At 74.3% G+C, this 57,671-nt stretch carries 39 protein-coding genes and 1 riboswitch (1 of these 40 running past the window's edge); of the genes, 17 read left to right on the plus strand and 22 right to left on the minus strand.

Annotated features, from left to right (window positions below):
* Positions 1-91: 91 nt before the first annotated feature.
* Positions 92-1,153: an NAD-dependent epimerase/dehydratase family protein gene (locus AB0I11_RS24985; protein WP_357325159.1), complete on the minus strand. Its 1,062-nt coding sequence runs from the start codon at positions 1,151-1,153 to the stop codon at positions 92-94.
* A gap of 235 nt (positions 1,154-1,388) precedes the next feature.
* Between AB0I11_RS24985 and AB0I11_RS24990 the strand changes: the two genes are divergently transcribed.
* Positions 1,389-2,708, plus strand: coding sequence for a molybdopterin-dependent oxidoreductase (locus AB0I11_RS24990; RefSeq protein ID WP_357325162.1), 1,320 nt, complete (start codon positions 1,389-1,391; stop codon positions 2,706-2,708).
* Positions 2,701-3,150 carry a hypothetical protein gene (locus tag AB0I11_RS24995; protein WP_357325165.1) on the plus strand — a complete coding sequence of 150 codons (450 nt, stop codon included), beginning with the start codon at positions 2,701-2,703 and terminating at the stop codon, positions 3,148-3,150. The genes AB0I11_RS24990 and AB0I11_RS24995 overlap by 8 nt, the downstream gene beginning before the upstream one ends.
* A gap of 15 nt (positions 3,151-3,165) precedes the next feature.
* Here AB0I11_RS24995 and AB0I11_RS25000 read toward each other — a convergent pair whose 3' ends face one another.
* Together AB0I11_RS25000 and AB0I11_RS25005 are read right to left on the minus strand one after the other, a co-directional pair.
* The gene (locus AB0I11_RS25000) at positions 3,166-4,164 is read right to left on the minus strand and encodes a hypothetical protein (protein ID WP_357325168.1); all 999 of its coding nucleotides are present in this window, start codon (positions 4,162-4,164) and stop codon (positions 3,166-3,168) included.
* Positions 4,165-4,305: 141 nt separating this feature from the next.
* Complete coding sequence (locus tag AB0I11_RS25005) at positions 4,306-5,532, minus strand: SLC13 family permease (protein WP_357325171.1); 1,227 nt, start codon at positions 5,530-5,532, stop codon at positions 4,306-4,308.
* Positions 5,533-5,628: 96 nt separating this feature from the next.
* Here AB0I11_RS25005 and AB0I11_RS25010 point away from each other — a divergent pair, with 96 nt between their 5' ends.
* Together AB0I11_RS25010 and AB0I11_RS25015 are read left to right on the plus strand one after the other, a co-directional pair.
* Complete coding sequence (locus AB0I11_RS25010; RefSeq protein ID WP_357325174.1) at positions 5,629-11,427, plus strand: TIR domain-containing protein; 5,799 nt, start codon at positions 5,629-5,631, stop codon at positions 11,425-11,427.
* Positions 11,428-11,759: 332 nt separating this feature from the next.
* Positions 11,760-21,428, plus strand: coding sequence for a calcium-binding protein (locus AB0I11_RS25015; protein WP_357325177.1), 9,669 nt, complete (start codon positions 11,760-11,762; stop codon positions 21,426-21,428).
* 50 nt (positions 21,429-21,478) lie between these two features.
* Here AB0I11_RS25015 and AB0I11_RS25020 read toward each other — a convergent pair whose 3' ends face one another.
* Together AB0I11_RS25020 and AB0I11_RS25025 are read right to left on the minus strand one after the other, a co-directional pair.
* On the minus strand, positions 21,479-22,327 hold the full coding sequence (locus AB0I11_RS25020; RefSeq protein ID WP_357325180.1) for a PhzF family phenazine biosynthesis isomerase: 849 nt from the start codon (positions 22,325-22,327) through the stop codon (positions 21,479-21,481).
* A 16-nt stretch (positions 22,328-22,343) separates the two neighbouring features.
* Positions 22,344-22,862: a GNAT family N-acetyltransferase gene (locus tag AB0I11_RS25025; protein ID WP_357325183.1), complete on the minus strand. Its 519-nt coding sequence runs from the start codon at positions 22,860-22,862 to the stop codon at positions 22,344-22,346.
* A 427-nt stretch (positions 22,863-23,289) separates the two neighbouring features.
* On the opposite strand from AB0I11_RS25025, the gene AB0I11_RS25030 reads away from it, so the two are divergent.
* A complete protein-coding gene (locus AB0I11_RS25030; protein ID WP_357325186.1) occupies positions 23,290-23,571 on the plus strand; it encodes a hypothetical protein in 282 nt (93 codons plus the stop codon).
* On the opposite strand, the gene AB0I11_RS25035 is transcribed toward AB0I11_RS25030, so the two are convergent.
* Positions 23,572-24,573, minus strand: a complete 1,002-nt coding sequence (locus AB0I11_RS25035; protein WP_357325191.1) for an NADP-dependent oxidoreductase — start codon at positions 24,571-24,573, stop codon at positions 23,572-23,574. It lies immediately after the preceding gene.
* A gap of 91 nt (positions 24,574-24,664) precedes the next feature.
* Here AB0I11_RS25035 and AB0I11_RS25040 point away from each other — a divergent pair, with 91 nt between their 5' ends.
* The gene (locus AB0I11_RS25040; RefSeq protein WP_357325194.1) at positions 24,665-25,642 is read left to right on the plus strand and encodes a YafY family protein; all 978 of its coding nucleotides are present in this window, start codon (positions 24,665-24,667) and stop codon (positions 25,640-25,642) included.
* Here the strand turns inward: AB0I11_RS25040 and AB0I11_RS25045 are convergent.
* Positions 25,621-25,815: a DUF397 domain-containing protein gene (locus AB0I11_RS25045; RefSeq protein ID WP_357325197.1), complete on the minus strand. Its 195-nt coding sequence runs from the start codon at positions 25,813-25,815 to the stop codon at positions 25,621-25,623. The two genes, AB0I11_RS25040 and AB0I11_RS25045, sit on opposite strands and share 22 nt — an antisense overlap.
* Positions 25,803-26,549, minus strand: coding sequence for a helix-turn-helix transcriptional regulator (locus AB0I11_RS25050; protein ID WP_357325200.1), 747 nt, complete (start codon positions 26,547-26,549; stop codon positions 25,803-25,805). Before AB0I11_RS25050 ends, AB0I11_RS25045 begins: the two co-directional genes overlap by 13 nt.
* 160 nt (positions 26,550-26,709) lie before the next feature.
* Here AB0I11_RS25050 and AB0I11_RS25055 point away from each other — a divergent pair, with 160 nt between their 5' ends.
* Both AB0I11_RS25055 and AB0I11_RS25060 read left to right on the plus strand, forming a co-directional pair.
* Positions 26,710-27,030, plus strand: a complete 321-nt coding sequence (locus AB0I11_RS25055) for a hypothetical protein (protein ID WP_357325203.1) — start codon at positions 26,710-26,712, stop codon at positions 27,028-27,030.
* Positions 27,027-27,278 (plus strand): flavin reductase, encoded by a 252-nt coding sequence (locus AB0I11_RS25060; RefSeq protein ID WP_357325206.1) that lies wholly within the window; start codon positions 27,027-27,029, stop codon positions 27,276-27,278. The genes AB0I11_RS25055 and AB0I11_RS25060 overlap by 4 nt, the downstream gene beginning before the upstream one ends.
* A 100-nt stretch (positions 27,279-27,378) precedes the next feature.
* Here AB0I11_RS25060 and AB0I11_RS25065 read toward each other — a convergent pair whose 3' ends face one another.
* On the minus strand, positions 27,379-28,617 hold the full coding sequence (locus AB0I11_RS25065; protein ID WP_357325209.1) for a family 16 glycosylhydrolase: 1,239 nt from the start codon (positions 28,615-28,617) through the stop codon (positions 27,379-27,381).
* 265 nt (positions 28,618-28,882) lie between these two features.
* Here AB0I11_RS25065 and AB0I11_RS25070 point away from each other — a divergent pair, with 265 nt between their 5' ends.
* Positions 28,883-31,531: a glycoside hydrolase family 3 protein gene (locus AB0I11_RS25070; RefSeq protein WP_357325211.1), complete on the plus strand. Its 2,649-nt coding sequence runs from the start codon at positions 28,883-28,885 to the stop codon at positions 31,529-31,531.
* Between the two features lie 67 nt (positions 31,532-31,598).
* Here AB0I11_RS25070 and AB0I11_RS25075 read toward each other — a convergent pair whose 3' ends face one another.
* From AB0I11_RS25075 to AB0I11_RS25105, 7 genes are all read right to left on the minus strand, one after another.
* The gene (locus AB0I11_RS25075; RefSeq protein ID WP_357325214.1) at positions 31,599-32,873 is read right to left on the minus strand and encodes an MFS transporter; all 1,275 of its coding nucleotides are present in this window, start codon (positions 32,871-32,873) and stop codon (positions 31,599-31,601) included.
* Positions 32,870-33,445, minus strand: a complete 576-nt coding sequence (locus tag AB0I11_RS25080) for a helix-turn-helix domain-containing protein (protein WP_357325217.1) — start codon at positions 33,443-33,445, stop codon at positions 32,870-32,872. The genes AB0I11_RS25075 and AB0I11_RS25080 overlap by 4 nt, the downstream gene beginning before the upstream one ends.
* A gap of 132 nt (positions 33,446-33,577) precedes the next feature.
* On the minus strand, positions 33,578-34,471 hold the full coding sequence (locus AB0I11_RS25085; protein ID WP_357325220.1) for an SGNH/GDSL hydrolase family protein: 894 nt from the start codon (positions 34,469-34,471) through the stop codon (positions 33,578-33,580).
* 126 nt (positions 34,472-34,597) lie between these two features.
* Positions 34,598-35,086 carry an SsrA-binding protein SmpB gene (smpB, locus tag AB0I11_RS25090; RefSeq protein ID WP_357325223.1) on the minus strand — a complete coding sequence of 163 codons (489 nt, stop codon included), beginning with the start codon at positions 35,084-35,086 and terminating at the stop codon, positions 34,598-34,600.
* Positions 35,087-35,208: 122 nt separating this feature from the next.
* Positions 35,209-35,907: a lysoplasmalogenase gene (locus AB0I11_RS25095; RefSeq protein WP_357325226.1), complete on the minus strand. Its 699-nt coding sequence runs from the start codon at positions 35,905-35,907 to the stop codon at positions 35,209-35,211.
* Complete coding sequence (locus AB0I11_RS25100) at positions 35,904-36,731, minus strand: sterol desaturase family protein (protein ID WP_357325229.1); 828 nt, start codon at positions 36,729-36,731, stop codon at positions 35,904-35,906. The genes AB0I11_RS25095 and AB0I11_RS25100 overlap by 4 nt, the downstream gene beginning before the upstream one ends.
* Positions 36,728-37,459, minus strand: coding sequence for a GntR family transcriptional regulator (locus AB0I11_RS25105; RefSeq protein ID WP_357325231.1), 732 nt, complete (start codon positions 37,457-37,459; stop codon positions 36,728-36,730). Before AB0I11_RS25105 ends, AB0I11_RS25100 begins: the two co-directional genes overlap by 4 nt.
* A 91-nt stretch (positions 37,460-37,550) precedes the next feature.
* Between AB0I11_RS25105 and AB0I11_RS25110 the strand changes: the two genes are divergently transcribed.
* The gene (locus AB0I11_RS25110) at positions 37,551-38,762 is read left to right on the plus strand and encodes a DUF6236 family protein (protein ID WP_357325234.1); all 1,212 of its coding nucleotides are present in this window, start codon (positions 37,551-37,553) and stop codon (positions 38,760-38,762) included.
* Between the two features lie 51 nt (positions 38,763-38,813).
* A complete protein-coding gene (gene htpG, locus AB0I11_RS25115) occupies positions 38,814-40,739 on the plus strand; it encodes a molecular chaperone HtpG (RefSeq protein WP_357325237.1) in 1,926 nt (641 codons plus the stop codon).
* 135 nt (positions 40,740-40,874) lie between these two features.
* On the opposite strand, the gene AB0I11_RS25120 is transcribed toward htpG, so the two are convergent.
* Both AB0I11_RS25120 and AB0I11_RS25125 read right to left on the minus strand, forming a co-directional pair.
* Complete coding sequence (locus AB0I11_RS25120; protein ID WP_357325240.1) at positions 40,875-42,257, minus strand: MFS transporter; 1,383 nt, start codon at positions 42,255-42,257, stop codon at positions 40,875-40,877.
* Between the two features lie 20 nt (positions 42,258-42,277).
* A complete protein-coding gene (locus AB0I11_RS25125; protein WP_357325243.1) occupies positions 42,278-42,625 on the minus strand; it encodes a nuclear transport factor 2 family protein in 348 nt (115 codons plus the stop codon).
* 110 nt (positions 42,626-42,735) lie between these two features.
* On the opposite strand from AB0I11_RS25125, the gene AB0I11_RS25130 reads away from it, so the two are divergent.
* Positions 42,736-45,429, plus strand: a complete 2,694-nt coding sequence (locus AB0I11_RS25130; protein WP_357325247.1) for a LuxR family transcriptional regulator — start codon at positions 42,736-42,738, stop codon at positions 45,427-45,429.
* A 103-nt stretch (positions 45,430-45,532) separates the two neighbouring features.
* Here AB0I11_RS25130 and AB0I11_RS25135 read toward each other — a convergent pair whose 3' ends face one another.
* From AB0I11_RS25135 to AB0I11_RS25145, 3 genes are all read right to left on the minus strand, one after another.
* Positions 45,533-46,231: an SDR family oxidoreductase gene (locus tag AB0I11_RS25135; protein ID WP_357325250.1), complete on the minus strand. Its 699-nt coding sequence runs from the start codon at positions 46,229-46,231 to the stop codon at positions 45,533-45,535.
* A 136-nt stretch (positions 46,232-46,367) separates the two neighbouring features.
* Positions 46,368-46,919 carry a helix-turn-helix domain-containing protein gene (locus AB0I11_RS25140; RefSeq protein ID WP_357325253.1) on the minus strand — a complete coding sequence of 184 codons (552 nt, stop codon included), beginning with the start codon at positions 46,917-46,919 and terminating at the stop codon, positions 46,368-46,370.
* Positions 46,920-47,010: 91 nt separating this feature from the next.
* Complete coding sequence (locus tag AB0I11_RS25145) at positions 47,011-48,579, minus strand: LLM class flavin-dependent oxidoreductase (RefSeq protein WP_357325256.1); 1,569 nt, start codon at positions 48,577-48,579, stop codon at positions 47,011-47,013.
* Between the two features lie 168 nt (positions 48,580-48,747).
* Here AB0I11_RS25145 and AB0I11_RS25150 point away from each other — a divergent pair, with 168 nt between their 5' ends.
* From AB0I11_RS25150 to AB0I11_RS25160, 3 genes are all read left to right on the plus strand, one after another.
* Entirely contained in the window at positions 48,748-50,583 is a 1,836-nt protein-coding gene (locus tag AB0I11_RS25150; protein WP_357325259.1) for a glycoside hydrolase family 3 N-terminal domain-containing protein, read from the plus strand.
* A 186-nt stretch (positions 50,584-50,769) separates the two neighbouring features.
* A riboswitch (cyclic di-AMP (ydaO/yuaA leader) is annotated at positions 50,770-50,942 on the plus strand.
* Complete coding sequence (locus AB0I11_RS25155) at positions 50,939-51,589, plus strand: transglycosylase family protein (RefSeq protein WP_357325262.1); 651 nt, start codon at positions 50,939-50,941, stop codon at positions 51,587-51,589. It overlaps the preceding riboswitch by 4 nt.
* 232 nt (positions 51,590-51,821) lie before the next feature.
* Complete coding sequence (locus AB0I11_RS25160) at positions 51,822-52,283, plus strand: YbaB/EbfC family nucleoid-associated protein (RefSeq protein ID WP_357325265.1); 462 nt, start codon at positions 51,822-51,824, stop codon at positions 52,281-52,283.
* 187 nt (positions 52,284-52,470) lie between these two features.
* Here AB0I11_RS25160 and AB0I11_RS25165 read toward each other — a convergent pair whose 3' ends face one another.
* A complete protein-coding gene (locus tag AB0I11_RS25165; RefSeq protein WP_357325267.1) occupies positions 52,471-54,522 on the minus strand; it encodes a M4 family metallopeptidase in 2,052 nt (683 codons plus the stop codon).
* A gap of 539 nt (positions 54,523-55,061) precedes the next feature.
* On the opposite strand from AB0I11_RS25165, the gene AB0I11_RS25170 reads away from it, so the two are divergent.
* Both AB0I11_RS25170 and AB0I11_RS25175 read left to right on the plus strand, forming a co-directional pair.
* Positions 55,062-55,937, plus strand: a complete 876-nt coding sequence (locus AB0I11_RS25170; protein WP_357325270.1) for a DUF4132 domain-containing protein — start codon at positions 55,062-55,064, stop codon at positions 55,935-55,937.
* Positions 55,934-57,671: the beginning of a hypothetical protein gene (locus tag AB0I11_RS25175; protein WP_357325273.1), read on the plus strand. 2,975 nt of this gene lie beyond the right edge of the window; only the first 1,738 of its 4,713 coding nucleotides appear in the window; the start codon lies at positions 55,934-55,936; the stop codon falls past the right edge of the window. The genes AB0I11_RS25170 and AB0I11_RS25175 overlap by 4 nt, the downstream gene beginning before the upstream one ends.

Here is a 57,671-nt window from a genome sequence, read left to right on the forward strand (position 1 = left end):
GTGAGAAGGGTGTTGATGTCTGTCGTCACAAACGGATCATCAACACCCTTCGCTGCGTCCGCAGCCCCGCCTTGAGTTAGGACTTACTCGTCTAGGCGGGGAGGGCCGCGGGCTCGCGCAGCGGGTCGGTGGCGAAGGCGGTCACCCCGTCCACGAAGCCCACCTCGGCGGTGAAGCCGAGCAACTCGCGGGCCCGGCGCGGGTCGGCCACCACGTGCCGCACGTCGGCCGCCCGCGCGCCGCCGACCACCTCCGGCTCGGGGCCGCCCATGGCCCGGGCCAGCGCCACCGCCAGGTCGCCGACCGTGTGCGGCTCGCCGGAGCAGACGTTCACCGCCACCAGGCCGTCCGGCGTGGGCGCGGTGAGCGCCCGCAGATTGGCCCGGGCCACGTCGGTGACGTGCACGAAGTCGCGGCGCTGCCGGCCGTCCTCGTAGACCAGCGGCGCCCGCCCGCCGGCCAGCGCCGAGCGGAACAGCGAGGCCACCCCGGCGTACGGGGTGTCGCGCGGCATCCGCGGCCCGTAGACGTTGTGGTAGCGCAGCGCCCACACCCCGCCCACGGTCTGCCGGGCCCAGGCGGCGGCGTAGTGCTCCTGGGCGAGCTTGCTGGCCGCGTACGTGCTGCGCGGCTCCAGCGGGGCGTCCTCGGGAACCAGGGCCGGGGCGAGGGTGCCGCCGCACGCCGGGCAGGTCGGGTCGTACCGGCCGGCGGCCAGGTCGGCGGGGCGGCGCGGCGCGGGCCGGACCACCCCGTGCCGCCGGCAGGTGTAGCGCCCCTCGCCGTAGACCACCATCGAGCTGGCCAGCACCAGCCGGGACACCCCGGCCCGGTGCATCGCGGCGAGCAGCACCGCGGTGCCGTGGTCGTTGTGGCCGGCGTAGTCCGGGGCGTCCGACGGGTCCAGCCCGTGCCCCACCATTGCCGCCTGGTGGCAGACCGCGTCCACCCCGGACAGCAGCCGGTCCAGCAGCCCGGCGTCGCGCACGTCGCCGATCACCGGGTCGTGCCGTCGGGACCACTCGGGCAGGGTGCCGCCGTGCGCCTGGGGCAGCAGGGCGTCCAGGCACACCGGTTCGTGCCCCTCGGCGACCAGCAGGTCGGCGATCTGCGATCCGATGAAGCCGGCGGCGCCGGTGACCAGTACCCGCATGCGACCCACGCTAGGGCACCGGGCGGCCCGGACCGGCCGGTTCGCGGTGGACGTCAGCGGTCGGTAAGAGTCCGGCGGCACCGCCTCCGCCAGCCGGGTGCCTCGGCGGGCGGGCCGGGCGGGCCGCCCGCCGCGCGGTAAGCGTTCGGTAATGCGGCAAACCGGGCCGGCCGGCCACGCCGGCGTCTAGCGTCTGGCTGGAGCACCGGACCGCGCGCCGCCGACAGGAGGAGACGTGCCCACCAGCCCACCGCCGCCGGACGACGCACCGGCCGCCGCCCCGGCGGCGCTGTGGCGCCGGCTGGCCCGGCACCGGCCGCCCGTGGTCGACACCCTCGACCGCGCCTGGCGCAGCCCGGCCCGCGGGCCCTGGCTGACCTCCGTGCTCGGCGCCGTGCTGCTGGCCACCCTGCCCCTGGTGATCGTCACCGGCCTGCTCGACTGGATCGCCTACGCGCCCCGGCTCGACCAGGCCTTCCCCGGGAACGTGGGCTGGCTGCACCCGCCGGTCTTCGCCTGGCCCACCCGGCCCGCCTGGCTGTTCCGGGTCACCCAGGGCCTGCACGTGACGCTCGGCATCGTGCTGGTGCCGGTGGTGCTGGGCAAGCTCTGGTCGGTGGTGCCGAAGCTCTTCGACTGGCCGCCCGCCCGCTCGGCCGCGCAACTGCTGGAGCGGCTGTCGCTGCTGCTGCTGGTCGGCGGCATCCTCTTCCAGACGGCCACCGGCCTGCTCAACATCCAGTACGCGTACCTGTTCGGCTTCGACTTCTACACCGCGCACTGGTACGGCGCCTGGATCTTCACGGCCGCCCTGGTGACGCACGTGGCGATCAAGCTGCCCCGGATGCTCACCGCGCTGCGCGGGCCGAACCTCGGGCGTACCCCGCTGGACCGCACCGGGCCGGAGCCGGCGGACCCGGACGGCCTGGTGGCCCGGCGGCCCGGCCCGGCCACGATGAGCCGGCGCGGGGTGCTGGCCCTGGTCGGCGGCGGCTCGCTGCTGCTCGCCGCGCTGACCGTCGGGCAGAGCGTCGACGCGTTGCGCCGCACCGCGCTGCTGCTGCCCCGGGGCCGGCTGGCCGGCGCCGGCCCCACCGGCTTCCCGGTCAACCGCAGCGTCGCCGCGGCCGGCGTCACGCCGGAGCAGACCGGGCCGGCCTGGCGGCTCACTTTGCGCGCCGGGGACCGCACCGCCACCCTGGACCGGGGCCGGCTGCTCGCCCTGGGGCAGCACACCGCCACCCTGCCGATCGCCTGCGTGGAGGGGTGGTCCACGTCGCAGACCTGGACCGGGGTCCGGTTGCGGGACCTCGCCGCCCTGGTCGGCGCGACCGACCCGGGCTCGGCGTGGGTGCGCTCGCTGGAGCGCACCGGCCAGTTCCGCCAGGCGAGGCTGCAGGGCAACCAGGTCACCGATCCCGACGCGCTGCTCGCCCTGCGGGTCAACGGCGTCGACCTCAGCCCGGACCACGGCTACCCGGCCCGGATCATCGTGCCCGCACTGCCCGGGGTGCACTGCACCAAGTGGGTCGAGGAGATCGTCTTCGATGGCTGAGTTCCGGCGGGCGTACGGCGCCGCGCCCTGGCACCTGGCGCTGCTGGCCGGCTGCTTCGCGGTCACCGGCTGGATCGCGCTGCGGCTGGCCGGTGAGGCGTCGGCCGGCCGGATGCTGCTCTGGTTCGTCGGCGCGGCCGTCGCGCACGACCTGGTTCTCTTCCCGGCGTACGCCTCGGTCGACCGGGTGCTGCGGGCCACCCTGGGCCGACGGGGGACGCCGTCGTTGCTGAACCACGTCCGGGTCCCGGCGCTCGGCGCCAGCCTGCTGTTCCTGGTCTACCTGCCGGGGATCCTCGGGCTCGGCGACGGCACGTACGCCTCGGCGACGGGCCTGGCACCCCGGGCGATGCTCGGCCGGTGGCTGGCGGTCAGCGGGGCGCTCTTCGCCGCCAGCGCGCTGCTGTACGCGGTCCGCCGGCTGTCCGGCCGGCCGGGCTGAGCGGGGCCGGTCCGGTCAGCGCGGCCGGCACTGCTCGGTGTCGTCCGGCCCCATCCAGCATTCGGTGTGCGCACCGCCGGTGCCGGTGACCCGGAAGGGGCGGCCCGCGTCGTCGACCGTGACGGTGCCGGTGCGGCCCTGCGACGCCCAGTCCACCTCGATCGTCCAGTCGCAATCGCAGGCGGCCGTGTGGCCGACGACGACGAACGTCTCGGCATCGCTCACCGACACCCGGTAGGGAAAGCGGATCTCCTTCCGTTCGTGTTCGGGGACGTGCTGTTCGCCCTCCTCGAATCGGCCGCTGGTGAGCAGCGGCGGTTGCTTGTCCAGGTCCGCGTCCACCCATCGGTAGGCGCCCGAGCCACCACCGCCCAGCCCGATGAGCACACCCGGCACGGGCGGGCGTCGCGCCAGCACGCGCACCCGCAGGTCGGTGAGGGTCACCTGCGCCTCGCTGATCCCCTGGACGGTGAAGTAGACCTCTGATCCGAAGGCCGGCACGCCGGCTGCCTCCCGGGCCCAGGACGACCAGTCCTCCGCCCAACCCGGCCGGGCCGGGATCTTCGCCACCGGCGCGTCGATCAACCAGCCGAGGCTCGAGTCGTGGCTGGTGCGGACCGCGATGGTGAACGGCAGCCCGTGCGACTCCGGCGGCGGCGGCGCGAGGCCCGAGGCGAGGAGCCACGCGGTCACGACCGCCGTCACGACAGCTGCGGCGACGCCGGCGAACCAGCGGCCGGCGGGCGGGCCGACCGGTGCCAGTCGGCGCAGCAGCGTCCGCAAGCGACCCGGCCGGCACGGTCCGGGCCCGGGCCCCGCGTCCGGCGCCGGCCCAGCCGGCTCGGCCGCCCCGGCGGGCTCGGCGGGCTCGGCCGCCCCGGCGGCTCCGGCGGGCTCGGCGGGCTCGACCGCCCCGACGGGCTCGGCGGCGCCAGGGGGCTCGGCCGCCCCGATGGGCTCGGCGGGCTCGGCGGGCTCGGCCGCACCGGCGGAAGGGTCGCGCGTCTCCGGCACCGGGCCACCTCCCCTTCGCCGGCCACCGACCGCATCAGTGCACACGACCCTCGGTGACAGTGCAAGAGCCCGGTACGGGCGGGCGCGGGAATCCGGGCCCGGTCGTCGCGACCCGGATCGCCCGTGCGCCAACCAGGACGGTCAGGAAACCACCAGCAGGGCGGCGACCGTGGCCGCGGTGGCCAGGGCGGCGAGCGCGGCGCTGGTGGCGACGAACCGGCCCAGCGGCACCGCCACCCCGGCGGCCCGGCAGCGCTCGTACCAGATCAGGGTGGCCAGCGACGCCCACGGGGTGGCCAGCGGGCCGACGTTGGTGCCGACCAGCAGGGCCAGTAGTTGGGTGTGGTGGTCGACGGCGATCACCGCCTCCCCGGCCAGGTACGCGGGCAGGTTGTTGACCACGTTGGCGGAGAGCGCGCCGACGGCGCCCGCGCGCAGCGCGCCCTCGGCGCCCGGGTCCCCGCCGATCAGCGTGCCCATCACGGTGTCCAGCCCGAACCGGCCGATGGTCTGCACCACCAGGAAGAGCCCGGTCACGAAGACCAGCAGCCGCCACGGCACCAGCGCGAACCGCAGGCTGCCCCGGGCGCGCACCGCGAACCCGGCGACCAGGATGGCGGCGGCCACCCCGGAGGCGACGCCGATCTCGACCCCGACCAGGATCCCGGCCACGAAGAGCAGGCAGGCCAGGATCGCGGTGCGGTACAGGACCCGGTCGGGCGGCACGTGCGGCGGCGGGGGCACGAAGGGGTCGGCGCCGGCCCGGGCCGGCCGCCAGTACCACCACCACAGCAGCACCATGGTGATCACGATGGCCACCAGTTGCGGCGCCCACATCCGGGCCGCCCACGGCACCGGCTTCAACGCGATCCGGTCGCTGGCCAGGATGTTGGTCAGGTTGGACACCGGCAGCAGCAGGCTCGCCGTGTTCGCCAGCCAGACCGTGGTCATCGCCAGCGGCGTCGGTGGCACGCCGAGCTTGCGGGCCAGGGCGATCATCACCGGGGTGAGCAGCACGGCGGTGGTGTCCAGGTTGAGCGCGATGGTGGTCACCGAGGCGAACCCGACGCAGAGCCAGAACAGCGCCCGGTAACTGCCCCGCGCGGTGATCGCCACGCGCGCGGCGAGGGCGTCGAAGACCCCGGCCACCGCGGTCAGCTCGGCCAGCACCACGACCGTGCCGAGGAAGACCAGGATGGGCCCGATCCGGCGGAGGGTGGCCTCGGCGTCGGCCCGGGGGAGCAGGCCGGTGAGGACACAGGCCACGCCGACCACCGCGAGCCCGATCGCGATCCAGTCCAGCACGTGCAGCCGGCCCCAACGCGATCGGTCCGGTACGGCGGACGGCGGCTCGCCGACGGTCTTCACGACGCATGATCCTCGCACACCACCGCGCGGCCGGACGCGCCCGACGCGGCTGCCGAGGGTGGCCACCGATTGACCGTCGGTGGTGATAATGACCACGTGGCTGTAGGCGCGCACCCCACTCGGTCCGACCGCCCCATCGACTTCTTCATCAGCTACTCGCCGGCCGACGAACGCTGGGCCACCTGGCTCGCCTGGGAGTTCGAGGCCGCCGGGTACCGCACCCTGTTGCAGGCGTGGGACTTCGTGGCCGGCACCAACTTCATCGACTTCATGGACCGCGGGGTCCGCGAGGCCGAGGTGGTGGTGGCGGTGCTCTCCGAACGCTACCTGCACTCCACCTACGGCAAGCTGGAATGGCAGGCCGCGCTGCGCGCCGACCCGGACGGCACCGGCAACAAGCTGGTCACCGTCCGGGTGGAGGACTGCCCGATCGACGGGCTGCTGGCCACCATCACCTACGTCGACCTGGTCGGCGTCACCGACCCGGCGCAGGCCCGGGGCCGGGTGCTCGACCGGATCCGGGAGGCCCTCGACGGCCGGGCCAAGCCGATGCGGCAGCCGGCGTTCCCGCACCACCCCGCCGATCCGGCCGGGGTGCTCGCGGCACCGGCCGCCGGCCCGCCGGCGCCCCGGCGGGCCCGGCGTACGCCGATCAACCCGCCGCCGTTCCCGCCCGCCGCGACCACCGCGCCGGTGTCCCGCGGCACGCTGACCGTGCTCCAGGTGGCCGGGCCGCGCTTCGGCCGCGGCATGATCGCGCCCGGCGCCCCGGTCACTCCCGGCGAGCTCCAGGAACACCTGATGGGCGACCTCACCCTGCTGATGAACGACGGGGTGCCCCGCCCGGACCTGCTCGTGGTGGCCGGAAACCTGACCGAGTCGGGCAGCCCGCGGGAGTTCTCCGACGCGCTGACCTTCCTCACCGGCCTGCGGGTGCTGCTCGGGCTGGAACCGCACCGGCTGGTCGTGGTGCCGGGCCCGCGCGACGTCACGATGGCCGCCAGCCGGGCGTACTTCGCCACCTGCGAGGCCGACGACGTCGACCCGCAGCCGCCGTACTGGCCGAAGTGGCGGCACTACGCCCGGCTCTTCGACGAGCTGTACCAGGGCCTGGAGGACCGGATCTTCGACAGTGAGCAGCCGTGGACGCTGTTCCCCGTGCCGGACCTGCGGGTGGTGGTGGCCGGGCTGAACTCCACCATCGCGCTCACCCACCGCGAGGAGGACCGGTACGGCTTCCTCGGCGAGGCCCAGTCCACCTGGTTCGCCCAGCGGCTGCGTCACTACCAGCAGTCCGGCTGGCTGCGGCTGGGCGCCATGGCGCACGCGCCCGGCCCGCGCACCCCGTACGCCGACGAGGTGGCCATCCCGGACGGGGTCACCCTGCGCGACCGCAGCGGGTTTCACCGCCTGGTCGGGCCGATGCTCAACCTGCTGCTCTGCGACGCCGCGCCCGGCGCCCGGGTCGACTCGGCGGTGCCGCTGGCCACCACCTCCCGCGACGGCCGTGCCCAGCTGCTCCGGCTGGCCGCCGACGGGATGACCCGCTGGGTGCTCGGCCGCGACGACCGGCACGACGTCGGTGAGCCGGCGGCGCTGCGCTGGCCCGGGACGGAGGCGACCTTCGGGGCGGCCGGCCCGGCCCAGGTGCCCGACCCACGGCTGCCCACCGTCGACGAGGGGCCGACCCAGGGCGCGGCGGCCGATCCGCCGGCGGCCGTCCCGGCCGGCGCGCCACCTGCGCCGCTGGACCGCCTGCTCGACCGGCTCGCCGAGGTGTGCGAGGCCCGCCACGACCGGGTGCTGGTGCGCCGGGTGCCGGCCGAGCCGCCGCACCTGTTCGTCACGTACCGGGCCGACGGGGTGGTCCGCCAGCAGCGGGTCGGCGGGCATGTCGGCACGCCCACCGCCGCCGACGTCGACCACTTCGCCCGGCGGGTGCACGCCACCGACCCGGACATCCCCTCCGAGCTGGTCTACGACGGGGACCGGGTGCCGCGCGGGCTGGCCGAGGCGGCGCAGCGGCGCGGCGTCCGGGTGCTGCACCTGACCGAGTTCCAGGGCCTGCTGGACCTGCGCGACTACGTGGCCGCGCAGACCGCCCGGCTGCAGGCCGACCGCCTCTACCCGCCCGGCCAGTACGTGCCGCAGCGCTACCGGCACCTGGTCGGCGCCGACCAGCGGGTCCGCGAGGACGTGGTGGACGAGCTGCTGGAGCTGGCCTCCGCCCCGGACGGCCGGTTCGTGCTGGTGCTCGGCGACTTCGGCCGGGGCAAGACGTTCGCGTTGCGGGAGGTGGCCCGCCGGCTGCCCACCGCCGCCCCGGACCTGATCCCGATCCTGGTGGAGCTGCGCGCCCTGGACAAGGCGCACTCGGTCGACGGCCTGGTGGCCGCGCACCTGGCCAACCACGGCGAGCAGGTGATCGACCTCAAGGCGTTCCGCTACATGCTGCGGCAGGGGCGCATCGTGCTGCTCTTCGACGGCTTCGACGAGCTGGTGGCCCGGGTGACCTACGACCGGGCGGCCGACCACCTGGAGACGCTGCTGCAGGCGGCCGAGGGCAACGCCAAGATCGTGGTGAGCAGCCGGACCCAGCACTTCAAGACCAACTCGCAGGTGCTCACCGCGCTCGGCGAGCGGGTCGGGCTGCTGCCGCACCGCCGGGTGCTGGCCATCGAGGACTTCACCCCCGGCCAGATCGAGTCCTTCCTGCGCAACCGGTACGGCGGTGACGAGCGGGCCGCCCGGGACCGGATGGACCTGCTCGCCGGCGTGAAGGACCTGCTCGGGCTCTCCCGCAACCCGCGGATGCTCGGCTTCATCGCCAACCTCGACGAGGGGCGGCTGGCCGCCGTGGCGGGCGCCGGCGGCACGTTCAGCGCCGCCGCGCTGTACCGGGAGATCCTGGAGTCCTGGCTCGACTTCGAGGAGCGGCGTACCCAGGGGATCCCGGGCGCGCCGGTGAACCTGCGCCGCCCCGAGCTGTGGCACGCGGTCGGCCGGCTGGCCTTCCAGCTCTGGGAGACCGGCGAGTCGTACCTGCGCCTGGCCGAGCTGGCCGAGACCACCGGCCAGCTCGCCGGGCTGGCCGACTCCCGGCTGTCCGGCCCGCAGGCGGCGCACGCCGTGGGCGCCGGCAGCCTGCTGGTACGCACCGACGACGGCCTGTTCGGGTTCATCCACACCTCGGTGATGGAGTGGCTGGTCGCCGAGGGCATCGCCGCCCAGCTCAACCGCGGCGAGGAGCCGGCGGCGCTGGCCGTGCGGCCGCTGTCGGCGCTGACCGTGGAGTTCCTCGGCGACCTCGCCGACCCGGCCCGCTGCACGGCGTGGACCGCCCGGGTGCTCGGCGACGAGAGCGCCGGGGAGACGGTGCGGGCCAACGCGTTGCGGCTCAGCGCCCGGCTGCGGCTGCCCGACCGGGCCGACCTGCGCGGCGCGGTGCTGCGTGGCGAGGACCTGTCGCACCGGGAGCTGGCCGGCGCCGACCTGACCGGCGCCGACCTCACCGACACCCGGCTGGTCGCCACCAACCTGGCCGACGCCCGGTTGGCGCATGCCCGGCTGCGCGGCGCCCGCCTGGACCAGGCCCGCCTGGCCGGGGCGGATCTGCGCGGCGCCGAGCTGGGCGGGGCCCGGCTGTTCCGGGCCGACCTGCGCGGCGTCCAGCTCTCCGGCAGCAGCTGGCACCGGAGCGCCCTGATCGACGTGAGCGCCGATCCGGCGCTGCTGCGCGCGCCGGAACTGCGCGGCGCGGTGGTCGCCCCGGGCCGCCCGGTGGTGCCCGGCCTCGCGCCACCCGCGGTGGGCGTCTCGTACGGCTTCGAGGTGGGCCGGCTGCCGGTGCCCGCCGGGTACAGCCCGGACGGGTCGGTGCTCGCCGTGGGCAGTGACGACGGTGGCGTGCTGATCTGCGACACCGCGACCGGCCTGCCGGTGCGTACCCTCCAGGGGCATCGCGGCCGGGTCTACGCGGTGCGTTTCGACGCCGCCTCGCACCAGCTGGTCACCGGCGCGGCGGATCTCACCGTCCGGCTCTGGGACGCCGACCACGGCGACGTGCGGCACGTCATCGAGGACGTCTTCGCCGGCTGGGTGTGGCCGCTGCTCACCGACGGCAGGCGGGGCCGGCTGGTGGTCGGCGACGCGGCCGGCGTGGTCCGGCTCTACGACACCCGCACGGCGCGGCTGCGCCACGAGTGGCCGGGCCACGCCGCGCCGATCTGGGGCACGTCGTTCAGCCCCGACGGCCGCCGGCTGGTGGTGGTGGACAGCGCCGGCGTGGTCCGCGGCTGGGACGTCGCCTCGGGCCGGCCGGTCTTCGAGGTACGTGAGCCGGAGGTGGTCTACCGGGTGGTGCACACCCCGGACGGCCGGCACTTCGTCGCGGTGGGCCAGCACGGCCGGGTCTGGATCCGCCGGGCCGCCGACGGGACACTGCTGCGCCAGGCGCGCGGCCACGAGGCCGACGTGTACGCCCTCGACGTACACCCGGACGGGACGATGCTGGCCACCGGCGACACCCACGGCGCCCTGCGGCTCTGGGAGGTGGAGACGGGCCGGCCGCTGCGGGTGCTGGGGCGGCAGCGCGGGGCGATCTACAGCGTCCGGTTCAACGCCGCCGGCAGCCTGCTCGCCAGCGCGGCCAGCGACGGCGCCATCCAGCTCTGGGACGCCGCCGACGGTCAGCTCCGGCACGAGCTGACCCGGCATCGCGGCTCGGTCTGGCCGGTGGTCTGGCGGCCCGACCAGGCCCAGGTGGCCACCAGCAGCAACGACGGCACCACCCGGCTGTGGGACGTACGGACCGGTCAGCTCCAGCACACCCTGCGCGGGCACGGCCGGCGGATCACCGCGCTCTCCTTCCGCGACGACGGGGAGGTCCTCGCCGCGTGCGGCAACGACGGCGTGGTGCGGCTGTGGGAGCCGCGCACCGGCCGGCTGGTCCGCCAACTCGCGAGCCCGGCCGACCGGCTGCTCTCGGCGGTCTTCTGCCCGGGTGAGGCGCTGGTCGCCGCGCCCAGCGGCGACGGCGGGGTGCACCTGTGGAACACCGACACCGGCACCGACGAACGCGAGCTCAACGTGGACACCGACCACGTCTGGGCGGCCGCGTTCAGTCCGGACGGGGACGCGCTGGCGACCGCCAACGACGACGACACCGTCCAGCTCTGGTACCGGCGCACCGGCCGGCACTTCGGCACCCTCGCCCCGCACGAGGGCCGGGTGCGGGCGGTGGCCTTCAGCCCGGACGGCGAGACCATCGCCACCGGCTGCGACGACCGGCTGGTCCGGCTCTGGGACGCGGCGACCGCCTCCTGCCGGCTCACCCTGGCCCGGCACACCGACCGGGTGTACGCGGTCAGCTTCAACACCGAGGGGTCGCTGCTCGCCAGCGCCAGCAACGACGGCACCGCGGTGATCTGGGACGCGCACACCGGCGAGCCGCGCACGGTGCTCACCGAGCACTCCGGCCGGCTCTGGTCCTGCGCGTTCAGCGGCAACGGTGCGCTGCTCGCCACCGCCGGCGACGACCTGGTCATCCGGCTCTGGGATCCGGGCACCGGCCGGCTGCACGGCACCCTGTCCGCGCACACCCGGCGGGTCTGGTCGGTGGCGTTCAGCCCGGACGGCAGCCTGCTGGCCAGCGCCGGCGACGACGGCACCGTCCGGCTCTGGGACGTCGCCGACCCGGAGCAGGCGCAGCTGCGGGCCACCCTGATCGGCCTGCCCGAGGGCTGGGCCGCGGTCAGCCCGGACGGCCGGTACAAGCTGGACGGTGATCCGGGCGGCCAGTTCTGGCACGTGATCGGCACCTGCCGGTTCGAGGTGGGGGAGCTGGACCCGTACCTGACCCAGGTGCGCCGGCTGGCCGTCGACGCCCCGTTCTGACCCGCGCGTCATCCGCCCGGCGGCCGTCGCTGTCCGGGGGGCCGGCGGCTGCCCGCCCCGCGCCGGCCCCCGAAGTCCTGGGGCGTCGGAGCGCCAACTGACAGCGCTGCCGACGGCAGTTTCGTTACGCGTGCCGGCCGGTTCGATCCGTGGCGGCGGATCGCTCTGGCTGATTGCTCAGTCCGATCACGACAGCCGGCGCAATCACGTCGACCGATCAGCCTGACAGGCTGTCACGATCTCGACACAGAAGTTGTGGGTCATCTCTTTGATCGATGTGCTGTCGCGGGACCAGCGCCGTCGGTGACGGACCATCCAGGAAGAGGTGGCTCATGGTGGCACTACGGCGGCTGCTGGCCGCACTGACCGCGACGGTGGTGACCGCCGCGCTCGCTCTGGTGTGGACCGCGGCGCCCGCCCAGGCCGACGAGGCGTGGGAGTCCGCGCTCAAGAACCTGATGACCCGGACCGCCACCTGGACGGAGGGCGGGCTGTCCCGGATCGGCCAGCTCGGCCAGCCGCTGCCGCTGCTCGGGGTCAGCCCCGGCGCCCTGGTCGAGACCGACAAGCTCACCCGCAAGGCCGCCGACGCGCTGGCCTCCGGGCTGACCAAGGACGACGTCGACCTCGGCGGCGGCACCCGGCTGACCAGCTCGGTCACCTCCGACGGCGGCGACCACCTGCTGGACGTGCTGCTCACCACCAAGCGGCAGGTCAGCGACAAGGACCTGACGGTCGGCGGGGTCACCGTGGCCAAGGCGGTCGAGGTGACCGGCTGGGCGACCCTGCACCTGCGCGCCCGGCACACCGCCGCCGGGGAGACGTACCTGGTCCGCGACGGCGACACCCCGCGGCTCGACATCGACGCCGCCGCGAAGCTGCGCGGCGACCTGGACCAGGCCACCGCCTCCGTCGGCATCCTGGGCGTGACGCTCACCGCCGGCAGCACGCTGACCGCGCGTACCCACGTCAAGGTGACCCTCACCGACCCCAACGGGGACGGCCGGCTCGCGTTCGACACGGCTGCCGGCGCCGGGACCGGTGAGCTGGGCGCCGCCGGCTCCCTCGCCGGGCTGGTCCAGGTCGCCCTCGACGGCGCCGGCGGCGGGAAGATCTCCGACACCGAGACCGAGCCGGGGCCCGGCTCCGTGCACGCCGTGGTCAACCTCGGTGCGGCCACCGCCGGTGCACCCTTCGCCCTGCCCGCCGTCGCGGCGGCCGTCAAGGTGGACTGGAACGACATCGCCGTCGGCGCGCCCACGGTCACCACCACCGGGCTGGACGAGACGATCGCGCCCTTCCGCACCATGAGCCCGCTCGACCTCGCCGCCGGCCTCGCCCAGCTCGCCACCCTGCTCGGCGGGGTGCAGCAGAGCGGGCCGGCGGGCAACCTCAACCTGCCGTTCCTGCGCGGCACCTTCGCCGACGCCGTGAAGGTCAACGAGAAGCTCACCGGCTTCCTCAAGAAGTACGTCCACCCGAAACCGGACGACCCCGACTTCGACCCGGCCACCGACGACCCGGCCAAGGCCGGCCAGCCGACGTTCAGCTCGATCCAGGAACTGGTCAAGCTGCTCGCCGCCGAGGGCCTGCCGGTGGACAACCTCTCCTTCGCCGGCGAGAAGCTGGTCTTCCGGGTGACGCTGGAACGCGAATCCACCGTCGCGGTGCCGCTGGACCCGGGCGCCGCCTCGGTCTCCGGCCGGGGCGCCACCTTCACCGCCAACGGCTTCAGCCTCGCCGACGACGACCGTCGGTTCACCGCGGGTGAGCTGGTCGGCCAGCGGGTCGTCGCCGGCACCTCGGCCGGCACCATCGCCGCCAACACCGCCACCTCGATCACTCTGGCCGAGGACTGGATCGGTGGCCGACCGGCCGCCGACAGCGTCTGGGTGATCAGCGGATCCAGCCCCAACATCGGCGCCGTCGAACTGGCCGGCACGCTCACCAAACCGGCCGGCGGCGACAAGAAGGTCGGCCTGCGGGCGGCCAACGCCCAGGCCAGCTTCGCCACCGTGAAGCCGAGCTACAGCGCCGCCGTCACCCTCGTGCTCGACCTGCGCGACGACCTCGGCAGCGCGGCCGCCAACGCCGACCGGGTGCTGCTGCGCACCGACCCGGCGACGCCGCTGTTCGCCGCCGACTTCCCGATCACCACCGGGGTCGACTTCTTCGCCACGGCCGGCTTCCTCAAGGTCAAGCTCGGTGGCAACCTCTCCGTGGGGCCGGCCGCCACCGGTCAGCGGATGCTGCGGGTCGGCTTCAAGCAGGCCCAGGACGTCAGCCTCGGCGAGCTGTTCCGCCGGCTGCAGTCCGAGCCGGGCAACCTGCTGGCCGTCTCCTCCTCGGTGAAGACCACCGGCCGCGTCACGGTCAGCGTCCCCGGCGCCACCGGTGCGCTCGGCGAGGGCGTCGGCGTCGACGTCAGCTGGCAGGCCGGCGGGCAGCCGGTGGTGGACACCGCCGGCCTGGCCGACATCCTCGCCGTCGACTTCAACCCCGACGACCCGAAGGCGCTCTTCGCCGTGGTGGTGGAGGCGCTGCGGCTGGTCAACACCGCGCTCTCCGCGCCCGGTGGCGGCAGCGGCCCGCTGAACACCGAGATCCCGCTGCTCGGCCGCTCCGCCCGGGAACTGCTGGGCGCCGACGAGAGCGGCGTGGGCAAGGGCGTCACGTTCACCGCCGACGGCGCGAACTTCCTGCTCAAGGACGCCGGCCGCAGCGGCGACGCGGCGTTCGACCCGCGGCTGACCGGCCGTACGGTGGTGATCGGCAGCAAGGCCTACCGGGTGCTGGCCCGGGTGGACGGCCAGACCCTGCGGGTCGAGGCGGCCGGCTCGCCGAAGCCCGGCGACGGGTCCGCGTACGCGCTGCGGCCCGAGCTGGCCGACGCGCTGGACAAGCTGCTCGCCGCACCCCCGGACAACCTCCAGGACGCCCTCGACCGGCTCAACGGCGCCATCGGCGCGGACAGCGGCATCCAGTTCACCCTCGACGAGCGGGCCGGCGGCCCGTACCTGCGGATCGGGCTGGACTGGAAGCGCAACGTGCGTACCGCCGGCCCGCTCGCCTTCGCCTGGGACGGCGCCCGCGAGCTGATCAGCCTGGACAGCTCCGGCACCTTCGCGCTCGACGTCGACGCCCGCGCCCAGCTCGGCCTGCTGCTGCCGCTGAAGCTGGACGCGGCACCGCTGCTGGACAAGAACTCCTCGGCGAAGGTGACGGTCAGCGGCGGGGTGACCGACGCGGCGCTGGCCGCCCGGGTCGGCCCGCTCGCGCTCGACCTCGGCAAGGACCCGGACTTCGCCACCGTCAAGGCCAACCTCAGCGTCGGCCTCGGCGGGCTCGCCGCGGACGGTCCGGTCAGCGGCCTGTTCGGCGTCACCCCGACCTTCACCACGGCCGGCGTCGACTGTGGCGACGGGGTCGGTGGCACGAGCACCCCGATCTGCGCCCGCGCGCCGTTGTTCGTCAACAACTGCGAGCCGGACGACGCCACCAACCTGCTCACCTTCACCATGGGGCTGGACCTGGCCCCGCACGCGCAGACCCCGGACCTCACCTCCTGCTTCGCCAACCTGTCGCTGAAGCTGACCGACTTCAACGTCGGCATCGACGGCTACCTGGCCAAGGTGGAGGAGGCGCTGCGGCTGGCCAGCTTCGACGGCAAGCTGCCCCTGGTCGGCGAGGACCTGCAGCAGGGCCAGAAGTTCATCGCCCAGTTGCGCGCGGACGTCAAGGCGGCGATCGGCCCGGCGTTGGCCGACGCCACCCTGGACAGCGCCGGCATGCAGGCCGCCCTCAACACCGCCCTGCACGACCTGGACCCGGGCGTGAGCGCGGTGGTCGGCTGCCGCAGCGGGGTCACCGCGCCCTGCCAGCCGGAGGACTTCCAGTCCATCCGGATCACGCTCACCACCTCCCGGGGCGCCCCGTCGGCCACGGCCGGCTGCACGGACGCCAGCGACGCCGACCGGTGCCTCACCGCCAACGTCCCGCTCGACCTGGGCATCCCCGGCCTGTCGCTGAAGGCGAAGAAGGGCGCCACCGACGGCATCCAGGCCAAGCTCGGCTGGAAGCTGCACCTGGATCTGGTCCTCGACCGGGACGAGGGCTTCTACGTCCCCACCCACGACGGGGACACCTCGCCCGAGGTGCAGATCGGCGCGAGCTTCGACATGACCGGCGACCTGGCCGCCCAGCTCGCCTTCATCCAGGTGAAGGCGACCAAGCAGGGCACCGCGCCGCTGGTGCGGGCGTACTTCGGGATCGACCTGAAGGGCTCGGCGGGGGAGAAGAGCTGCTTCGACCCGACGGTCACCGCCGACTGCACCGCCAAGCCGGACGACAAGCTCACCCTCGCCGAGTTCGGTGACCTGGGCTCGCTGCTCGCCACCGACCTCACCGCCGCGGTGAACATCGACTGGCGGCTGGCCGCGGCGGTGGACACCGGCGGCGACGTCTCCGCGCTGCCCGGCGTCAGCGCCCACTTCACCCTGAAGTGGGGGCTGACGCACCAGCAGGGCGGGCTCACCCCGACCGGCGACAACGTCAGCACCCCGCTCCAGGTCGCCTTCACCGACATCGCGCTGGACGCTGGCGCCTTCTTCACCAAGATCCTCAAGCCGGTGGTGGAGAAGATCAAGGCGGTCACCGGCCCGCTCCAGCCGGTCATCGACACCCTGTACGCGCCGATCCCGGTGCTGTCCGACCTGTCCAAGGCCACCGGCGGCCCGGACATCACCCTGGTCTGGCTGGCCAAGACGTTCAGCACCCTGGCCGGCGGGCCGAAGCTGGACTTCGTGGACACCGTCCGTTCGGTGATCAGCTTCGTCAACTCGATCCCCACCAACTGCGCCACCAACTGCGCCATCCCGCTGGGCGCGTTCCAGGTGGACCCCGGCCGGGCGCTGACCACGGCGGTCTCGCCCGCCGCGGCGGAGAGCCTGATCGACAAGAGCCACGGGTACGCGCCGGCGAAGACGTCGGACGTCAAGTCCGCCGTGGACGGCGCGGCCGGCGGCGACGCCGGGAAGCTGTTCACGCCCGACGGGCAGGGCCGGACCAACGCCCAGAAGACCGGCTTCAGCTTCCCGGTGTTCGACAACCCGGGTTCGCTGTTCGGCCTGCTCATGGGGCAGGACGTGGAACTGGTCAGCTTCGACTCCGGGCCGCTGTCGCTCGGGTTCAGCTGGCGGCAGTCCTTCGGGCCGGTCTACGCCCCGCCGCCGGTGCTGGTCACCCTCGCCGGCAGCGCCTCGGTGACCGCCCGGTTCATCGCCGGCCTGGACACCGCCGGCATCCGGCACGCGGTCGAGGCCGCCACCGACGGCACCGCGCTGGACGCGGTCAGCCTGCTGGACGGCCTCTACTTCAAGACCGCCGACAGCACCGGCACGGCGGTCCCGGTGGTCACCCTGCGCGGCGAGATCGCGGCCGGGGCGCAGGTGAGCGTGCTGATCGTCAAGGCGGGTATCGAGGGCGGCATCCGGCTCACCGTCGGGTTCAGCTGGAACGACCCGAACAACGACGGCAAGTTCCGCACCAGCGAGTTCCTCCAGGCGCTCCTGGTCAACCCGGTCTGCCTCTTCACCACCAGCGGCGCGCTGTCGGTGTTCCTCAAGGTCTACATCACCATCGACCTCTTCCTGTTCAGCAAGACCTTCGACTTCACCCTGGTCGACGCCACGCTGCTGGACTTCCGGGCGCAACCGGACTGCAAACCGAAGCCACCGGAACTCGGCGGCACGGTCGGCGACACCCTGGTCGTCTTCGCCGGCAGGTTCGGCACCAAGGACCAGCGCGGGGACAAGGCGTGGGACAACGGCGCCGGCACGTACGCCGGTGACGTGGTGAAGGTGTACGCCGTGCACTTCGCCGACCCGGATCCGGACTTCGACGGGTTCGCGGTCGAGGCGCTCGGCCGCAAGCAGGAGTTCCTCGACCCGAACCTGACCCGGGTGGTCGTCGACGGCCGCGGCTACCAGGTCGCCGACGCCGACAAGACCTCGCTGTCGATCCTGCTGCTCGGTGACGGTGACACCGGCGGCGACGGCACGAAGACCTCGGTGTTCGACCGGGCCGCGGTGATCATCGGCTCGGACGGCCGGGACCAGATCCGCACCGGCAGCGGGCCGGCCTGGGTGGACGGTCGCGGCGGGGACGACGTGATCGTCACGGCCGAGGCGGCCGGCCAGGTGAGCCGGGTGGCCGGCGGCGCCGGCAAGGACACCGTGACCACCGGCGACGGCGACAACGTGGTGGCCGGTGACAGCGGTCTCGGCCCGGTGGACCGTTCCGGCGGCACCACCGTGCACACCTCGGTGGGGGACAAGACCCTCGACGGCCTGGTCGACTGGACGAAGCTCACCGCGCCCAGCGAGGCGACCGGCGGCGAGGACGACCACGTCACCGTCGGCCACGGCGCCAGCACGGTCTACGGCAACGGCGGCGACGACGTGCTCGGCGTGGTCGTCGACGACCGGCCGAACGGGAAGAACACCCTGATCGGCGGGCCGGGTTCGGACATCCTCAACGGCGGCACCGGCGACGACACCATCCACACCGCCGGCAGCACCGCCCCCGCCGACCCGGACGCGCCCGGCAGCGGCGACGCCGGGCTGGTCAACAAGGTCGACACCGGCTCCGGGCAGGACACCGTGCACGGCAGCGCCGGCAGCGACCTGGTCGTCTCGCACTCCGCGAACGGGCAGACCGGGCACCTCTACGGCTACGGCGGCGACGACGTGCTGGTCGGCGGCTACGGCACCGACGAGTTGTTCGGCGGCCCCGACGAGGACTACGTGATCGCCGAGCCGGCCACGGTGGGCGAGCCGGACGGCACCGACGGGTACGGCCCGGCCCGGCCGGTCAGCCACCAGCCGCTGCCGGCCGGTACCCAGTCGCAGACCAAGCTGCTCGTCGGCGGCCTGGGCAGCGACCATCTGATCGGCGGGGACGGAGGGGCGACGGTCTTCGGTGACCGGCGGCTGACCGCCGAGACCTGCGCCGACGCCGCGCTCGCCGACGCCCAGCCCGACCCGACCGACCAGGGCGCGGCCGACCTCATCCTCGGCGGCGCCGGGGTCGAGGTGGTCACCGCCGGCAGCGGCGACGACCGGGCCGACCTCGGCGGCGGCGACGACCGGGCCTGCGGCCAGCTCGGCGACGACACCCTGCACCTGGGCGGCGGCGCCGACCGGGCGTGGGGCGGTCCGGGCGTGGACCAGCTGCACGGCGACGACGGCGACGACCTGCTCTTCGGCAACACCGGCGACGACGGCCTGTTCGGCGGCACCGGCATCGACACCGAGGAGGGCAACCAGGGCGCCGACCAGGTGCTCGGCGGCCCCGACGACGACGTGCTCTACGGCGGCGGGCGCACCGCCGGCGTGGCCGACGGCCGGGACTTCGTCTACGGCGAGGGGGGCGTGGACCGGATCGTCGGCGACAACGGCACCCCGCGCATCGGCGACGTCGGGCCGTACCCGCTGGACCTGGCCGGGGACGTGCCGGCCGCGGGCGGCGGGGACGTCATCTCCGGCGGCCCGGAGAACGACGTCGCGTACGGCGGCCTCGGCGACGACCGGGTCGACGGTGACGGCGGCGACGACCAGCTCGAGGGGAACAACGGCGCCGACCTGGTGCACGGCGGCACGGGCCGGGACGAGATCGTCGGCGGCTCCGGGCAGGAGCCGGCCACCGGCACGGGCCGCCCGGACACCGGCGACCGGCTCTTCGGCGACGGCGACGCGGACCTGATCGCCGGGGACAACGGCCGGTTCACGCCGGCCACCACGGACGCGACCCGGGTCACCCAGGGCCGGACCGGTCCGCAGCGCAAGGTCACCCTGCTCGACCTCGGGTTCAGTCCGGCCGCCGGGACCAGCGGCGGAGACCTGATCTCCGGCGGCGACGGCGACGACGTGATCTTCGGTCAGGGCGGTCCGGACCGGGTGCACGCGGACGCGGGCGCGGACTTCGCCGAGGGCGGTCCCGGCACCGACTGGGTCGAGGGCAACGCCGGCGACGACGACCTGGTCGGCGGGTCCAGCACTGCGTACGACGGGACCGGGGCGAGCACGACGGGCCAGCCGGACACCGCGGACGCGGTGTTCGGCGGGCCCGGCTCCGACGCGGTCATCGGGGACAACGGCGCGGTACTGCGCCCGCTCCCCGGCGAGCAGCCCACGGCCGTGACGGTCCGGCTCGGCGCGGACGGCGCCCCGTTCGGCCCGCGGATCGTGGTGCTGCTGGACCGGGCGGCGCTCAGCCCCAGCCGGTTCGGCGCGGACCGGATCAGCGGCGGCGACGGCGTGGACACCCTCTGGGGCCAGGACGGCGACGACGCGTTGACCGGTGACGGCGACGGCGACTACCTGGAGGGCAACGGCGGCGCGGACAGCCTGCGCGGCGACGGCGCCCTCGGGGCGGCCGGGCACGCCACGGTCACCCCGCTGCCCGACCCGGGCTGGCCGGGCGACCCGTCGCCCGCGGCAGAGCTGGTCGGCGCGGGCGCGCCGGCCGGGCAGGACGACCTGATCGGCGGCAGCGCGGCGGCCGGGTTCCGGGACACCGGGGACGTCCTGGAGGGCAACGGCGGCGACGACGTGCTCCTCGGCGACAACGGTTCGCTGCTGCGGACCGTGACCACGGTGAACGGCAGTCCGGCCGAGCGGGTCTACACCGAGCGGTACCCGACCGGCGCGGTGCCGGCCGACGCGACCGCGGCCCGCACCCACGACCCGGCGCTGCCCGGCCCGTCCACCCGGTTCTGCACCACCGGGCAAGCCACCTGCGAGCCGGCCGGCGCCTACGGCAACGACCAGCTCTTCGGCGACGCCGGCAACGACGGGGCGTGGGGCCAGGACGGCGACGACCTGATCCGGGGCGGCGCCGGCGACGACGACCTCTTCGGTGAGCTGGGCGCCGACACCCTGTACGGCGAGGACGGCCGGGACGCCATCCTCGGTGACCGGGGTGGCGTGGTGAACCAGTACCTGAACGCCGACGACGTGGCGGCGCTCGGCTTCACGGCGACGCTGTCGTCGGTGCCCCAGGAGTCGTACACCGGGTTCCGGGCCGGCGGGTACGACCGTCGGGTGGACCTGCTGCACGACACCGACGGGGACGCCTGGATCGGCAGCGCCACCTCGGCGGCCATGCCTTACGCGGGCCTCACGGCCGGCGCGGCCGACTACATCCGGGGTGGGGCCGGCGCGGACAACATCCACGGCGGCTTCGGCGACGACGTGGCCAACGGTGACAGCGGTGGCGACGAGGTGTTCGGCGGCGAGGGCTCGGACGTGCTCTGGGGCGGCAAGGGCTGCGACCCGGTGCTCGACGCGACCAACCCGCAGTGCCTGGTGGACGGGGTGTTCAGCGCCGCCGCCCGGGGCGACCAGGACCAGTACGTCGACCACCTCTTCGGTGGCGCCGGGGCGACCAGCGGCCCGGCCGTCACCGCGGTGCTCGGGTCGGACCTGCTGGACTTCCGGCCGCGCGGCTCCTACCCGGACAACTGCGCGGCGGGGGCCTGGCCGGTGGACCTGTCCACCGGGACGGTCGACCCGTGCCGCTGGTTCGAGGCAACCAACCTGGACAACGACGTCCTCGCCGACAACCAGCACCACCACGGCACGGACTGGATCTACGGCGGCTGGGACCGGGACGTGCTCCAGGGCGACGTGACCCAGAACGGGCCGAACAACGGTGACCGGCTCTTCGACTGGAACGGCGCGTACAACCTGTTCACGCACTGCAACTCGGCGTACGGCGGGTTCAACGACATCCGCCAGCACAGCCCGGCGATGCAGGACTTCCTGACCCGGCTGGCCTGGGCCACCGGCGCCGGACGCAGCGCCGACGACGTGACCACGGCGGGCACCTCCGCCTTCCTGGAACTGTCCTACGTGTATCCGCGGGACAACAAGGATCAGGGGGCGGGGGCGGCGTTCCCGTCCACCCCGGGGCACTTCGACACCCCGTCCTGCACCGACTGAGTGAGGCGTCCGGGGCCCGGCTCTCCCGTGGGAGCCGGGCCCCGGCGCGTTCAGCCCTCGACCGGCGGCATGACCACGGCCGTCCCGGTCACCCGGATGCCGCCGGTGGCCGGCACGTCGACCACCAGCAGCCCGGGCCGGCCCAGGTCGGCGCCCTGGTGCAGGCGCAGGGTCACCGGCGGTTCGACCAGCCCCCGGGTACGCAGGTAGCCGCCGAACGCGGCGGCGGCCGCCCCGGTCGCCGGGTCCTCGACGACGCCGCCGACCGGGAACGGGTTGCGGACGTGGAACTCGGTGCCGGAGGCGCGCCAGACCAGCGCCACCGTGGTCCAGTCCCGGCGCAGCATCAGCTCGCGCAACCGGTCGAAGTCGTAGTCCAGCGCGGCCAGCCGCTGCCGGGTGCCCGCGCCGAGGACCAGGTGGTGGGCGCCCGCGTACGCGACGGCGGGCGGCAGCGCCGGGTCGAGGTCGCCGGCGGCCCAGCCCAGGGCGGCGAGCGCCTCGGCAAGGTCGTCCGGCGGCACCGGCGCGTCGGCGGGCGCGACGCTGGTCAACGTGGCGGTCGGCCGCCCGTCGGCGTCCCGGGCGGTCGCCACCGGGACCGTGCCGGCACGGGTCCGGAAGGTCAGCTCGCCGGTCCCGCCCCGCTCCGCGACCGCGACGGCCGACGCGATGGTCGCGTGGCCGCAGAACGGCACCTCGGCCTGCGGGCTGAAGTAGCGGACGTCGTACTCGCCGGGGCCGGTGGCGGTGAGGAACGCCGTCTCGGAGTAGCCGATGTCGGCCGCGATGGCCTGCATCTGCGGCTCGGTGAGGGCGCCGGCGTCGAGGACGACCCCGGCCGGGTTGCCCGCCGCCGGGTCGGTGGTGAAGGCGGCGTACCGCAGAACTTCCGTCATGGCGCCAGGCTACGGGTCAGCCGCCGGCGGTCCGTACCCAGCGGATCTCGCCCTCGTGCCGGACGTCGGTGGGGGTGAGGCCGGCGGCGGTGGCGACGGCGGCGGACGCCCGGTGGTCCGGGTGGATGTGGGCGATCACGGTGCGTACCCCGTGCCGCTGGAGCCAGGCGATCAGCGCGCGGGTCGCCTCGGTGGCGATGCCCCGCCCCTGCCACGGCGTCCCCACCACCCAGGCGATCTCCGCGGTGCGCCCGTCGGCCGGGCCGGTGACGGTCGCCTGGACCGTGCCCACCAGGCATTCCTCGTCGGCAAGCCGGATCACCCAGTTGCCCCAGGAGACGGCCGGGTCGGGGGAACCGGCGACGAGCCGTTCGTAGCGGGCGCGAAGGGCCGCCGGGTCGGCGGGGGAGCCGCCGATGAAGGCGTGCAACCGCGGGTCGGCCAGCACGGCGGCCATCTCCTCGGCATGCGCCACGAGCAGCGGCAGGAGGAGCAGCCGCTCGGTGCGGATGGGCTCCGGCGCGATGGGCGTCATGCGCTTCATCATGCCGTGGCCACCGGCCGACCGGGCCGGTGATCTGTTCGCGGAGCAAACCGGTGCGGCCAGCCGCAGCGTCCCAGTGTCGAGGGACCAGCTTCCGCGCACCCGGTCGTTCACCGGAAGGTGGGCCCCAGCCGGGCGTCAGTCCACATCGGCGCGATGTTTGTGCAGGGTGTCGACGCCTCCGCTAGGATTTCGCTGTCCTCGCACGGTGTCAGCCATGCGAGCGACCTATATCGACATTTTGGTGGAGTGCCGGCCGACTCGGCGCTCGACTGCCTTGCTAAACCCTATGCAGAGATGCACCCGTACCACCTGAGATCTTGCTCGGTCGGCGACAGGACCTCGGCTACACCAGTCATTGCGTACTGGTCGAGCTGAGCCTGCGCGCCTCACTCGACCGGAGTGAGGGGTAGGGGACATGGGGGTCGTCGAACCGAGCCTCTGGGCCGGAGTCGCCACTTCTGTAGCCGCCGTCTGTGCGCTGGCGTGCCGCCTGATCCGCGAGAAGATCCATGCGGACCGGGACAAGGCGCTGGTCGAGTTGGCGTTGCGTGACACCGACCCCGGCGACCGCCGGGACATCCTCGAAGGCTTGGCGGAGCTGCGGCCGCTCAATGCCCAGGCCGGCCGGGACGACGGCTCGGCCACAGATCTGGCGTCCGCCTTGCCCGGAAGGCTCGCGCGGAAGAGGCGGCGATGATCAGCTCACGGGTGTCGACAGCCGCACCGAGACGTTGCCCCGGTAGGTACCGCGCAGCAGGGCGAGGAACGCCCGCGGCACGTCCTCGATCCCGCCCTCGACCACCGTCTGCGGATACACGAAGCGGCCCTCGCCCAGCCAGGTGCTGAAGTGCTCCCGCCAGGCCGCGATCTGCGCGGGCGTGTGGTGGCAGGAGAAGGGCAGCAATGCGACGCCGCGGGCCTCGGCCGCCGCGGGGTCGGGCTGCGGAAAGCGCTGTGCCGCGCCGCCGAGCTGGCTGGACAGCGAGCCGCAGAGCGCGAAGCGCGCGCCGGGCCGGGCCGCCTGCAACGCCCCCTGGTACTGCTCACCGCCCACCACGTCGAAGAAGACCGAGATGCCCTCGGGGGCGAGTTCCCGCAGCCGGTCGGCCGTCGAGCCGTCGTGGTAGTCGAAGGCGGCGTCGTAGCCGAGTTCGCGCACCAGGTAGTCGACCTTGGCCGGGCTGCCGGCGCTGCCGATCACCCGGGTGGCGCCCAGGCACCGGGCGATCTGTCCGGCCAGTGAGCCGACGCCGCCCGCCGCGCCGGAGACGAACACGACGTCGCCCGCGCCGACCGCCGCCACCTCGGCCATCCCGTGGTAGGCGGTCGGTCCCTGGCCGAGGTGGTAGCCGGGGTCGGCGAACAGCGTGCGGTCGAGCTTGACGTACGAGCCGGCCGGGCCGGCCGAGTGCTCGCTCCAGCCGGTCATCGACTGGACCAGGTCGCCGACCTTGAGGTCGGGGTTGTCCGAGCGCACGACGGTGCCGATCGTGGCCACCCCGACCCGCTGCCCCGGCCGCCAGGCTGGCACCGGGATGGCGCAGTCGGCCCGCATCAACTCCAGGTACGTCGCGGCGAGGCCGATCTGCTCGGTGCGTACCAGGACCTCGCCGTCCACCTCGGTCTTTGCGACGGTGAAGTGGTCGAGGGTGGGGCTACCGGTGACCTGGGCGGTCAGCTGAATCTCACGGGTGATCATCTTTTGTCCTTGCCTCGGGTGTGGCCGTCGTGATCGACACTAGAGAGGCTTGCGGTCAGTTCCTGACCGGAAGTCGAGGCAGGATGTCGGTATGGCGAACACCAGCTCGCGGACCCTCAGGCTGCTCTCGCTGCTACAGACCCACCGACACTGGTCCGGCCCGGAACTGGCCGGTCGGCTCGGGGTATCCGAGCGGACGCTGCGCCGCGACGTCGAGCGGCTGCGCCAGCTCGGCTATCCGGTCGGCGCCGCCCGGGGCACCGACGGCGGCTATCAGCTCGCGCCCGGCGCGGTCCTGCCGCCGCTGCTGCTCGACGATGAGGAGGCGGTGGCCCTCGCCGTCGGCGTCGGCGACGCGGCGCAAAGCGGGATCGCGGGAATGCAGGAGGCGTCCCTGCGCGCCCTCACCAAGGTGGTGCGGGTCCTGCCGCCCCGGCTACGGGCCAGGGTGGACACCCTGCGGGCGATGACCCTGTCCGCCGTCACCGCCGGGCCGGTCGTCGCGGCAGACGTGCTCACCGCGGTCGCCCAGGCCTGCCGGGACGAGGAGCGCCTGCGGTTCGGCTACACGGCCCGGGGTTCCGCACCCACCGAGCGCGAGGTCGAGCCGTACCGCGTGGTCGCCCTCGGCGGCCGTTGGTACCTGGTCGCCTACGACCTGGGCCGGCACGACTGGCGTAGCTTCCGGCTCGACCGGCTGAGTGGGCCGGCGGCCACCGGCGCACGCTTCCGGCCCCGCCCGCTGCCCGCCGAGGACGCGGTGACCTTCGTCCAGGCCGCGAGCGGGGCCCCGGCGCCGTACACGGTGACGGCGCTGGTGCACGCGCCCGCCGCGCGGGTGCGGCAGGCGGTGGGCAGTTGGGGCACGGTCGAACCGGTCGATCAGGACCGCTGCCGGCTCACCATGACCTCGACCTCGCTCGACTGGCCGACGCAGGCGCTGGGCAACGTGGGCGCCGACTTCGAGGTGCTGGGGCCGCCGGAGTTCGTCGCGCACGTCCAGGAGTGGGGCGGCCGCTTCCTCCGCGCCACCCGGGCAACCGGCGGTCAGGACCGCGAGGCGAGCTGAGCCACGAAGGCCCGCCAGGCCGGCGCGGCGAAGGTGAGCACCGGGCCCGTCGGGTCTTTCGAGTCGCGTACGCCGACGACGCCGGGCAGGTTGTCGGCGACCTCGACGCAGGCACCACCATTGGAACTGCTGCGGGTGCTAGTGCGCCATCGCGCGCCGGTCAGCTCATCCATGATCGCGCTTCCAGGAAGTCGATGGTCTGGTCTCGCGGCAGCGAAACGGACCTCACGGTATCCCAGACGGTCCACAGCGGTGCAACGTCATTCGTGATCCGGCCGGCTGCCTGGTCGTCGAGGTAACCGACCTCCTCGCCGTCCGGTGTGGTGGCGATGATGAACGGCCCGGCCTGCCCCGGGTGAAGCCCGGCCCGTAGGGGAAGGACATGCACCATGACATGCTGGCGCTGGGCAAGGTCGATCAGGTGATCCAGTTGAGGGCGCATGAGTTCGGCCGGGCCTCGACGCAGTGCCGCCTCGTCGATGACGAAGACCAGTAGCGGCGGCCGTGCCCGATCGAACACGGCGCTCTGACGGCGAAGCCGGGCCTCCAGGTAGGCGTCCGCGTTCTCGTTCAGCGGGCCGCTGGTCAGGACCGCGCGGGCGTAGGCCGGGGTCTGGAGCAGACCGGGCAGCACGGCCGACTCGTACCACCGCAGTCCGGACGCCTCTCGCTCGATGTCGGCCCAGGGCCGGAACCAGGCCGGCTCCTTGCGCTTGAGGGCATCCGGCCACAGATCGGCCGCGTCCTTGCCGAGCAGTTCGGCGACCCGGGCGCGGTGCCGGGTCTGCGGTATCCGGCCGTGGCTGGCCCACCGGGCCGCCGTCTTGGGGTCGACCCCGATCCGCGCGGCCAGGCTGTCGGCGGTGTATCCGGCCTCGGCCATCGCGGCCTTGACGGCGTGGTTCATCCCGGTGCCTCTCGAACGTCCCGAACATCCCAGCGCCATAGTGCAACGCAGTGTGATCGTCCCGCAACGCTCGGCACGCTTCCCTGTGGACGGCGGGCTGCCGGCGGCGCGTCACTGCGGCCGGCACTGCCGGTGGTGCGGGAAACGAGAGGGGCGAGGCATGGCGGAGGACGAACGCGGCGCGCCACGACCGGCCGTCGCCAGGGCCGGGACGTTCGCCGCGCACACGACCGCGCCGCCGGGCTGGACCTGCGACGACTGCGGCGAGGACTGGCCCTGCCCGGCGTGGACGGATCCGCCGACGGATGCCGCCCGCCGGGCCGAGTTGCTGCCGGAGTTCGTCCGGCTGGCGCGCCGGGCGATCCGCGATCTGCGCGGCCGTCCGGGCGGCCCGCAGCCGCCCGAGATCGTACGGCGGTTCCTCTGGTTCTTCCCGCTCACCGACGAGGAGGCCCGCGCCGTGGCGTTGAGGCTGCGATGAGCCGGCGGCGGCCGGAGCACGCTCCGTCGCGTCCCACCTGGCGTTGCCGCGCCTGCGGGATCGCCTGGCCGTGCTCGCCGGCGAAGCTGCGCCTCCTCGGCGAGTACCGCGAGGCCCGCACCGACCTGCTGATCTACCTGGCGGTCTGTGCCGCCGAGGCGGCCGAGCAGCTCGCCGGCCACCACGGTGACGTCCCGCCGGCCGCCCTGTACGACCGCTTTGTCGGCTGGGCGCGCCCGCGCGGTTGACCCGCGTGACGCTCCCGGTTGCGGCGATGGCCGGCCCGGTGCCGCCGGGGCGGACGGTGTCCACCCCGGCGGCACGCGCCGGTCTGCGCGGCGGGCGCGGTCAGCGGCGCCACTTCTGGTTCGCGCCGCCGGTGCAGTCCCAGATCTGCAGCCGGGTGCCGTCGGCGGAGCTGACCCCGGTGGCGTCCAGGCACTTGTTGGACTGCGGGTTCACGATGTCGCCGGCGGACGTGAAGGTCCACCGCTGGGCGCCGGTGCCGTTGCAGTCGTAGAGCTGCACCTTCGCGCCGTTGGCGGTCGACCCGCCGGCCACGTCCATGCACTTGCCGAGCGCGCGCACCGAGCCGTCGGAGTTCCACGTCCACCGCTGGGCGGCGGTGCCGTTGCAGGTCCAGAGCTGCACGGCGGTGCCGTTGGCGGTGCTCGCGGAGGCGACGTCGACGCACTTGTTGCCGTACCCGGTGATCGGGCCGCCGGTGCCCCCGCCGCTGCCGCTGTCCCAGGCCTGGACCCGGACGTAGTCGATCGTCATGGTCTGCGGGAACGTGGTGCTGCCGTCGGGCGAGCCGGGCCAGTTGCCGCCGACCGCGACGTTCATGATCATGAAGAACGGGTGGTCGAAGACCCACCGGTTGCTGCCCGCGTCGGCCGGGGTCTTGCGGGAGTACGCCACCCCGTCGAGATACCAGGTGATGGAGTCGGGGGCCCAGTCGACGGTGTAGGTGTGGAAGGCGTCGGCGAGGGCCTGGCCGTTCGGCAGCGAGGTGGAGCCGCCGAGGCCGTTGCCGCCGGAGTAACCCGGGCCGTGCAGCGTGCCGTACACGGTGGACGGCTGGTTGCCGACGTTCTCCATGATGTCGATCTCACCGCTGTTGGGCCACGGGTTGGTGGCGATGTCGTTGCCGAGCATCCAGAACGCCGGCCAGAGTCCCTGCCCGCGCGGGATCTTGATGCGCGCCTCGAACCGGCCGTACGCCTGGGCGAAGGTGCCGTTGGTGAGCAGCCGGGCCGAGGTGTACTGGCAGCTGCCGTACCAGCAGTTGTAGCCGTTCGGATTCTCCTTGCGGGCGGTGATCACCAGGTTGCCGTTGCCGTCGAGCGCGGCGTTGCGGGTGCTGTTGGTGTAGTACTCCAACTCGTTGTTGCCCCAACCGCCGCCGCCGATGTCATAGCGCCACTTGCTCCCGTCGGGTGCGGCGCCGGCGGCGCCGATGAAGTCGTCGGACCAGGTCACGGCCCCGGGTCCGGCGAGGGCCGGACTGCCGGTGGTGGCGGTGAGCGCGACCGTCAGGCCCAGGCTCGCCAGGGCCACGGCGGCGATGGTGCGGATGCTGCGCACGGATGCCTCCCTGCGGTTGTGGCGTTCCCGTCCGGCCGCGGGACGGCCGCCCGAACGGTAAACAAACCATAAAGATAGACTTCGATGAAGCTATGAACGAAGTCGACGGCTGTCAAGAGAGCGCTTCCTCGGCGGCGGGAACCATTCCGGAACCCGCCGGTAATATTGACGTCACGCGATGCCGTTCGGAAGGATCCGGTAGCGGGGCGAGGGCGGCACCGGGCCGACGGGGTACCGGGCGACCGGTCCCGTGGGGAGGCACCAGATGAGACTGCCCAGGTACGCCACGCTCGCCGGGGTCGGCGTGCTGGCGTTGGCCCTGCTCCCGGCCCCACCCGCGGCCGCGGCCGACGCCCAGACCGTCACCGTCAGCACCGGCCGGTCGGTGTACCCGGCGGCCGAGGGCAGCCGGGCACCGGTGGACCTGGCGGTGTCCACCTCCGACGGACGGCCCCTCGATGCGGCCGTCACCGTGCGCTGGACGGCCGGGGGTGGCACCGCCACCGCCGGCGCCGACTTCACCGCCGACTCCGGCGCGGTCACCTTCCCCGCCGGCAGCCCGTCCGGGACCACCCGCTCGCTCGCCGTCACCGTGCGCGCCGACGGCATCCCGGAAACCGCCGAGACCGTGCCGGTCACCCTCACCGCCGCCGGGGCCACCGTCGCGGCCCGGCCCACCGTGGTGGTCGACGCGCACGGCCTGCCGTACCTGGACCGCCGGCTGCCCGTGTCGCGGCGGGTCGCCGACCTGCTCGGTCGGATGACGCTGGCCGAGAAGGTCGGCCAGATGACCCAGGCCGAGCGGGCCGCCGTCGCCGACGACCCCACCGCGGTCGCGCGCTGGCAGCTCGGCTCCGTCCTCTCCGGCGGCGGCTCGACCCCGGCCACCAACACCCCGGCCGCCTGGGTCGAGATGGTCAACGGGCTTCAGGCCCAGGCGCTGAGCACCCGGTTGCAGATCCCGTTGATCTACGGCATCGATGCCGTGCACGGCCACGGCAACGTCTACGGCGCGACGATCTTCCCGCACAACGTCGGCCTCGGCGCCACCCGCGACCCGGCGCTGGTCGAGCGGATCGGGCACGCCACCGCCGCCGAGGTGCGCGCCACCGGCATCCCGTGGAACTTCGCGCCCTGCCTCTGCGTGTCCCGCGACGAGCGGTGGGGCCGCAGCTACGAGAGCTTCGGCGAGGACCCGGCCCTGGTGGTGTCGATGGAGAGCGTCATCGACGGCCTGCAGGGCCGCCGGTCCGGGCAGCTCGACGACGCCGACCGGGTGCTCGCCACCGCCAAGCACTTCGCCGGTGACGGCGACACCGACTACGACGAGGCCACCGCCGCCGCCAACGAGGGCAAGCCGTGGTGGGAGCAGAAGTACCCGATCGACCAGGGCGTCACCGTCACCGACCAGGCCCGCTTCGCCCGGATCGACCTGGCGCCGTACGCGCCGGCGGTGCGTCGCCACGACGTGGGCAGCGCGATGCCCTCGTTCTCCAGCGTGGACTGGACCTCCGACGGGCTCGGCAACCCGATCAAGATGCACGCCAACCCGGACCTGATCACCGGCGAGCTCAAGGGCCGGCTGGGCTTCGACGGCTTCGTCATCACCGACTGGGAGGGCATCCACCAGATCCCCGACCCGGCCGAGCCGACCAACACCGGGCTGACCGCCTACAAGGTACGGGTCGGGGTGAACGCCGGCAGCGACATGTTCATGGAGCCCAACACCGCCGAGCAGTTCGAGCAGCTGCTGCTGGCCGAGGTCGACGCCGGCCGGGTCGGCCTGGCGCGGATCGACGACGCGGTGCGCCGGATCCTCACCAAGAAGTTCGAGCTGGGCCTCTTCGAGAATCCGTACGCCTCGGCGGCCAACGTCGACCAGGTGGGCAGCGCGGCGCACCGGGCGCTCGGCCGGGAGGCCGTGGCCAAGTCGCAGGTGCTGCTCAAGAACAGCGGACGGGCCCTGCCGCTGCGCCCCGACGCGTCGATCTACCTGGCCGGCCGTAACGCCGACGACCTGGGCAACCAGGCCGGCGGCTGGACGATCACCTGGCAGGGCGTCTCCGGCCCGGACGCGATCCCCGGCACCTCGATCCTGGACGGCATCCGCCAGGTCGCCCCGGGAGCCCAGGTCACCTACAGCGCGGACGCCTCCGCCCCCACCGGCGACGCCCAGGTGGGCGTGGTGGTGGTCGGCGAGACCCCGTACGCGGAGGGCTACGGCGACGTCGGCGGCCCGGAGTGCGGCTGGTGCAGCGTGCCGCAGCAGGAGGAGAAGTCGCTGCGGCTGCAACCGGCCGACCGGGCGGTCGTCGACAAGGTCTGCGCGGCGCTGCCCACCTGCGTGGTGCTGGTCGTCTCCGGCCGGCCCCAGGTGCTCACCGACCAGCTCGCCGAGATCGACGCGCTGGTCGCCTCCTGGCTGCCGGGCAGCGAGGGCGCGGGCGTGGCCGACGTGCTCTTCGGCCGCCGCCCGTTCACCGGCCGGCTGCCGGTGAGCTGGCCGCGCGCCGAGGAGCAGGTGCCGATCAACGTCGGTGACGCCGACTACCGGCCGCTGTACCCGTTCGGCTGGGGTCTGCGTACCGACCGGGGCCGGGACCGGCTCGCCGCGCTCGCCGCCGACCGGCCCCAGCTGGGCGCGGCGCTCGCGCCGGGCGCCTGGCACGCCGACGGCTCGCTGCGCGACGCGCCGCGGGTCCTGGACCGCCTGGGCGGGCAGCTGCGCGCCGACCGCGGGAACGGCGCACTGGTCGACGCGGTCCTCGCGGTGGCCCGCGATGCCGCCCAGGACGCGGTGGTCCGGGGCGACGCGCCGGAGAACTGGGCCGCCCTGCTCGCCGACGCCGAGCACGCCCAGCTCAGCGGCGACCCGGTCCGGGCGTTCACCCTGCTCGTCCGCGTCGCGCGCTGACCCCCGCCGGTCGGTCTCCCCGGTTCCCACCCTGATCGGGGAGACCGACCGGCGGCCCCGTCGAGCGTCACCGCGCGGCGGGCGCCGGTGTCCGCTCGGGGCGTTGCCCCTCGGGCGCGGGCCGGCGCATGTCCCGCCACGGCCCGCCGAGCAGCGGGGTGAGCACCACCAGCAGGTAGACGGCGCCGATGGCGAGCAGCGGCCCGGTGGTGCCGAACCGTTCGGCGGCCACGCCGGCCCCGAGCGCCCCCAGCGGCATCGCCGCCCAGGCGCCCGCGCCGACCACCCCGAAGACCCGGGCCCGCATGTGCGCGGGTATCCGTTCGAGTTTCACGGCGCCGATCAGCGGATTGATCGCACCGGCGGCGAGGCCGGCCAGCGCGAAGACGGCCATCACCACCGGCAGCGGCGGGGCGGCGGCCAGCGCCCAGAACGGCGGCGCGCCGGCCACCGCGAACGCGGTGACGAAGGTGGCCCGCCGGGGCAGCCGGTGCCCCACCGCGCTGAACAGCAGCGAGCCGACCAGGGCGCCGCCGCCCATCGCGCCGACCAGCAGGCCGAACGCGCTCGCCCCGCCCAGCTCCCGGGTGGCCACCACCGGCAGCAGCACGTTGCTCTTGGCCGCGTCGAAGAGGTTGGTGACCAGGATCAGCAGCACCACGGCGCGCACCAGCGGCTCGCGGAGCAGGAAGCGCAGCCCGGTGGCGAAGTCCCGCCAGTAGCCGCCCGACCCGGCCTCCGCTGCGGCGTCGGCTTGCAGGCTCCGCGGCACCAGGATCGCCACCATCAGCGCGGACACCGCGAAGGTCGCCGCGTCCACGGCCAGCACCGGCAGCGCGCCCAGCAGACTGACCAGCAGGCCGGCCACCGGCGCGCCGATCAGCCGGGCGCCGCGTTCGGTGGCCTCGAACCAGCCGACCGCCCGCTCGATCGGCACCCCGGCCGCGGTCGCCGCCTCGGGCAGCAGCGCGTTTCGGGCCGTCTGGCCCGGGGTGTCGAGCAGGCCGCTGACGAAGACCAGGCCGAGCAGCGCCGGGAACGGCAGGCCGACCGTGGCGTGCAGCAGCGGTACGGCGGCGACCGTGACGCCGGAGACCAGATCGGCCAGCACGCTGGCCCGGCGGTAGCCGATCCGGTCGACGAGCACGCCGCCGAACGCGCCGCCGAGCACGACCGGGGCGGTGGCGAAGGCGCCGGTGAGCCCGGTTGCCGCGGCGGACCCCGTCTCGGCCAGCACGTAGAGCGGCAGCGCGATCAGGGTCAGCATGTTGCCGGTCAGCGAGACCACGTGCGCGCCGAGCAGCCCGGCCAGGGGGGCGCGGCGCGGTGCGGCCGCCGTCATCGCGGGTCCCGGAAGGCGTGGTAGATCAGGGTGACGGTGCGGGCGTCGGGCCGGTCGGCGTCGCTGCGGGCGTGCCAGCGCGCGGCCAGCGCCTCCAGATCCGCCCGCAGCTCGACCAGTTCCTCGCTGGTCAGGTGCAGCCAGGAATCGCTGTTGGCCGTGCCGCGTACCCACTCCGGGTCGAGCGTGGCCTCGGCGTCGAGGTAGCTGCGCAGCCGCTCGACGTACCGGTCCAGGACGGCGCGGCGCAGCAGGTCGGAGGCGGCCTTGCGCTCCGGGTCGGCGAGCATCTCGACCAGTTCCAGGTTGGTGCGGGCGTGCGCCGCCCGCCACCAGCGTTCCCGGCGGTTGCGGGCCAGCTCGGGCGCCTCCCGCACGAACCCGTGCTCGGCCAGTTTGCCCAGGTGGTAGCTGACGGACCCGACCGCCTCGTCGACGATCTCGCTGAGCGTCCCGACCGTCTGCGGGCCGCGCAGCCGCAGCTCGCCGAGCAGGCGTAGGCGGGTGGGGTGGGCGAGGGCCCGCATGGCGCGGGGGTCGCTCAGCCGCAGGATGGGCTCTTCTTCGGTCACGGCCTCAGCCTAGAAGAACAAGAAAGCATGTACAAGAAGCCTTGTGGAACGAATGACGGCCCGGCCGGCCGGTCCCGGAAGGCGGCAGGCCCCGCTGCGAGTGCGACGGGGCCTGCCGGTGGGGGAGGGCGGTTAGCTGTTGAGGTGGGCCAGGACGGCGGTGGCCATCCCCTGCTCGCCCCGGGCGTTCGGGTGGAACGGGGCGGCCGAGTTCTCCGGGATCAGGCCCTCCACCCAGCGGGTGCCGCTGCTCTTGCAGGCGTCGTGGCCGATCGACGGGGTGTAGACGTCGGCGTAGCTGGCGTTGTTCGCGGCGGCGGTGCTGGCCAGCATGGTGTTCAGCGCCTTCTCGACGCCGCGCAGGTAGGGCACGTCCTGGTAGGCGATCGGGACCAGCGGCCAGCAGCCGTAACCGCTGTCCGGCACGATCGCCGGGTAGCCGATCACGACGACCCGCGCGCCGGGCGCGGCCGTGCGGACCGCCCGCAGCACGGTGGCCACCTTCGGCGCGGCCGCGTCGATCCTGGCCCGCAACTGGTCGGTGCCGCCGGCGGTGTACGTGTTCTTGCACGGCGAGCCGAACGGGCTGTCCAGGCTGGCCCGCGCGCAGTCGCTGATGATGCTGGAGAAGCCGATGTCGTTGCCGCCGATCTGCACGGTCACCAGCGCGGTGCTCGAGGTCACCGCGTTCAGCTGGGGCGGCACCGAGATGCCCAGCTGGCCGCTGCCGCCGTTGAGGATGTCGTTGGTGGTGGCCCCGGAGCAGCTGACGTCGGCGAAGGACGCCGAGCCGGCCGACGCGGCGACCAGGGACGGGTAGTTGCGGTTGGACCGGAGGCAGTTGAGGTCGACCTGGGTGGGGACGAGCGGGCCGGCGGTGTACGAGTCGCCCAGCGCGACATAGCGCCCGGCGGGCACGGCGGCGCTGGCGGGGGTGACGGAGGCGAGCAGCACACCGGCGACGACGGCGGCGAGCGCGCCCAGCCGGCTGGCCGCCCGGGGGAACGGCAGGCGAGGACGGATCATGGTGGGCTCCCAGGGTGGTGGATCATGGGTGCGCCGATTCTGTCCGTGTTGACGCCGTGCGTCAATATTTACCTTCGTCTTTGTCTTGGGCGGCAAGAACCTGCGTTTCGATCGGCACCCGGCCGGTCAGCGGCCGGTGCCGGCCCGGCCCTTGAGGCGGCGGCCCAGCTCCCGGGCGATCTCCCGGTTGGCGTCCCGCTCGGCGAGCGCCTGCCGCTTGTCGTACGACTTCTTGCCCTTCGCCAGGCCCAGCTCGACCTTGGCCCAGCCGTTGGCGAAGTACATCGACAGCGGCACCAGGGTGATCCCGCCGTCGCGCAGCTTCTCCAGGATCCGGGCTATCTCCACCCGGTTCAGCAGCAGCTTGCGGGTCCGCCGGGGCGCGTGGTTGGTCCAGGTGCCGTAGCCGTACTCGGCGATGTGCAGGCCGTACAGCATGATCTCGCCGTCGCGCTCCTGGGCGAACGCGTCGACCAGCGACACCCGTCCCTCGCGCAGTGACTTCACCTCGGTGCCGGCCAGCACGATCCCCGCCTCGTAGGTCTTGAGGATCGTGTAGTCGTGCCGCGCCTTCTTGTTGCTGGCGATGACCTTGCGCCCGTTCTCCCTGGCCACGCCCTGCCTCCTCGTCCGCCGCGCCGAGGGCAGGATATCCGGGCGCCGGCCCCGGCCGGCCCGCGGTCGCCGCCGCCCCGGGCCGGGCCGGCGGGTCTGCCCCTGGGCGGCGGGGCGGCGACTCAGCGGGGCGGCGGGGCGGCGGCCCAGCGGGCCGCCACCCGGTCCGGCACCCGCCCGTCCGGTGGATCGGCCGGCCGCGGCCGGTCGGCCCCACCCGGCGGCCGCTGCCCGGCCCACCCGGTGGTGATCAGCAGAAGGGCGGCCGCGTAGCTGGCCATCACCAGCAGGTCGCGGCCCGGGAAGTCGACGCCCGCCGCGCCGAGCCCGATGAGCAGGTCGGAGCCGAGGAAGAGCGCACCGCCCAGCCCGGTCCGCCGGGACACCCCGGTTGCGGCCGCCGCCATCGCCGACAGCGCCAGGCTGTAGCCGAGCACCGGCAGCCGCAGCGGCCCGAGCGCGCCCCAGAGCAGCGCGTTCGCGGCCGCCCAGGCGAGCAGGTAGCCGAGCACCGCGGCCACCGGCGGGCGGCGGTGGCGCAGGAACGCGGTGAGGAAGCCGAGCTGGGTGAGCAGGAAGCAGCCCATGCCGGCCAGGAACGCGGTCCGGCCCGGCACCAGCAGCGCGACGTCGCCGGCGGTGGCCGCGACCAGGCCGACCGCGACCCCGTCGAACCGCCGCCGGACCGACCAGAGGTACGCCAGCAGCAGCGGCGCCAGCAGCGGCTTGGCCAGCCACTGGGTCAGCGTGGAGTCGGTGGCGACGCCGATCAGCTCGACTAGGGCGACGACCCCGAACAGGCGGAGCCCGTGGCGGCTCACCGGGAGGGCTGCCAGCCGGGCCGGCCGAACACGTAGCCGACCCGCTCCCGCCAGGACCGGGCGGACCGGGCGTCGGCCCAGACCGCGGCGAACTCGTGGGTGGCCACCCGCAGCGGGTTGTAGGTGGCGATGTTCTTGGTCAGGCCGTACCGGGCGGGTGCCCGCTCGGGGGCGAAGCTGCCGAACAGCCGGTCCCAGACGATGAGGATGCCGCCGTAGTTGCGGTCCAGGTATTCGGTGTTGGAGGCGTGGTGCACCCGGTGGTGCGACGGGGTGTTGAAGATCAGCTCGATCGGCCGGGGCAGCACGGTGACCCGCTCGGTGTGCAGGAAGAACTGGTAGAGCAGGCTGATCGACTGCTGCAGGAAGATCATCCACGGTGGAATGCCGAGCAGCGCCAGGGGCAGCCAGAACGGCAGCGAGGTCATCGGCGTCCAGCTCTGCCGCAGCGCCGTGGAGAAGTTGTAGTAGACGCTGGAGTGGTGCACCACGTGGCTGGCCCAGAGCACCCGCACCTCGTGGTGCAGCCGGTGGAACCAGTAGTAGGCCAGGTCGTCGGCGAAGAAGAGCAGCACCCAGACCCACCAGTCACCGGGGGAGAGCCGCACCGGGGCGATCGTCCAGAGCGCCGCGTACAGCCCGACGGTGGCCAGCTTCCACGGGAAGCCGATGAGCTGACTGCCCAGCCCCATGGAGAGGCTGGTGGCGGTGTCGCGTACCTCGTAGCCGCGTTCCTCGTCGTCGGGCAGGAACCGGTAGGACACCGCCTCGAGGACGATGAACAGCAGGAACGCCGGGATGGCGTAGAGCACGGCGGGGATCATGCTCGGGCCTCCTCCTGGGGAGCGGGGGTGGGGGTGGGGGTGGTGACCGGGGCGGTCAGCAGCGCCCGGGCGTGCCGGGCGGCGGCCGTGCCCTGGCCGGCCGCGATCGCGGCGGCGAGCCGGCGGTGGCCGGCGACGTCGAGCAGTTCGGCGGCGCGCGCGTCCGGCGGGACGTCGCCGACGGCGAGGGTGCCGGCGATCAGGCTGTTGAACGCCAGCAGGTAGGCGGTGTTGCCGCTGCCGCGCACCACCAGCCGCCAGATGTCGATGTTGGCCTCGTGCATCCGGTTTAGGTCGGGGGCGAGGGAGCCGTACTCCTCGGCGGCGGTGACCAGCGCGGCGGTGACGGCCGGGTCGCCGCGCTCCGCGCAGAGCCGGGCCGCGTCGATCCCGACGCAGGCCCGCATCTCCAGCATGTCGCGCAGCAGCGTCTCCACCGGCAGTACGTCGCCGGAGCGGGCCAGCGACAGGGCCAGGTCCAACCCGGCGTGGATCCGCCAGTCCAGCACCCGGGTCGCCCCGCCCTGGCTGACCCGCACCAGGCCGAGCTGCTGCAACCGGCGCAGCGCCTCCCGGACGGCGTGCCGGTTGACCTCGAACGCGGCGGCCAGCTCGCGCTCGCCGGGCAGTGTCTCCGCCGGCCGGTAGCGGCCGCTGACGATGGCGTCGCGGAGCTGGCCGAAGACGTGGTCGGAGACCGAGGCGCGGGGCGCGGGGGCGAAGGCCATGGCCAGCAGTGTGGTGCCGGACACATCAACCCGTCAACTGGTTGGACCAGTCGGATTTCCGCGGTTGGCAGCGACGTCGGAGAATGACCCGGTGAGCGACATCGCCCTCTACCACCCGTACGTGCGGTTCCAGGACGAGGCGTGGCTGAAGGGCGCCGTCCTCTACTGGCCGAAGATCGCCCGGCTGCTGCCATACAGCCTGCCGGCGCCGCCGGACTCCGCCACCGTCCTCGAACTGCGGGCGGCGCTCGACTGCATCGTGGACGTGCCGATCTGGCCGGGGGACCGGCACGGCTCGCTGACGCAGGTCGACGAGCTGTTCTACGGCTTCCTCGACCGGCACCTGGCCGAGCTGCGTCCCCGGTACGGCGTCCAGCGGCTCGGCATCGACCCGATGCTCGACAACGGGCCCGGCCGGGGCGGACAGGTGCCACGCGATCCCCGCCTCACCGCGGTGCACCCGGACAAGATGTCCTGGCGGCTGGCGGACCGGCTGGCCGACGAGGGCCTGCTGTGCCGGCTCGATCGGCTGCTCCCCGACGGCCGCCGGGTGCGCACCGGCGATCTGGCGCTGCACCGCGACCTCGGCACCCTCTACCTCGCAGTGCTCGCCGACACGGTGGCCCGGGCCAACCGGATGGCGACCGTCACCGACCGGCCGGTGACCCTGGCGACCAGCGGCGGCTGGACCATCGAGTCGATGGCCGCCGCCCTGCTGGCGGACGCCGTGCCGGCCCCGCCGGCCCACCCCGAACCGGCCCAGGCGTTCGCGGTCCTCGCGCTCTCCGTCGCGGTGCCCGGCGGGCTGGCCGACGTCCCGGTCCGGCGGATCGTCGAGGCCCGGCGGCACCTGCACCCGGAGCTGCTCGCCTACCGTGCCTACCTGGACTCGCTGGCGCCCGTCCTGGCCGACCTGGCCACGGTGCCGGATCCGGCGGTCCGGGCCGCCCACCTCGAGACGATGGTCGAACGCGAGATCGGCGACCGGCTCGACGCCACCCGCAAGCAGCTGACCAAGCTCGGCTTCGAACCGGCCCGGGCGCTGCTCACCACCCAGACGCTGGTCCCGCCCGCGGCGCTTGCCCTGCTCGGCGGCGCGCTGGAGCTGCCGCCGGTGATGACCGGCTCGGGGGCGGTGGCGGTCGGGGTCCTCGGCGCCACCGCGGGCATGCTGGGCGGCCGTGACCAGGTCCGCCGGAACCACCCGACCGGCTACCTGCTGGGGCTGCGCCGGGAACTCGGGGCGGGCGACGCCGTCGCGGCCGTCCGGGCGGCCTACCGTCGGGCGACCGGACAGCGGTAGACGAGAGGGACCGGGCGGTCGGTGCCGCCACGGTCACGCCTCGTATCCTTCATGCCGGAAGCCCGCGAAGTGGAAGGAGCCGGTGTGAGCGACCGCGTCGAGACGTTGGAGTTCCAGGCCGAGGCCCGTCAGCTGCTCCAGTTGATGGTGCACTCGATCTACTCGAACAAGGACGTCTTCCTGCGCGAACTGATCTCGAACGCCTCCGACGCGCTGGACAAGCTGCGCCTGGAGTCGCTGGTGGACAAGGACCTCCAGGTCGACACCGCCGACCTGCACATCGAGATCGAGGTCGACAAGGAGGCCCGCACGCTCACCGTGCGGGACAACGGCATCGGCATGTCCCGCGACGAGGTGGTCGGCCTGATCGGCACGATCGCCAAGTCCGGCACCGCGGAGCTGCTGGCCAGGCTGCGCGAGGCCAAGGACGCGGCCGCCTCCCAGGAGCTGATCGGCCAGTTCGGCGTCGGCTTCTACGCGACGTTCATGGTCGCCGACCGGGTCACCCTGCTCACCCGGCGGGCCGGGCAGGCCGGTGGCACCCGGTGGGAGTCCGCCGGCGCGGGCACCTACTCGGTCGAGGCCGTCGACGACGCGCCGCAGGGCACCTCGGTCACCCTGCACCTCAAGCCCGTCGACACCGAGGACAACCTGCACGACTACACCGCCGAGTGGACCATCCGGGAGATCGTCAAGCGCTACTCGGACTTCATCGCCTGGCCGATCCGGATGACCGTCGACAAGCCGGGCGAGGACGGCGCGACCACCCGCGAGGAGCAGACGCTCAACTCGATGAAGGCGCTCTGGGCCCGCTCCCGGGACGAGGTCGACGAGGCCGAGTACAAGGAGTTCTACCGGCACGTCGCGCACGACTGGGCGGACCCCCTCGAGACCATCCACATGCGCGGCGAGGGCACCTTCGAGTACGAGGCGTTGCTCTTCCTGCCCTCGCACGCCCCGCTCGACCTGTTCGCCCCGCAGGGCCGCCGCGGCGTGCAGCTCTACGTCAAGCGCGTGTTCATCATGGACGACTGCGACGCGCTGATGCCCAACTACCTGCGCTTCGTCAAGGGCGTGGTGGACGCGCACGACCTGTCGCTGAACATCTCCCGGGAGATCCTCCAGCAGGACCGGCAGATCCGCGCGGTGCGCCGCCGGCTGGTCAAGAAGGTGCTCGCCACCCTCAAGGACCTCCCCGCCGAGTCGTACCGCACCTTCTGGACCGAGTTCGGCGCGGCGGTGAAGGAGGGTCTGCTGGAGGACCCGGACAACACCGAGGCGCTGCTCGACCTGGTCCGGGCGGCGTCCACCCACGATCCGGCCGAGCCGACCACGCTGCGCGACTACGTCGGGCGGATGAAGGACGGCCAGACCGAGATCTACTACGCCACCGGGGAGAACCGGGCCACCATCGAGAACTCCCCGCACCTGGAGGCGTTCCGCGCCAAGGGCTACGAGGTGTTGATCCTCACCGACCCGGTCGACGAGGTCTGGGTCGAGCGGGCCGGCGCGTACGACGGGAAGACCCTGCGTTCGGTCGCCAAGGGTCAGGTCGACCTGGAGACCGAGGAGGAGAAGGAGAAGGCCGAGGCCGAGCGGCAGGAGTACGCCGATCTGCTCGGCTGGATGAGCGGCGCGCTGGCCGACAGCGTCAAGGAGGTCCGGCTCTCCACCCGGCTCACCACCTCGCCGGCCTGCGTGGTCGGCGACGCGCACGACATGACCCCGACGCTGGAGAAGATGTACCGGGCGATGGGGCAGGAGGTGCCCCGGGTCAAGCGGATCCTGGAGCTCAACCCGACCCACCCGCTGGTCACCGGGCTGCGTAAGGCCCACGAGCAGGACGCCGACAGCACCGCGCTGACCGAGACCGCCGAGCTGCTGTACGGCATGGCGCTGCTCGCCGAGGGCGGGGAGCTGGCCGATCCGGCCCGGTTCACCCGGATCCTCGCCGACCGGCTCGCCCGCAGCCTGTAGGCCGCGCGCTCGCGGTCACCGGAGCCGGCCCGGCGCTCGCCGGGCCGGCTCCGCCGGCGGGTCAGCCGCCGGGCCGGCCCGGCCGGCGGGTCGGGCGCAGGGTCGGCTCGGCCGCCGGACCGGCTTCGCGGCGGGTCAGGCGCCGCGCCGGGGCAGCCACTGGACGAGGACCGCCACCGCGACGCTCAGCGCCACCAGCACCCCGAGGCTCACCGCGAACGCGTGCGGGAAGGGGCCGGTCCGGAGCGCGTGATAGAACACGCTGCCGATCAGGGCCACGCCGACCGCGTTGCCGGCCTGTTGCGCCGTGGACAGCACCCCGGAGGCGGCCGCCGCGTGCCGGGCCGCCACGCCGGCCAGCACGATCGAGGGCAGCGGCGCCACCACGAAGCCCATCCCCGCACCGGCCACCGTCAGCCCCGGCACCAGCCAGCCGGTCGGCTCCTGCGCGGCGAGCGCCAGCAGGCCGTACCCGGCGGCGACCACCAGCGTGCCGACGGTGAGTGTCTGGCGGCCCAGCCGGGCGGCGATCCGCCCGGACAGCACCGACGTGACCAGGTACCCGAGGCCGAGCGGCGCGAAGAGCAGCCCGGACGCGAGCGCCGACAGGCCGCGCCCGTCCTGCAGGTACACCGCCAGCACCAGGAAGAACGACGCCATGGTGAGCTGGAAGGCGAGGCTGACCAGGACCCCCACCGTGTACGAGCGGGCGGTGAACAGGTGCGGGTGCACCAGCGGTGCGCCGCCCCGCGCCGCCAGCCGGCGCTGGTGCCAGGTGAACGCGGCGAGCGGTGGCAGCGCCGCCAGGCACCAGCCGACCGGCGCGGCGGCCACCAGCGGGTACACGATGGCGACCAGGCCGACCGTGACCAGGACGGTGCCGACCAGATCCAGACCGGAGCCGGTCGCCGACCGTGACTCGGGCACCAGGCGCCGGCTGGCCGCCATCGCCGCCAGGCCGACCGGCACGTTGATCAGGAAGATGCTGCGCCAGCCGAGGCCGGCGAGGTCCGCGCGGATCAGCAGCCCGCCGACGAGCTGCCCGAACACCGCGCCCAGCCCGACCGCCACGCCGTAGGCGCTGAACGCGCGGACCCGCCGGGCGCCGGTGTAGACCGTGTTGATGATGGCCAGCACCTGCGGCATCAGCAGCGCCGCGGCGGCGCCCTGCAGGACCCGGCCGCCGACCAGCACGGCGGCGCTGGGCGCCAGTCCGCACGCCGCCGAGGCGAGCGTGAACAGGCCGAGGCCCGACGCGTACAGCCGCCGCCGGCCGTACAGGTCGCCCAGCCGGCCACCGGTGATCAGGCCCGCGGCCAGCGCCAGCCCGAAACCGGCGACCACCCACTGCACGGCCGACGGCCCGGCCCGCAGGTCCACCTGGATGGACGGGATCGCCACGTTGACGATGAAGAAGTCCAACAGCGTGACGAACGTGCCGGTCAGCAGGACCAGCAGGGCGCCCCAGCCGGTCTCGGCCCGCGGCGGCGTGACCGCCGGCGCGGTGATGGTGCTCATGGCTCGTGCCTCCAGGGTGGTCAGGCGGGGATCTTGTCGAGGAAGCCGTGCACCGCGGCGATCCGGCCGTCGCCGGTGAGCACCGCGACGTCGAAGCCGACCACCAGCGGTTCGGCGCCGGGCGCGCCGAGCGTCCAGGTGAACCGGGCGATGTCGTGGTGCGCGTCCACCGGGCCGAGATCGAACCGCAGCCCGGGGAACTGCCCCTGGACGGCGGCGATGGTGGCGTCGATCGCGTCGCGGCCCTCGGCGACCGCCAGCGGGTCGGTGTACCGGCCCTGCTCGGCCCAGACCTCGTCGATCAGCGCCCGCCGCGCGGCCGGGTCCGTCTCGTTCCAGCACTCCAGGTACCGGTGAATGACCTTCATGGCGTTCCTCCAGCTCGTTGCCGTTGCGGAAAACGCTATGCAGCGGGGGCGGGCGCGGAATCCGTCACGCATCAGTACTTCCGTCGGTGGAGGTCGGTAACGTCTCGGCCATGCTCTACGGGCGGGACGCCGAGCTGGCGGCGGTCGGCGCGCTGCTGGACACCGTGCGCTCCGGCGGCAGCGGTGCCCTGGTGCTGCGCGGTGAGCCGGGCATCGGCAAGACCGCGCTGATCGAGCACGCCGACACCGCCGGGCTGCGGGTGCTGCGCGGCGCCGGCGTGGAATCGGAGGCCGAGCTGCCCTTCGCGGGTCTGCACCTGCTGCTGCACCCGGTGCTCGATCGGCTCGACGCGGTGCCGGCGGTGCAGGCCGAGGCGTTGCGGGGCGCGCTGGGGCTGGCCGCGGCCGGCGGCGCGGACCGGTTCCTCGTCGGCCTCGCGGTGCTGTCACTCCTCTCCGAGCTGGCCGACACCGGCCCGGTGCTGGCCGTCGTGGACGACGCCCAGTGGCTGGACCGGGCCTCCGCCGACGCCCTGCTGTTCGCGGCGCGGCGGCTCGGCGCCGAGCCGGTCGGCCTGCTCTTCGCCGCCCGCCCGGACGGCTTTCCGGCGCCCGGCGTGCCGGAGCTTCCGCTGCGCGGGCTGGACCCGTCCGCCGCGGCGGCGCTGCTCGCCGAGCGCGCCGCCGACCTGGACGCCGGCGCGCGGTTCCGGGTGCTGGCCGAGGCGGTCGGCAACCCGCTGGCGCTGATCGAGTTGCCGGCGACGGCCGGGCCGGCCGGCGGAGCGCTGCCCGACCGGTTGCGCGAGGCGTTCCACACCCGGGTGCGGACGCTGCCGGAGAGCGTCCGCACCGTGCTGGAGGTGCTCGCCGCCGACGACACCGGCGACCTCGGGGTGCTGCTGCACGCCGCCGGCAAGCTGGGTGCCGGCAGCGCCGAGCTGGACGCCGCGGTCCGGGCCGGGCTGGTGACCGCGCATGACCCGGTGTCGTTCCGGCACCCCCTGGTCCGGGCCGCCGTCTGGCACGGCACCCCGCCCGGCCGGCGCCTCGCCGTACACGACGCGCTGGCCGCCGCCCTGGACCGGCCGGGTGACGCCGACCGGCGCGCCTGGCACCTGGCGTCGGCGACCACCGGGGCCGACGAGGGGGTCGCCGCCGAGCTGGAACGCACCGCGGCGTGGGCCGGTGAGCGCAGCGGGCACGCCGCCGCGGCCGCCGCGTACGAGCGGGCCGCCCAGCTCTCCGCCGAGCCCGGCGCCCAGCTGCGCCGGCTCACGCTCGCCGCCGAGGCGGCGGCCGAGGCGGGCGACCTGGACCGCTCCGACGTGCTCGCCGCCCGGGCCGAGCGTCCCGGCACCGCCGATCCGGTGCTGGCGGCCCGGCTGACCGCGGTGCGCGCCGCGGCGGACTTCTGGCGCGGCGCGCTGCCGTCGGCGCACGCCCGGCTGCTGAGCGGTGCCGCCCAGGTGGCCGCCGCCGACCGGCACCTGGCGCTGAGTCTGCTGGTGGAGGCGCTGCACGTCGGCTGGTACGCGGGGGAGCGGGAGCTGTCGGAGTCGGTGGCGCGGTTGCGCTCCGTGCTGCTCCCCGACGACCCGCTGACCCCGCTGGCCCGGCTCCTGATCCACGCGGTGACCCCGATCGTCGGCGGGGCGGACGGGGACGACGGTGTCGACTGGGCGGCGCCCGGTGCGATGATCGGGGCGGCCCGGGCCGCCGAGAGCGAGCCGGGCGCCGCGATCCTGGTGGCCGGGCTCGGGCTGATCCTCGGCCAGGAGGCGGTCACCGTCGAGCTGGCCGAGGAACAGGTGGAGCTGGCGCGCCGGCAGGGCCGGGTGGGCTGGCTTCCGCAGGCGCTGTTCTACCTGGCGTGCGGCTGGCAGTTCGCGGGCCGGCAGGCCGCGGCGGCCGCCGCGGCGGAGGAGGCCCTGGCGATCGCCCGCGACACCGACCAGCGGCAGTGGATCGACCGGCTCGGCGAGCCGCTGGCGTACCTGGCCGCGATCGCCGGGGACGAGGACGGGTGCCGGCGGATCACCGACGAGGCGTTAGCCGGCGTCGCGGGCGGCGACCCGGCCTGGCAGGTGCCCTGGGTGTACGCCGCGCTCGGCCTGCTGGACCTCGGACACGGCCGCGCCGAGTCGGCGCTGACCTGGCTGGCGCCGCTGGGGGAAGGGCGGTCCCGGTTCCACGTCTCGGCCACCCGCAGCACCCCGGACCTGGTCGAGGCCGCGGTGCGGGCCGGCCGGCCGGACGCGGCGGCCGAGGCGTTCGCGCAGTACCGGCGCTGGGCCGCGCACGCCCGGCAGCCGTGGATCGACGCGGTGGTGCTGCGCTGCCAGGCGCTGCTCGACCCGGACGAGACGGCGGGGGAGTCGTACGCGGCGGCGCTGGCCGCGTACCGCCGGCTGAACCGGCCGTTCGACGAGGCCCGCACCGCGCTGTTGTACGGCGAGTGGCTGCGCCGTGGCCGCCGCCGGGCGGAGGCCCGCCCATACCTGGCCGCCGCGCGGGACACCTTCGACAAGCTGGGCGCGGCGCCGTGGGCGGCGCGGGCCCGCACCGAGTTGGGTGCCGCCGGCTCCCCGGCGCCCCGGCCCGCGGGTGGTCCGGCCGCCCGGCTCACCCCGCAGGAGCTGCGGATCGTCTCACTCGCGGCCGCCGGGCTGTCCAACAAGGACATCGCGACGCGGCTGTTCCTGTCCGCCCGGACGGTCGGCTACCACCTGTACAAGGCGTACCCGAAGCTCGGCGTGGTGTCCCGCGCCGAACTGGCCGAGCTGGACCTGAACGGCCCCTGACCGGGCGGTGCGGGACGAAGGGGCCCGTCCGCGACTGGCCCGGTCGGTCACTCCTCGATCGACCTGGCTACCGGGCATGGCGAAGGGCCCCTCCTCGCGTCGGTCAGGGCAGGTCGGGGTAGAGGGCGGCGACGCCGCCGGAGAGGCCGGCGAGGACCCGGCGGGAGGTGTCGTCGGCGACGACCTCGTACCGGTCGGCCTCGATGCCGTCGACCGCGATCCGGGCGATCTCCGCCGGGTCGGACTTCGGCACGTCGAGCCCGGCCGTCATGTCGGTGTCCATGTAACCGACGTGCAGGCCGGCGACCCGCACCCCGCGCCCGGCGAGCTGCGCGCGCAGCGCGTTGGTCAGCGCCCACTCGGCCGACTTCGCGGCGCTGTACGCCCCGACGTCGGGCAGGGCGAACCAGGACAGCGCGGAGAGCACGTTCAGCACTGTGCCGCCGCCGTTGGCCGCGATCCGCGGGGCGAACGCCCGGACCATCTCCAGGGTGCCGAAGTAGTGGGTCTCCATCTCCAGCCGGACCTTGGCCGGGTCGGCGTCGAGCAGGTCCGCGCCGGTGCCCGAGCCGGCGTTGTTCACCAGCAGGGTGACGTCGCCGGCCAGCTCGGCGGCGGCCGCCACCGACGCGGGGTCGGTGATGTCCAGCCGGACCGGGGTGACCCCGGGCAGGTCCACGGTGTCGGGGTTGCGGGCACCGGCGTAGACGGTGGCGCCGCGGGTCAGCAGTTCGGCGGCCAGGTGCCGGCCGAAGCCCCGGTTGGCCCCGGTGACCAGGGCGGTGCGTCCTGCGATCTTCATGTCTGCTCCTGAGGGTGTGGCAGGGATGGGTGGGGCAGGTCGACGGCGGCCGGGCCGGTGCGGGCGGGCCGGCCTTCATTCGGTGTCCGGAGCAGCGCTCAGCGCCGCCGGGGGCCGGTCCGGGCTCGCGGGCCGGTCAGGGGCGCGCTGGCGGGTCAGGACGCGCCGGCCGGTCTGGGCTCGCGGGCCGGTCCGGGCTCGCGGGCCGGGCCGGCGGGGTGGCCGGCAGCAGGCCCGGTCCGGGCAGCACGGCCACCTCGTCGGCCGGTACGTCGTGCCCGGCGTCGCAGCGCAACCGCACCTGCACGGGAGCGCCGCAGCCGCGGTGGGCGACCCGGATCGACGGCTCGTCGACGGCGTACGTGTCGCCCCACTGCCGCAGCGCGGCGAGCACCGGCAGCAGGTCCCGGCCCTTCGGGGTGAGCAGGTACTCGTCGCGGGTGCGCTGGCCCGGCTGGCGGTAGGGCCGCCGTTCGAGCAGCCCGTCGGCGACGAGCTGCTTGAGCCGGGCGGCGGCCACCGGCTCGCTGACCCCGGCCCGGTGGGCGAAGTCGTCGAAGCGCCGGGTGCCCAGCGACGCCTCCCGCAGCAGCAGCAGTGTGGTCCGGTTGCCGACCACGTCCAGCGCCGCCGCGATCGAGCAGTTGGCGGTGGTCCAGGTGCCACGCTGGGCGAGCAGGTCCGTCATGCCGGCGACGCTACCCGAGCTGACTTAGGAAAACCAAAGCCAGCTAGCTCACACCGGAAAAGGGGAATAGCGGCGGGGGAGACCCGCGGGCTCAGAGCTGGCCGGCGAAGAAGCCGTACCGGGCGAGCGGCTCGACGATCTCCCGTTCCTCGTACGACAGGTGCGACAGCAGGGTGTCGGTGAGCAGGTCCACCGCCTCCTGCAGCGCGGTGAAGTCGCCCGGGTGGTGGATCAACTCCACCAGGGCCCGGTCCACCCCCTCGACCACCCCGTGGATCACCACGTGCTCCTCGGTCAGCCGGTCCAGCACCGGGCCCAGCCCGGCGTCCGCGCGGCGCAGGTGCGGGAAGATCGAGTTGTCCTCGAGGCCGTGGTGCTGGGTCACCACCGTGCAGTACGCGGCGCAGTACGCCCCGAGCGTCCAGTTGTTCTGTCGCATGGTCATCTCGTTCAGCGCGGCCCGGGCCGCACCCGCCGAGACCGCCCCGCGCCGCACCTGTTCCAGCAGGTCACGCACCTGACCCAGCTCCTGCCGCAGGTGGTCGTGCACGTCCACCAGATGCTGGCCGGCCGCCTGCCCGCGCACCGTGTAGCGCTGGCCGGCCGGCGCCGGCGGGGCCGCCGGGCGGGCGCTCTCGTCCCAGAGCCGCCGCGCGCTCAGCCGTACCCCCGGATCGGGGGTGGGGGTGACCGCCAGGGCGGTCGTCTCCCCGGCCGCGACGGCCGCCCGCTCCTGGGCCACCGCCTCGGCGCGGTCGCCCGGCGCGGCCCGCTCGGCACCGACCAGCTCGCGCACGGCGGGCGCCACCTCCTGGCCGAACAGCTGGATCGCGCGGGGATCGTCGCTGCCGAGGATGAACGTGGCGATGCCGTGCTCCAGCGCGAGCCCGGCCAACTCGTCGACCCACTGCTCGGGCGGTCCGGCCAGGAAGCCCGTCGACGAGCGGGCGAAGCTGCCGTTGACGTTGAGCAGCCGGCGTACCGCCGCCGGCTCCCGCCCGGCGGCCTCGGCGCCCTCGTCGATGAGCGCGTTGAGGCCCGGCAGCTCCGCCGGGCCCTTCGGCAGGTACGACAGCGACGGCAACCAGCCGTCCGCGGCCCGCCCGACCAGCCGCAGCATCCGGGGCTTGTACGCGCCGACCCAGATCTGCACCGGGTGCGCCGGGGCGGGACCGCGCTTCGCGCCCACCACCCGGTAGTGCTCACCCTCGACCCGGACCATGCCGCGCCGCTCGGTGTCCCACACCTCGCGGATCACCCGAATCGCCTCGTCCAGGGCGGCCACCGCCTGCCCGGGGCGGAGCCGCCGGCCGCCGGCCGCCTCGATTGCCTCCCAGAACGCCCCGGCGCCCAGCCCCAGCTCGATCCGGCCGTCGGTGAGCAGATCCAGGCTGGCCACGCTGCGGGCCAGCACCACCGGCTGGCGCAGCGGCAGGTTCAGCACGTTGCCGGCCAGCCGGACCCGGCTGGTCGCGGCGGCCACGAACGAGATCAGCGTCCAGGTGTCCAGGAAGCCCGGCTGGTAGGGGTGGTCCTGGAAGGTGACCAGGTCCAGCCCGCTCTGCTCGCAGAGCTTGGCCAGCGCCACCACCTGCTCCGGCCGCCCGGCCCCGGGGGTGAGGAAGCCGCCGAAGTGCAGTTCGTGTCCGTGGTCGGTCATGTCCGTCCCGCCGCCTCGTGCCGATCTTGTGTCAACCCCGCTCACGGTAGTCCGCCGGGGCGCCGGTCCGTCCGCTGGTTCCGGAACCCGAACGGATCGTTCACAGTGAATGGCTGCCGGCATAGGCTGCCGGTGAACGGCCCAGTGTTCCTCCGGAAGGAGCGACCCGTGATCCGTCACCGCCACCGCGCCCGCCCGCTCGCCCTCGCCCTGTTCCTGTGCGCGGTCATCGCGCTGGCCGGGCCGGTGCCGGCCGGCGCCGCCGCCCTGCCGTACCAGGACCCGTCGCTGCCGGTCGCCACCCGCGTCGCCGACCTGCTGTCCCGGATGACGCTCGACGAGAAGATCGGCCAGATGACCCAGGCCGAACGCGGCTCGGTCACCGCCGCCGACCTCACCACCTACCGGCTCGGCTCAATCCTCTCCGGCGGCGGCTCGGCGCCCACCCCGAACACCGCCACGGCGTGGGCCGACATGTACGACGGCTTCCAGCGGGGCGCGCTCGCCACGCCGCTGGGCATCCCGATGATCTACGGGGTGGACGCCGTGCACGGCCACAACAACGTGTACGGCGCGACCATCTTCCCGCACAACATCGGGCTCGGGGCCACCCGCGACCCCGCCCTGGTGCAGCAGATCGGCCAGGCCGTCGCCGAGGAGATCGCCGGCACCGGGGTGGACTGGGACTTCGCCCCCTGCCTCTGCGTCGCCCGCAACGATCGGTGGGGCCGCACGTACGAGTCGTTCGGCGAGACTCCGGACCTGCCGTCGAGCTTGTCCACACTGGTCACCGGGCTGCAGGGCGCCAACCTCGGCGGGCCGACCTCGGTGCTCGCCACCGCCAAGCACTACGTCGGCGACGGCGGCACCACCGGCGGCGACGACCAGGGCGACACCGTGCTCAGCGAGGCCGACCTGCGGGCCATCCACCTGCCGCCGTTCCAGGCCGCCGTGCAGCGCGGCGTGGGCTCGGTGATGATCTCCTACAGCAGCTGGAACGGGGTGAAGCTGCACGGCAACCGCTACCTGATCACCACCGTCCTCAAGGGAGAGCTCGGCTTCTCCGGCTTCGTCGTCTCGGACTGGAACGGCATCGACCAGATCGACGGCGCCGCCGGATTCACCGCGGCCGAGGTCAGCGCCGCGATCAACGCGGGCATCGACATGGTGATGGTGCCCACGGCCTGGAAGACCTTCCTGAGCACGCTGCGCGCCGAGGTGCAGAACGGGCACGTGCCGATGAGCCGGATCGACGACGCCAACCGGCGCATCCTCACCAAGAAGTTCGAGCTTGGGCTCTTCGAGCGGCCGTACACCGACCGGAGCTGGACCCCGACCGTGGGCAGCGCGACGCACCGGGCACTGGCCCGGCAGGCGGTACGCCAGTCCCAGGTGTTGCTGAAGAACGCCGGCGGCGTACTGCCGCTGGCCCGGGACAACAACAAGATCTTCGTGGCCGGCAAGAGCGCCGACAACATCGGCAACGCCAGCGGTGGCTGGACCATCTCCTGGCAGGGTTCGTCGGGCCCGGTCACCCCCGGCACCAGCATCCTGCAGGGCATCCGCTCCGCCGCGGGTCCGACCACGACGGTCACCTACAACCAGCGGGGCACCGGCATCGACCGCACCTACCGGGCCGCGATCGCGGTGGTCGGGGAGACGCCGTACGCCGAGGGGCAGGGCGACCGGACCAGCGGCATGAGCCTGGACCGCGACGACCTGCGCACCATCGCCACGCTGCGCAACGCAGGCGTGCCGGTGATCGTGGTGCTGGTCTCCGGCCGGCCGCTGGACATCGCCGCCGAACTGCCCAGGTGGGACGCGCTGCTGGCCGCCTGGCTGCCCGGCACCGAGGGCGCCGGCGTTGCCGATGTCCTCTTCGGCGGGTACGCACCGACCGGGAAACTGCCGATGACCTGGATGAACTCGGTCAGCCAGCAGCCGATCAACGCCGGCGACGGGCAGGTCCCGCTCTTCCCGCAGGGATTCGGCCTGACGTACTGACCGGACGCGCGCGGGCCGACGTGGACGGCCACTGTGGGTGATGGTGTCGCGTTGTAGGGCACGTCGGCCCCGCCCGCAACCCGGGGCGTCCGCCCGTCGCTCGGCCGGGTGAAGAACTTCACAAGAAGTGGGCGATCGTCCCAAAGCGTTCCTAACGTCGTATCCGTTCGCGATCGCGGACACCACGGGCCGGCAACGCCTAATCCCGCCGCCGGCCCGGTGGTACCTGACCTCAGGCGGGAGCGGGGGACCCACACGTTCCTCGGTGCTCGACACCTCGGGGTGAAGCCGCCCACCGGCGGCCGGGCTCCTCGGCCCGAACCCGACAGCTCACCTCGTCGGCGTGGAGGAAACCATGGCAACTGAACATCTCGCCCGTCATCACCGCGCCGGCGCCCGCCGGATCGCCGTCGGCGCGCTCGTCGCCGGCGCGGCCACCGGCGCCGCGGCCCTGCTCGGGCCCGCCGCGCCGGCCAGCGCGTCCAGCGTGAACTGGGACGCCATCGCGCAGTGCGAGTCCGGCGGCAACTGGCACATCAACACCGGCAACGGCTACTACGGCGGGCTCCAGTTCTCCCGGGGCACCTGGAACGGCTACGGCGGGCAGAAGTACGCCAGCCGCGCCGACCTGGCCAGCCGCGGCGAGCAGATCGCCGTCGCGGAGAAGGTGCTCCGCGGGCAGGGCATCGGCGCCTGGCCGGTCTGCGGCAAGAAGGGCGGCTCGACGAAGCACCACGCCGCCAAGGACTCGACCACGTCGTCGCCGCGGGCCACCGGCAAGAAGTCCGCGCGCGGGGACCAGCCGGCCACCCGCAGCCACCGGCGCACCGCGCCGGGCACCGGCGCCACCGGCGGCTACCTGGTGCGGCCCGGCGACACCCTCTCGGAGATCGCCGAGGCGAAGGACGTCGCCGGTGGGTGGCACGCCCTCTACGCCCGCAACCGGGACGTGGTCGGCACCGACCCCGGCCTGATCTTCCCGGGCCAGCGGCTGCGCCTGCGCTGACCGGCCGGCGGCCGCCGGGCCACCGGGCCGGTCCACCGCTCCCCCCACGAACGCCCGGCCGGGTCTCCGGCCGGGCGTTCGGCTCCCCGGCGGCCGGCGCGACACGCCGGTGCCGACCGGGTCCGGGCTGATCGCGTGCCGGCGTACGGCTCGCGGCGGTGCGTGCCGCCGTGGTGTCGGTGCTGGTTGCTATCGTCACGGTGCTCCGGAAAGACGTGAAGAAAGCGCGGTTATGACCAACGACCCGTTCTCCGCGGCCGCGAGCCTGGACGAGTTGCTCACCCGGACCCAGCAGACGCTGTCCGCGATGCGCTCGCGGGCCGTCGAGCACGCCGACGGCGACCCGGCGGAGCTGCTGCGCGCGGAGGGCGCCGCGGCCGGCGGCCGGGTCCGGGCGGTGGCCGTCCAGGGTGGCCGGTTGGAGTCGGTGACGGTCGATCCGGCGCTGGCCGACGAGGGGTGGGAGACCGTCTGCCGGCACGTCGTGGCCGCGGTCAACGCCGCGCTCGCCGGGCTCGACGCCCGGGTCGCCGCCTCCGCCCAGGCCGACGTGGACGCCCTCGCCGCGCGGCTCGGTGACCTGCCCGAGCGCTCGGCGCGGCGGATGGAGCTGTTCGGCCGGGCCATGGAGGGCGCGGCGGCCCGGCTCAACCGCGACCCGGGCCGGCAGACGCGCACCCGCCGCCCGGCCTGATCCCCGACGACCCACCTGCCCTCACCGACCGGCGGCCGCACGTGGCGCGGCCGCCGGGGCACGTGACGCACCGCCCGGCCGCCGCACGTGGCGCAGCCGCCGGGGCACGTGACGCACTGCCGGCCGCCGGCGGACACGCAGCGGCCGGCCGTCGGGAGGACGACGACCGGCCGCTGACAGGTGTCGGTCAGCTCAGGTTGAGCGCCGTGTCGTCCACGACGAAGGAGGTCTGCAGGGAGCTGTCCTCCACGCCGGTGAACGAGATGGTGGCGGTGGTGCCGGCCAGCGACGAGACGTCGAAGGAGCGCTGGACGTAACCGGACGCCTTGTTGAGGTTGGAGTAGGTGGCCAGGGTGGTGCTACCGGCCTTCACGGTCAGCTTGTCGTACGCGGTGCTCGTGGTGGACTCCGCGCTGTCGATGTGCAGCCAGAAGGTCAGCGTCGCCCGGCAACCCGCGGGGATCGTCACCGATTGCGACAGCGTGTCGGTGTGCGACGAGCCGTAGCCGTCCAGCCAGGCCTTGTACGAGCCACTGCGCGCGGCCTGCCCGGAGTCGGTGGTGATGACCCCGGAGCTCGCCGACCAGTTCACGTTGCCGGACTCGAAGCCGGGGTTGACCAGCTTCTGGCCGGAGCAGCCGCCCGGCGCCGGGGTGGTGGTGCTCGGCGTCGGCGTGGGGGTGCCGCCGGAGCAGGTCGGCTCACCGGACTGCGCCGGCACGCTGATCGCGGTCCAGGCCGCCTTCACGGCGTTGAACTGGGTGCAGCTGCTCGGGTAGAGGTTCTTCGCCGCCTGCAGCGTCCAGACCCGGTACTTCAGGTACGACGACGACGAGGTCTTCAGCAGCATCGCGTTGTACATGATCTTGATGGCGGTCTGGATCCCGAGGCCGGTGACCGTGCTGCCGTTGCAGGTCGAGCTGGTCGGCTGGCCGTTGGTCGGGTTGCTGCCGTTGGCGAGCAGGTAGAACCAGTGGTTGCCCGGGCCGGCCGCGGCGTGCACCTCGGTGCTCGGGATGCTGCTGGAGTAGCAGTTCGGGTCGCCCAGCGCCGACGGGTTGTACATGTTGCGGATCGGGCCGCTGCCCACCAGGTTGACCTTCTCGCCGACCAGGAAGTCCGGCGCGTCGTAGCTGGCCGGCTCGTTGGCGTACCACTCGGTGGCCGCGCCGAACGTGTCGGCGACGAACTCCTGGGTGCCGCCGCCGGAGATGCCGCCCGGGGTGTGGTCGTCGATGCCGTGGCCGATCTCGTGCGCGACCACGTCCAGCGAGCCGATCCAGCCGCCGGCGGTGTTCTTGCCGATCTGCACCTGGGTGCCGTCGTAGTAGGCGTTCTGGTCGTTCAGGCCGACCCGGATCGGCCAGTAGCCGCCGTTGCCGTCGGCGCCGTTGCGGCCGAGCCACGCGGAGAGCATCTTGCCCTCGGTCTGCGCGCCGAAGAACGCGTCGACGCAGCCGGTCTCCTTGTTGGACGCGGTGCCGTTGCCCCACACGTCGTCCGAGCCGCTGAACGTGGTGTTGTTGGCGGCGTCCTGGCAGACCAGGCTGGTGTGGCTCGGGTCCTTCAGCGAGTAGGTGCTGCCCGACAGGGTGGTGGTCAGGGTGACCGGGCCGTTCCACGCGCCGGTGCCGCTGCCCGCCACGACGTGCTCCTGGGTACGCAGCACCTTGCCGGTGAGGGCGTCGACGTCGACGGTGAGCCGGCTCGGCCCGTCGGCGCTGCGGCCCCGCACCGTGGTCTCCCAGGCCAGCGCCGGCTGGGCGCCGAGGGTGTAGACGACCAGCGTGCTGCCCTCGACGGAGCTGACCGTCTTGAGCTGGGCGCGGGCGGTGCGCTCGGCGGCGGCGGCGGTCAGCTTCGGCGTGGTGGCGAGGTCGCCGATTGCCTGCTGCTGGGCCACCGAGGCGTACTTGAGGTTGCCGGCCGGGTCGGTGGCCAGCACGAAGTCGCCGCCGGTGACCGGCAGTCCCTTGTAGGTGCGCTCGTACGGAACGTACTGGGTGCCCTCGGAGGTGATGACCGGGCGCTGCACGAACGCCTCGTCGGCGCTGGCGTGCAGATAGGCGGGACGGCTGGCGACCAGCGCGGAGGCCGAGGTGGCGGCGATCGCGCGGGACTGGGCGGCGTCGGGGACGGGACTCGGCGGGGCGGCTTGCACGGCGACGGCGGTGCCAGCGGCAACCAGACCGGCCGCGGCCGCGCCGGAGAGCGCGACGAGGCGAGGTGAGAGCTTCAAGGGGGTGTGCTCCTGTTCCTAGGCGCGCCGAACGGAGCCCGGTAGGGGCGTGCGGCGCGTGCTGCGAGGCGGGTGGCGGTCGGTCTCCGGGCCTGCCGGCGTGCGGTCCGGTTCGACAGACCGACCGTCCGGGCCGCCGTGGTCGGCGGCTCGTTGGGTGCACAATCACACGCCCCCGGGCCCGGATCAATGGGTGACCCGGGCAACCGACTCCGCCGCGTGGCCGCGCCGATACCGTCGATCGAGGAAGCCATGATCTTCAATAGCCCCTGATCAGGGCGGATGTCCACGACATCTTCCGGAAACATGAAGGATTCGCGGTTATTGCCGGTGTCGGCGGATGGCGAAGATTCCCCCGGGCCGCACGCATCGACCGACGTCAGGTCGCGAAACGTGCCCGGACCGTCCTCGGCGGCGGTGCCGCCACCCCGATCCGTCCACCCGGAAGCCCGGGCGGCGCGGGGCAGGCCCGCCGGGGCCGGCGTGTCGGTGCCCGATGGCACAATCCCGCTCACCGCAACGGCGGGAAGGAGATCAACATGGGTTGGCTGGCCGCCGGTGCCGACCACGAGGTGCGCCTCGACGCGGGACGCGTCGTCGCCCGCAACCGCCAGGGCAGGGTGCTGCGCAGCGTGCCCAAGGCCGTCCGGGAGACCGAGGCGTACCTCGAGCTGCGCCAGCTGCACGAGTGGCTGGTCCGCCACGAGACCGCCTGCCGGGAACAGGTCGAGCAGTGGCTGGTCCGCTCGCTGCCGGTGCCCACCGCGCTGATCGTCGAGGTGTGGACCGACGAGGCCTGGCGCGCCCCGCTGCGCGACCTCGTCGTGGTGCCCGTCGACGACGCCGGGCGGTGGGACACCGGCCGGGCCGGCCTGCTGCGCGACGCCGACGTCGACAAGGGACTGGGCGTCGTCGACCTCGACGGCGAGACCGGACGGCTCACCAGCACCCAGATCGTGCTGCCCCACCCGGTCCGCCTGCCCGACCTGACCGACCTGCGCGAGTTCGCCACCGACCTCGGCGTGAAGCAGGGCACCCGGCAACTCTTCCGCGAGGTGTGGACCCGCCCCGACGACGCCGACGCCCGCCGCCGGGAGCTGACCCGGTACGCCGCCGCCCACTACCGGGAGCTGCGGCACCTGCAGGCCCGGGCCACCGCCGCCGGCTACCGGGTCCAGGGCGGCACCGCCACGGTCAAGATCTGGGAGGACGGCGTACCGGTGGTCGCCTCGGTGTGGATCGGCGAGGGCGACCCGGCGTGGGAGACCGAGACCGGGCCGCTCGGCTTCACCGACCCGGCCGGCGGGCCGGTGCGACCCGACGATGTCGGACCGGTCGCCTGGTCGGAAGGGATGCGGATGGCCGCGGCGCTGCACGCCGGTCGGGTCATCGCCGAGGACGAGGAGTCGGCGTGACCCAGGCACTGCTGGAGGCGGGCGCGATCCTGCCCGGCGCACCCGCCGACGCGGGCAGCGACGTGGTCACCGCCCGCCGGTACGCCCACCCCGCGCTCAGCGGCCGCACGGTGGTCCGGCTCACCGGGGCCGCGCTCGGCGAGGCCGAGGACCTGTCGCTGGAGTTCCTCGGCTTCACCCGGGCCGGCGCACCGGCCCCGGTCGGCGTCGCGCTGCGCCGGGCCGTCGGCTTCCCCGCCTGGGCGCTGGTCAACGACCCGGCCAACGGCCGGCACGCGCTGGCCCTGGTCAAGGAGATGAGCCGGCTCGCCCGCACGGCGCTGGCCAAGCCCGGCAACGCCCGCGACGGCTACCAGCAGCTCGCCGAGCGGCTCGGCGCCGCCGCGCCGCACTTCCTGCCCACCTTCTGGGAGCAGGCGGGCCGCGCCTTCCTCGCCGCCGACAACACCCGGATGGCCGGCAGTTGCTTCACCGACGCCCGGCGGGCCGAGCAGGTGCACGGCCTGCCCGTCGACGAGGAACGGCTGCGCGAGGTGCACCTCGAGTTCGCCTTCGACGGCGCGCTGACCGCCAGGATGCTCACCGAGTACGCCCGCGGCGTGTCCACCCGCCGGCCCGCCACCGAGGCGTACGACCTGGTCCGGACCCTCGCCGTGCGGCGGGTCGCCGGTGGCCTGCCGCCGCACGCCAGCATGGCCGACGACCTGCGGCGGCTGGCACGGGCCGCCGGCCTGGACCCGGATCGGCAGGCCGCGGAGGTGATCACCCAGCTGCTGGCGCTGCCCGCGGTGGTCCGCGCCCAGGAGGGCTTCTGGAAGGCCTACCGGAAGCCGCTGGAGCGGGCCGCGCGAGCCGACGCCGCCGTGCGGGCCCGGCTGCTGGACCTGCTGCCGGAACCGCCCGGCTGGTCGACCGACCTCACCGCGCTCTGGCTGGACCTGCTGGACAGCACCGGCGCCCTGGCCGACCTGCTGGCCGGCGCGCCCGGCGCGCCGCCGGCACACCGCTGGCTGACCCGGCTGCTGCTGCTGCGCGAACGGCGGCATCAGCGGCGCTGCGCCCCGCTGATCGCGGCGGTCGAGCGACTCGCGCCGCGGCTGCGCGCCGAGGGACAGCCGGTGCAGCTCAGCCCTACCGGCTCCCACAGCGGCGACCTCGACGTGCTCGACGCGTGCCGGGCCAGCGGTGTGCCGGTGACTGTCGAGCCGCAGCAGCTCAACGTCACGCGGTGGGCGCACGACGACAACCCGGACCGGCGGGACCTTGCCGCGGTCGCCGCCGATGCGGCCCTGCGGCCGCTGCTCGCTGCGGCCGCCGTCCAAGCGCTCACCGATCTGCACCGGCGCCACGGCGGCACCGGGCCGCTCCCCACCGACGTGGTCACCGGCGTGCTCGGCGTCTCGGGGCTGCGCGACGTGCTCGCCGAAGCGCTGGCCGAGCGGGTCGCCCGGATCGCCGCGGCCGGCACCGTGCCGGGGCTGGCCGACCTGCGGGACGAGCTGGCCGGGCTGGCCTCGCCGGCCGGGGTGGCGCTCGCGCCGGCGGCGCTGGCCGGGTTCGCCCGGGCGGACGTGCCGGCCGTGCTGGCCCGTACGCTGCGCGCCGGTCTGCTGGTCGAGTTCGGCTGGCCCGCCTACGAGGCGGCCGAGGCGGGGATGCTGCCGGCCCGCTTCGGCGACGCCTGGCCGCAGCTCGTGGTGCACGACAACCAGGTCGCGCACGTCATCGAGCCGG

Source organism: Micromonospora sp. NPDC050495 (genome assembly GCF_040655175.1).
GTDB lineage: Bacteria > Actinomycetota > Actinomycetes > Mycobacteriales > Micromonosporaceae > Micromonospora.

Excerpts from the sequence above, each read along its gene's own strand:
- AB0I11_RS24985 (WP_357325159.1), bottom strand. The coding sequence starts at position 1,153 with ATGCGGGTACTGGTCACCGGCGCCGCCGGCTTCATCGGATCGCAGATC.
- AB0I11_RS24995 (WP_357325165.1), top strand. The coding sequence starts at position 2,701 with ATGGCTGAGTTCCGGCGGGCGTACGGCGCCGCGCCCTGGCACCTGGCG.
- AB0I11_RS25015 (WP_357325177.1), top strand. The coding sequence starts at position 11,760 with ATGGTGGCACTACGGCGGCTGCTGGCCGCACTGACCGCGACGGTGGTG.
- AB0I11_RS25020 (WP_357325180.1), bottom strand. The coding sequence starts at position 22,327 with ATGACGGAAGTTCTGCGGTACGCCGCCTTCACCACCGACCCGGCGGCG.
- AB0I11_RS25025 (WP_357325183.1), bottom strand. The coding sequence starts at position 22,862 with ATGACGCCCATCGCGCCGGAGCCCATCCGCACCGAGCGGCTGCTCCTC.
- AB0I11_RS25030 (WP_357325186.1), top strand. The coding sequence starts at position 23,290 with ATGGGGGTCGTCGAACCGAGCCTCTGGGCCGGAGTCGCCACTTCTGTA.
- AB0I11_RS25035 (WP_357325191.1), bottom strand. The coding sequence starts at position 24,573 with ATGATCACCCGTGAGATTCAGCTGACCGCCCAGGTCACCGGTAGCCCC.
- AB0I11_RS25040 (WP_357325194.1), top strand. The coding sequence starts at position 24,665 with ATGGCGAACACCAGCTCGCGGACCCTCAGGCTGCTCTCGCTGCTACAG.
- AB0I11_RS25045 (WP_357325197.1), bottom strand. The coding sequence starts at position 25,815 with ATGGATGAGCTGACCGGCGCGCGATGGCGCACTAGCACCCGCAGCAGT.
- AB0I11_RS25050 (WP_357325200.1), bottom strand. The coding sequence starts at position 26,549 with ATGAACCACGCCGTCAAGGCCGCGATGGCCGAGGCCGGATACACCGCC.
- AB0I11_RS25055 (WP_357325203.1), top strand. The coding sequence starts at position 26,710 with ATGGCGGAGGACGAACGCGGCGCGCCACGACCGGCCGTCGCCAGGGCC.
- AB0I11_RS25060 (WP_357325206.1), top strand. The coding sequence starts at position 27,027 with ATGAGCCGGCGGCGGCCGGAGCACGCTCCGTCGCGTCCCACCTGGCGT.
- AB0I11_RS25070 (WP_357325211.1), top strand. The coding sequence starts at position 28,883 with ATGAGACTGCCCAGGTACGCCACGCTCGCCGGGGTCGGCGTGCTGGCG.
- AB0I11_RS25075 (WP_357325214.1), bottom strand. The coding sequence starts at position 32,873 with ATGACGGCGGCCGCACCGCGCCGCGCCCCCCTGGCCGGGCTGCTCGGC.
- AB0I11_RS25085 (WP_357325220.1), bottom strand. The coding sequence starts at position 34,471 with ATGATCCGTCCTCGCCTGCCGTTCCCCCGGGCGGCCAGCCGGCTGGGC.
- AB0I11_RS25100 (WP_357325229.1), bottom strand. The coding sequence starts at position 36,731 with ATGATCCCCGCCGTGCTCTACGCCATCCCGGCGTTCCTGCTGTTCATC.
- AB0I11_RS25105 (WP_357325231.1), bottom strand. The coding sequence starts at position 37,459 with ATGGCCTTCGCCCCCGCGCCCCGCGCCTCGGTCTCCGACCACGTCTTC.
- htpG (WP_357325237.1), top strand. The coding sequence starts at position 38,814 with ATGCCGGAAGCCCGCGAAGTGGAAGGAGCCGGTGTGAGCGACCGCGTC.
- AB0I11_RS25120 (WP_357325240.1), bottom strand. The coding sequence starts at position 42,257 with ATGAGCACCATCACCGCGCCGGCGGTCACGCCGCCGCGGGCCGAGACC.
- AB0I11_RS25125 (WP_357325243.1), bottom strand. The coding sequence starts at position 42,625 with ATGAAGGTCATTCACCGGTACCTGGAGTGCTGGAACGAGACGGACCCG.
- AB0I11_RS25130 (WP_357325247.1), top strand. The coding sequence starts at position 42,736 with ATGCTCTACGGGCGGGACGCCGAGCTGGCGGCGGTCGGCGCGCTGCTG.
- AB0I11_RS25135 (WP_357325250.1), bottom strand. The coding sequence starts at position 46,231 with ATGAAGATCGCAGGACGCACCGCCCTGGTCACCGGGGCCAACCGGGGC.
- AB0I11_RS25140 (WP_357325253.1), bottom strand. The coding sequence starts at position 46,919 with ATGACGGACCTGCTCGCCCAGCGTGGCACCTGGACCACCGCCAACTGC.
- AB0I11_RS25145 (WP_357325256.1), bottom strand. The coding sequence starts at position 48,579 with ATGACCGACCACGGACACGAACTGCACTTCGGCGGCTTCCTCACCCCC.
- AB0I11_RS25155 (WP_357325262.1), top strand. The coding sequence starts at position 50,939 with ATGGCAACTGAACATCTCGCCCGTCATCACCGCGCCGGCGCCCGCCGG.
- AB0I11_RS25160 (WP_357325265.1), top strand. The coding sequence starts at position 51,822 with ATGACCAACGACCCGTTCTCCGCGGCCGCGAGCCTGGACGAGTTGCTC.
- AB0I11_RS25170 (WP_357325270.1), top strand. The coding sequence starts at position 55,062 with ATGGGTTGGCTGGCCGCCGGTGCCGACCACGAGGTGCGCCTCGACGCG.